The organism is Stenotrophomonas sp. YJH_SMC_4 (assembly GCF_059371575.1).
This window is the reverse complement of the sequence record NZ_JCAFUR010000023.1, coordinates 1-46,666: the sequence shown is the minus strand read 5'-3', so window position 1 is coordinate 46,666 and position 46,666 is coordinate 1. Positions and strand designations below refer to the sequence as shown.

At 67.4% G+C, this 46,666-nt stretch carries 34 protein-coding genes, 1 rRNA gene, 1 pseudogene and 1 riboswitch; of the genes and pseudogenes, 23 read left to right on the top strand and 13 right to left on the bottom strand.

Annotated elements, in window-relative coordinates; genetic code table 11:
- Positions 1–78: ribosomal RNA gene (rrf, locus tag AC5P9F_RS18830) — 5S ribosomal RNA — on the top strand; the annotation flags it as partial.
- Positions 79–375: 297 nt separating this feature from the next.
- Here rrf and AC5P9F_RS18825 read toward each other — a convergent pair.
- From AC5P9F_RS18825 to hemH, 3 genes are all read right to left on the bottom strand, one after another.
- Positions 376–2,481, bottom strand: a complete 2,106-nt coding sequence (locus AC5P9F_RS18825) for a methyl-accepting chemotaxis protein (protein ID WP_495232017.1) — start codon at positions 2,479–2,481, stop codon at positions 376–378.
- A gap of 290 nt (positions 2,482–2,771) precedes the next feature.
- Positions 2,772–3,626 carry an alpha/beta fold hydrolase gene (locus AC5P9F_RS18820; protein WP_005414933.1) on the bottom strand — a complete coding sequence of 285 codons (855 nt, stop codon included), beginning with the start codon at positions 3,624–3,626 and terminating at the stop codon, positions 2,772–2,774.
- The gene (gene hemH, locus AC5P9F_RS18815) at positions 3,623–4,585 is read right to left on the bottom strand and encodes a ferrochelatase (RefSeq protein ID WP_005411679.1); all 963 of its coding nucleotides are present in this window, start codon (positions 4,583–4,585) and stop codon (positions 3,623–3,625) included. The genes AC5P9F_RS18820 and hemH overlap by 4 nt, the downstream gene beginning before the upstream one ends.
- A 165-nt stretch (positions 4,586–4,750) precedes the next feature.
- Here hemH and AC5P9F_RS18810 point away from each other — a divergent pair, with 165 nt between their 5' ends.
- The 4 genes from AC5P9F_RS18810 (at position 4,751) to tatC (ending at position 7,170) form a co-directional block, all read left to right on the top strand.
- Positions 4,751–5,644 (top strand): lipid-binding SYLF domain-containing protein, encoded by an 894-nt coding sequence (locus tag AC5P9F_RS18810; protein ID WP_024957775.1) that lies wholly within the window; start codon positions 4,751–4,753, stop codon positions 5,642–5,644.
- Between the two features lie 75 nt (positions 5,645–5,719).
- Positions 5,720–5,947, top strand: coding sequence for a Sec-independent protein translocase subunit TatA (gene tatA / locus AC5P9F_RS18805; protein WP_005420453.1), 228 nt, complete (start codon positions 5,720–5,722; stop codon positions 5,945–5,947).
- Positions 5,948–5,962: 15 nt separating this feature from the next.
- Positions 5,963–6,424 (top strand): Sec-independent protein translocase protein TatB, encoded by a 462-nt coding sequence (gene tatB / locus AC5P9F_RS18800; protein WP_049460650.1) that lies wholly within the window; start codon positions 5,963–5,965, stop codon positions 6,422–6,424.
- Positions 6,421–7,170, top strand: coding sequence for a twin-arginine translocase subunit TatC (gene tatC, locus AC5P9F_RS18795; protein WP_005420449.1), 750 nt, complete (start codon positions 6,421–6,423; stop codon positions 7,168–7,170). Before tatB ends, tatC begins: the two co-directional genes overlap by 4 nt.
- Before the next feature lie 84 nt (positions 7,171–7,254).
- On the opposite strand, the gene AC5P9F_RS18790 is transcribed toward tatC, so the two are convergent.
- From AC5P9F_RS18790 to AC5P9F_RS18780, 3 genes are read right to left on the bottom strand one after another with little or no spacing between them, the layout of a single operon-like run.
- Positions 7,255–8,166: a BPSS1780 family membrane protein gene (locus AC5P9F_RS18790; protein WP_099562707.1), complete on the bottom strand. Its 912-nt coding sequence runs from the start codon at positions 8,164–8,166 to the stop codon at positions 7,255–7,257.
- Between the two features lie 50 nt (positions 8,167–8,216).
- Positions 8,217–8,963: a glutamine amidotransferase gene (locus AC5P9F_RS18785; RefSeq protein WP_012481650.1), complete on the bottom strand. Its 747-nt coding sequence runs from the start codon at positions 8,961–8,963 to the stop codon at positions 8,217–8,219.
- A complete protein-coding gene (locus tag AC5P9F_RS18780; protein WP_049397059.1) occupies positions 8,935–10,770 on the bottom strand; it encodes a GspE/PulE family protein in 1,836 nt (611 codons plus the stop codon). The genes AC5P9F_RS18785 and AC5P9F_RS18780 overlap by 29 nt, the downstream gene beginning before the upstream one ends.
- Positions 10,771–10,853: 83 nt before the next feature.
- On the opposite strand from AC5P9F_RS18780, the gene glyQ reads away from it, so the two are divergent.
- The 4 genes from glyQ to AC5P9F_RS18760 all read left to right on the top strand — a co-directional run bounded on the left by glyQ (position 10,854) and on the right by AC5P9F_RS18760 (position 19,835).
- Entirely contained in the window at positions 10,854–11,765 is a 912-nt protein-coding gene (glyQ, locus tag AC5P9F_RS18775; protein WP_033835361.1) for a glycine--tRNA ligase subunit alpha, read from the top strand.
- Between the two features lie 87 nt (positions 11,766–11,852).
- Positions 11,853–13,928, top strand: a complete 2,076-nt coding sequence (gene glyS / locus AC5P9F_RS18770) for a glycine--tRNA ligase subunit beta (RefSeq protein WP_065183648.1) — start codon at positions 11,853–11,855, stop codon at positions 13,926–13,928.
- Positions 13,929–14,184: 256 nt separating this feature from the next.
- The gene (locus tag AC5P9F_RS18765; protein WP_080356711.1) at positions 14,185–15,981 is read left to right on the top strand and encodes an autotransporter assembly complex protein TamA; all 1,797 of its coding nucleotides are present in this window, start codon (positions 14,185–14,187) and stop codon (positions 15,979–15,981) included.
- On the top strand, positions 15,978–19,835 hold the full coding sequence (locus AC5P9F_RS18760; protein WP_308679502.1) for a translocation/assembly module TamB domain-containing protein: 3,858 nt from the start codon (positions 15,978–15,980) through the stop codon (positions 19,833–19,835). The genes AC5P9F_RS18765 and AC5P9F_RS18760 overlap by 4 nt, the downstream gene beginning before the upstream one ends.
- 11 nt (positions 19,836–19,846) lie before the next feature.
- Here the strand turns inward: AC5P9F_RS18760 and AC5P9F_RS18755 are convergent, their stop codons facing one another.
- From AC5P9F_RS18755 to AC5P9F_RS18745, 3 genes and pseudogenes are all read right to left on the bottom strand, one after another.
- Positions 19,847–21,094 (bottom strand): J domain-containing protein, encoded by a 1,248-nt coding sequence (locus AC5P9F_RS18755; RefSeq protein ID WP_012481645.1) that lies wholly within the window; start codon positions 21,092–21,094, stop codon positions 19,847–19,849.
- Positions 21,091–22,239 (bottom strand): heat-shock protein, encoded by a 1,149-nt coding sequence (locus tag AC5P9F_RS18750; RefSeq protein ID WP_172986132.1) that lies wholly within the window; start codon positions 22,237–22,239, stop codon positions 21,091–21,093. Before AC5P9F_RS18750 ends, AC5P9F_RS18755 begins: the two co-directional genes overlap by 4 nt.
- Positions 22,240–22,544: 305 nt before the next feature.
- Positions 22,545–24,233 (bottom strand): annotated as a pseudogene (locus AC5P9F_RS18745) (Hsp70 family protein).
- Between the two features lie 127 nt (positions 24,234–24,360).
- Between AC5P9F_RS18745 and AC5P9F_RS18740 the strand changes: the two are divergent.
- A complete protein-coding gene (locus tag AC5P9F_RS18740) occupies positions 24,361–26,508 on the top strand; it encodes a S46 family peptidase (RefSeq protein ID WP_100438177.1) in 2,148 nt (715 codons plus the stop codon).
- 207 nt (positions 26,509–26,715) lie between these two features.
- A complete protein-coding gene (locus AC5P9F_RS18735) occupies positions 26,716–30,162 on the top strand; it encodes a hybrid sensor histidine kinase/response regulator (protein ID WP_043034414.1) in 3,447 nt (1,148 codons plus the stop codon).
- A gap of 39 nt (positions 30,163–30,201) precedes the next feature.
- Here the strand turns inward: AC5P9F_RS18735 and AC5P9F_RS18730 are convergent, their stop codons facing one another.
- The 3 genes from AC5P9F_RS18730 to acs form a co-directional block, all read right to left on the bottom strand.
- Positions 30,202–30,777, bottom strand: coding sequence for a manganese efflux pump MntP (locus AC5P9F_RS18730; protein ID WP_049397048.1), 576 nt, complete (start codon positions 30,775–30,777; stop codon positions 30,202–30,204).
- An 88-nt stretch (positions 30,778–30,865) separates the two neighbouring features.
- Positions 30,866–30,955: riboswitch (yybP-ykoY riboswitch) on the bottom strand.
- A gap of 222 nt (positions 30,956–31,177) precedes the next feature.
- Positions 31,178–31,843: a response regulator transcription factor gene (locus AC5P9F_RS18725; RefSeq protein ID WP_005411662.1), complete on the bottom strand. Its 666-nt coding sequence runs from the start codon at positions 31,841–31,843 to the stop codon at positions 31,178–31,180.
- 79 nt (positions 31,844–31,922) lie between these two features.
- Positions 31,923–33,866, bottom strand: a complete 1,944-nt coding sequence (acs, locus tag AC5P9F_RS18720) for an acetate--CoA ligase (protein ID WP_262099341.1) — start codon at positions 33,864–33,866, stop codon at positions 31,923–31,925.
- A 245-nt stretch (positions 33,867–34,111) separates the two neighbouring features.
- On the opposite strand from acs, the gene AC5P9F_RS18715 reads away from it, so the two are divergent.
- The 4 genes from AC5P9F_RS18715 (at position 34,112) to xth (ending at position 39,850) form a co-directional block, all read left to right on the top strand.
- A complete protein-coding gene (locus tag AC5P9F_RS18715; RefSeq protein ID WP_005411660.1) occupies positions 34,112–35,539 on the top strand; it encodes a DcaP family trimeric outer membrane transporter in 1,428 nt (475 codons plus the stop codon).
- Positions 35,540–35,666: 127 nt separating this feature from the next.
- Positions 35,667–37,328 (top strand): MFS transporter, encoded by a 1,662-nt coding sequence (locus tag AC5P9F_RS18710; protein WP_005411659.1) that lies wholly within the window; start codon positions 35,667–35,669, stop codon positions 37,326–37,328.
- A 213-nt stretch (positions 37,329–37,541) separates the two neighbouring features.
- The gene (locus AC5P9F_RS18705) at positions 37,542–38,951 is read left to right on the top strand and encodes a coniferyl aldehyde dehydrogenase (protein WP_262099340.1); all 1,410 of its coding nucleotides are present in this window, start codon (positions 37,542–37,544) and stop codon (positions 38,949–38,951) included.
- 131 nt (positions 38,952–39,082) lie between these two features.
- A complete protein-coding gene (xth, locus tag AC5P9F_RS18700) occupies positions 39,083–39,850 on the top strand; it encodes an exodeoxyribonuclease III (protein WP_033835352.1) in 768 nt (255 codons plus the stop codon).
- A 72-nt stretch (positions 39,851–39,922) separates the two neighbouring features.
- Here xth and AC5P9F_RS18695 read toward each other — a convergent pair whose 3' ends face one another.
- Positions 39,923–40,174, bottom strand: a complete 252-nt coding sequence (locus tag AC5P9F_RS18695) for a GlsB/YeaQ/YmgE family stress response membrane protein (protein ID WP_005411656.1) — start codon at positions 40,172–40,174, stop codon at positions 39,923–39,925.
- Positions 40,175–40,258: 84 nt separating this feature from the next.
- Here AC5P9F_RS18695 and AC5P9F_RS18690 point away from each other — a divergent pair, with 84 nt between their 5' ends.
- The 8 genes from AC5P9F_RS18690 to AC5P9F_RS18655 all read left to right on the top strand — a co-directional run bounded on the left by AC5P9F_RS18690 (position 40,259) and on the right by AC5P9F_RS18655 (position 46,400).
- Positions 40,259–40,858, top strand: coding sequence for a 4'-phosphopantetheinyl transferase family protein (locus tag AC5P9F_RS18690; RefSeq protein WP_033835351.1), 600 nt, complete (start codon positions 40,259–40,261; stop codon positions 40,856–40,858).
- 39 nt (positions 40,859–40,897) lie between these two features.
- Positions 40,898–41,536: a 16S rRNA (guanine(527)-N(7))-methyltransferase RsmG gene (gene rsmG / locus AC5P9F_RS18685; RefSeq protein ID WP_012481632.1), complete on the top strand. Its 639-nt coding sequence runs from the start codon at positions 40,898–40,900 to the stop codon at positions 41,534–41,536.
- Positions 41,537–41,649: 113 nt separating this feature from the next.
- Positions 41,650–42,447: a ParA family protein gene (locus tag AC5P9F_RS18680; RefSeq protein ID WP_005411653.1), complete on the top strand. Its 798-nt coding sequence runs from the start codon at positions 41,650–41,652 to the stop codon at positions 42,445–42,447.
- Positions 42,447–43,370 (top strand): ParB/RepB/Spo0J family partition protein, encoded by a 924-nt coding sequence (locus tag AC5P9F_RS18675; protein WP_005411652.1) that lies wholly within the window; start codon positions 42,447–42,449, stop codon positions 43,368–43,370. Before AC5P9F_RS18680 ends, AC5P9F_RS18675 begins: the two co-directional genes overlap by 1 nt.
- A 125-nt stretch (positions 43,371–43,495) precedes the next feature.
- Positions 43,496–44,230: a suppressor of fused domain protein gene (locus AC5P9F_RS18670; protein ID WP_180872489.1), complete on the top strand. Its 735-nt coding sequence runs from the start codon at positions 43,496–43,498 to the stop codon at positions 44,228–44,230.
- Positions 44,231–44,275: 45 nt separating this feature from the next.
- The gene (locus tag AC5P9F_RS18665) at positions 44,276–45,241 is read left to right on the top strand and encodes an NAD-dependent epimerase/dehydratase family protein (RefSeq protein ID WP_005411650.1); all 966 of its coding nucleotides are present in this window, start codon (positions 44,276–44,278) and stop codon (positions 45,239–45,241) included.
- Between the two features lie 89 nt (positions 45,242–45,330).
- A complete protein-coding gene (locus AC5P9F_RS18660; protein ID WP_010482377.1) occupies positions 45,331–46,053 on the top strand; it encodes a glycosyltransferase family 2 protein in 723 nt (240 codons plus the stop codon).
- Complete coding sequence (locus AC5P9F_RS18655; RefSeq protein ID WP_025878793.1) at positions 46,053–46,400, top strand: lipid-A-disaccharide synthase N-terminal domain-containing protein; 348 nt, start codon at positions 46,053–46,055, stop codon at positions 46,398–46,400. The genes AC5P9F_RS18660 and AC5P9F_RS18655 overlap by 1 nt, the downstream gene beginning before the upstream one ends.
- The last annotated feature ends 266 nt before the right edge of the window (positions 46,401–46,666 follow it).

The window sequence follows — 46,666 nt, the reverse complement described above, 5'->3', positions numbered from 1 at the left end:
TCCCGAACTCGGAAGTGAAACGCAGCTGCGCCGATGGTAGTGTGGCTCAAGCCATGCGAGAGTAGGTCATCGCCAGGGTTTACACCCAAAACCCCGCTGCTCACGCAGCGGGGTTTTTCTTTGTGCGCAGTAAATGCGGGTAGTGCCGGCCGCTGGCCGGCACCCGATGGCATTACATCACCCGGTAGATCCACGCCATGCGTGGATGCCCTCTGCGAGGAGCCAAGGCGCCAACCAAGGTTGGCCGCTACCAACAGCAGGCCCACACAGCAATCGATTGCCGGCCAGCGGCCGGCACTACCAGGGGCAGGTCACGCATAGAAAGACGGCGCCCTGCGGGCGCCGTCCTGATCAAACTCGAATGGAAGGCCCGGATCAGGCGACCCGCGAGACCTCGAGCGGTTCCTGCTGGCGGAATACCGAGACTGCTTCGGTCAATGTGCCGGCCTGGTTCTGCAGCTCGCGTGCGGCAGCGGTGGCTTCTTCCACCAGCGCCGCATTCTGCTGCGTGGCCTGATCCATCTGCACCACTGTCTGGTTGATCTGCTCGATACCGATCGACTGCTCCTGTGACGCCGCGGATATCTCGCGCATCAGGTGGCTGACATCCTCCACGCCGCCGACAATTCCCTGCATGCGCTGGCCGGCATCGGCCACCAGCTGGGCACCTTCGCCCACCTGCCGGCCCGCTTCGTCGATCAGCTTCCTGATCTCCTGTGCAGCCGCCGCCGAACGCTGTGCCAGCACGCGCACCTCGCTGGCCACCACGGCAAAGCCTCGGCCCTGCTCGCCGGCGCGTGCCGCCTCCACCGCTGCGTTCAACGCCAGGATATTGGTCTGGAAGGCAATGCCGTCGATGACGCCGGTGATGTCGCCGATCCGCTTCGAGGCACCTTCGATGGCCTGCATGGTATCGACCACCCGCTGCATGGCCGTGTTGCCGTCACTGGCAGCGCTCTGCGTGGAGGTCGCCAACGCACTGGCCTCACGCGCATGGGCGGCGTTCTGGCGCACGGTGGCGGTCAGTTCCTCCATCGATGCTGCGGTCTCCTGCAGGTGCGCCGCCTGGCGCTCGCTGCGCTCGGACAACGCGCCGTTGCCGGCGGCAATCTCGCTGGCGGCGGTACTGATCGACGCCGCGCATTCCTGGATGCGGCCGACCATGCGTGCCAACTGCCCGGCCGTGGCATTGGCATCGCGCTGGATGGCAGCGAAGGCGCCGTGATACTCGCCGTGCATGCGTCGATCCAGATCGCCGTTGGCCAGTGCCGAGAGCATCTGCCGTACTTCGTCGACGGTGCTGCCGAGCGTATCGAGCAGCTGGTTGATGCCACCGGTCAGGCCATCGAGGAAGCTGGCGCCTTCAGTGGCCTGCAGGCGCTGGTCGAGGTCACCGGCCGCTGCCGCTGCGACGATGCCGGCCACGGCATTCTCCAGCGCGAGCTCATGGGTGCGGTCATGCCATTCCACGGCGAAGCCCAGGCGCACGCCCTGCGCGTCGAACACCGGTGTGACCACCTGCGCGAAGTGCACCGGGCCGATCTGCACCTTGCCGTTGTGCGCTACCTGCAGGCCGTTGAGGATCGCGCGGATGCGGTCCGGGTTGGCGTGGAAACGATGGATGCTGCTGCCGACCAGGCGCTCGGCGTCGAAATCGGGGAAGGCCTGGCGCAACGTCGCCTGCTGGTTGCGCAGCAGCGCCACCACCGAGCGGTTCACGTAGCGGATCACGTGGTCGTTGTCGGCGATCATCATCGCGGTGCGCGAGGCATCGAGGGCCTGGCGGATCTGCGCGTTCTCGGCATGTGACGCGGCTTCGCGCCCACGCTGGGCCTGCACGTGGCGTGCAGTGTCGGCCAGGGCGTGGGCCAGCGAACCCGGCGCATAGGCGCCGGTATCGGCATGCGCGCCAAGATCGGCACCGGTGGCGATATCGCGTGCGAGCGCGGCAAGCCGACGCGGGCCGTGGCCAAGGGCCTCGGTCTGCTGCCGAAGCCGCAGTGCGACCTGGCCGAGGAACAGGGTCAGGCCCGCGAACATGCCGGCCTGCAGCAGCGTCGGCCACAGCGCGGCACCGCCCTGTAGCGGTGCCAGCAGGGCGAGCGTACCGACGCCACCGGCCAGCCACACCGGAAGGCGATCGCGATGGCCCAGCAGCACGCCCAGCAGCAGGGCAATCGGCAATGCCGGTGACAGGCTGATGATCGCGCACAACACAGCCAGCTGCAGCGACAACAGCAACGCCAGACCGTTGCGGGCGACGGCCCGGCCCGCCTGGGCCCCGCCCAACCGCGCGGCTGGCAGCACGGCGACGGCCGCCAACGCGGCAGCCTGCACCTGCGGGCCGCGCAGGGCCAGCGCCAGGCCAGCCAAGGCCAGTACCGCGCTGCCGATCAGCAGGCGGCGGTCAGCGCGGTGCGCGAGCTGCTGCAGGTGCGGCAGGCGGGCGGTATCGGGGGGACGGGAGGATGCAACGGACATCGGCGACTCCTGGATCAGCAGACGACAACGGCCACGCCGCGGCGCACGCAGGAGTGCGTGACCAGGGCGCGAGCCGGGAATTCGGGGAATGCGACGCGATCAGCGACGCGGAGACGGGACACCGCGGCCACATCCTGTGGGTGACGGTGCAATGGAGCAGGCATGCGGACTTCCTTGCAGAACCAGACACACGCCGCAGGCCCGACCGGACCTGCGTGCTGCGGACGCAGGGGCCCGCAACTGATGTATCGGCCGCAGACGCGCAGAGTGAAGCGCGCGGATACCTTTGCTCAGCCCGCGTTGTCGTTGCTGAAGAAGCGCAGGATCACGCCTGCGATCTGTTCTGGATCTTCCATGTGCAGGTGATGGTTGCCGGGAAACACCGCCAACCGCCCATCGCGCAGGTGCTGCAGGCGATCGCTGCGCATCGGCTCGGGGTAGTAGGACTGCGCTGGCGTGGCATAGATCACCTGCGTCGGGCAGGCGATGGCCTGCAGCAGGTTGTCGATCTGGCCTTCGCTGAGACGGATCGCAGTGGGCAGCATCAGGCGCGGATCGCTGCACCAGCGGTAGCCACCCTCGACCGGTTCCACGCCGCGCTCGACCAGCAACCGTGCACAGTGCTCGCTGAGCTGGTTGGTCATCATCCGTGCGCGGATCGGCGCGGCGAGGTCGGGGAACACGCGCAGCTGCTTGCGTGCCAGTGCGCGCGTGGCATTCACATGTTCGCGAAGGCGGTTGGCGGTTTCTTCCTCGGGGCCGCGCAGGCCGCCGAGCGCTTCGATCGCCACCAGGCGCTCGACGCGATCACTGACCGAGGCGGTGAGGCTGGCGATGCCGGCGCCCATCGAATGGCCGAGCAGGTTGAAGCGGTCCCAGCCCAGTGCATCGGCGACGTCGAGCACGTGGCAGATCGCGGCGGCCGTGGTGTAGCTGGCACCGGCCGGCAGATGCGCGCTGTGGCCATGACCGGGCAGGTCGATGGCAACCAGCTGCAGCGACGACAGGTGCGGCGCCAGCGGCACGAAGCTGGCCGCGTTGTCGAGCCAGCCGTGCAGGGCCAGCACGCGCGGGCCATCGACGTGGTTGCGCAGGCCGGCGACGCGCGCGCCACCGACCTCCAGTTCAAACGGTTGAAGGCTCATGCCAGCGAGGCCACGGCCAGCCGCGCAAGCGCGCGTGCGTGCTCCGGTTCGGCGTTGAGGCAGGGGATGTAGCGCATCGTCGCACCGCGCTCGGCCAGTGTTTCGGTGAACCCCAGCGCGACTTCTTCCAGCGTCTCCAGGCAGTCGGTGGCGAAGCCGGGGCACACCACGTCGATCTGCTTCACGCCGGATTCGGCCAGCGCCCACAGGCTGGGCTCGGCATACGGCTGCAGCCAGCGCTCGCGGCCGAAACGCGACTGGTAACCCATCTGCCACTCGTCCCTGCCCAGTTCCAGCGCCTTGGCGATGGCCTGTGCGCTGGCCTCGCAGCGCTGCGGATACGGATCGCCGGCATCGGCCAGGCGCTGCGGGATGCCATGGAAGGAGAACATCAGCGTTTGGCCGCGACCGTGCTGTTCCCAGTAGCGGCGGATCGAGCCGGCCACGGCCTCGACCCAGCCCGGATCGACCGAATAGTCGCGCACCAGGCTGACGGTCACGCCAGGATTGCGGCGCTGCCAGGCATCGACGCGGTCTTCAACCGAGGCAGTGGTGGTGGTGGAGTACTGCGGATACAGCGGCAGCACCACGATGCGGCGCGCACCGTCGGCTGCCAGACGGTCGAGCTCGCTGGCCAGCGCCGGTTCGCCGTAACGCATCGCATGGCGCACTGTCAGGGTCGGCAACAGGGCCTGCATGGCCTGCGCCAGCTGGCGCGTATGCACCATCAGCGGTGAGCCGTCGGGCAGCCAGACCTGGGCGTACTTGGCCGCCGAACGACTGCTGCGCAGGGGCAGGATCAGTCCGCGCAGCAGCGGCTGCCACAGCAGTGGCGGGATCGCGACCACGCGGCGGTCGGACAGGAATTCAGCCAGGTAACGGCGTACGGCGGGGGCCGTCGGCGTCTCGGGCGTGCCTAGGTTGACCGCCAGCACGGCGGTATCGGGTGCGTCGAGCATGGGCGGTATTGTCGCCGATCCGGTGTCGCGCCGGGATGCAGGGTTCGGATTGCAGGCATAGCGCGCATCAATGTGAGCAGGGAACGCTCATTGGGGATTCATGACAACGCTACTAATTTCAGTCACTTGCTATATCTTCCTATGGACTGACTTCTGGAGCCTGCCATGCGTCGCCCGATCCAAGCCCTGCTGATCGCCGCCAGCCTGCTGTCCAGCCAGGCCATGGCCGGGCCGCAGGAAGACCAGCGTGCGCGCAATGCCGTGCGCGTGCTGGCTGAAATCCAGGAAATCCCTGAACAGGGCATTCCGGATAAATTGCTGGACGAAGGCCGCGCGGTCATCGTCATTCCCGACACGATCAAGGCCGGTCTGGTCATTGGCGGGCGTCGTGGCCACGGCCTGATGTCGGTGCGCATGCCCAACGGCGCCTGGTCCAACCCGGTGTTCGTGAAGCTCACCGGCGGCAGCATCGGCTTCCAGGCCGGCGTGCAGTCCTCCGATGTGGTGCTGGTGTTCCGCAACGACCGCAGCCTGGACAACCTGGTCAACGGCAAGTTCACGCTGGGTGCCGACGCTGGCGTCGCCGCCGGTCCGGTGGGCCGCAACGCCGCCGCGGCCACCGACGGCCAGCTGAAGGCCGAGATCTGGTCCTGGTCGCGCGCCCGCGGCCTGTTTGCCGGCGTCGCGCTGGATGGCGCGGTGCTGCAGATCGACGATGCCGCCAATCTGGACGCCTACGGCAGCAACACCACGCCGCGGATGATCTTCGAAGGCCGCGCCGCCGGTTCGCCGTCGATGGATGTGGTCGCCTTCCGCGATCGCCTGGAAGAGGCCACCTACGCGGCGCGCAACAACCGCAGCGGCAACGGTGGCAGCGCGCCGCGCCCGGCTGCCGCCCCGGCCGCTGCTCCGGCGCCTGTTCAGGCAGCACCGGCTGCGCCGGCTGAGGCCACCACCGCGCCGCTGCAGAACGTGCCGCAGAACCCGCCGCCGCAGCAGCAGGGCTTCCAGCCGGTGAATGACGGCGAGATCCGTACGGAAACGCTGGGCGGAAACTGACTTTCGTCACGCGCGCCGGCTGACAGCCGGTGCGCTATGCTCGACAGCCTGATCACTAACGTAACGAGCGTCTTTATGGGCAGTTTCAGCATCTGGCATTGGTTGGTCGTGCTGGCCATCGTCCTGCTGGTGTTCGGCACCAAGCGCCTGACCAGCGGCGCCAAGGACCTCGGTTCGGCGGTCAAGGAATTCAAGAAGGGCATGCGCGACGAGGACAAGCCGAACGCGCAGCTGGGCGATGAGTCGCGCAGCCAGGACGCGTCGCGCACCGCGCAGGACGAGCACGACCGTAACGCTCGCTGATCCGGAGCGGTTGCGGTGTTCGATATCGGCTTCAGCGAACTGCTGGTGATTGCAGTGGTTGCCCTGGTGGTGCTCGGTCCCGAGCGCCTGCCCAAGGCGGCCCGCTTCGCCGGCCTGTGGGTGCGTCGCGCCCGCAATCAATGGGATTCGGTGAAACAGGAACTGGAGCGCGAACTGCAGGCCGAGGACATCAAGCGGCAGATGCAGGACGTGCGCCAGGGCATGCAGGACACCGAGAACCAGCTGCGCGCCAGCGGTGAAGCGATCCGTCGCGAAGCCCAGCAGGCGCAGCAGCAGGGCGATGACCTGGTGCAGCACGTCCGTGCACCGGCGCCCGCGGATCTGCCGCCGCACATGAGCGCCGCGCCCGATGCCGTTGAACCAGCGCAGGACGGTGGTGCCGCCGAGCCGGTTTCGGCCGCGCCCGCTGAAGCTGGTACGCCGCCGCCGGCGCAGAGCCCGGAGCGCCAGCCATGAGTGAACAGGATTTCGGCGAGAGCTCGCTGGTAGAACACCTGGTGGAACTGCGCGGCCGGCTGGTGCGCGCATTGCTGGGCCTGGGCGTGGTGCTGCTGGCGCTGCTGCCGTTCACCCAGAAGCTCTACAACGCGCTGGCCGAACCGCTGGTCTCGCAGCTGCCGAACGGGCAGACGATGATCGCCACCAACCCGGCCGGTGCCTTCTTCGCACCGCTGAAGCTGACCTTCTTCGTCGCGTTGTTCGTGGCGGTACCGTGGCTGCTGTACCAGCTGTGGGCGTTCGTCGCGCCCGGTCTGTATGCACGCGAGAAGCGCCTGGCGGTGCCGCTGCTGGTGTCATCGGTGCTGCTGTTCTACACCGGTTGCGCCTTTGCGTATTTCCTGGTGCTGCCGGCGGTGTTCCACTTCCTCACCACCTTCAGCCCGGACGTGATCGCAATCACACCGGATGCGAATGCCTATCTGGACTTCGTGCTGGCGATCTTCTTCGCCTTTGGTGGCAGTTTCGAACTGCCGGTGGCGATGGTGATCCTGGTGTTGCTGGGCTGGGTGACGCCGCAGCAGTTCAAGGAAGGCCGCGGCTACGCGATCGTCGGCATCTTCGTGCTGGCGGCGGTGCTGACCCCGCCGGACGTGGTGTCGCAGCTGATGCTGGCGATTCCGATGTGCCTGCTGTACGAGCTGGGCATCCACGCCGCACGCTGGCTGGTGCCGTCGTCGGCAGTCAAGAAGCCCGCCGCCTGAAAGAAAAAAGGGGACGGAGGGGATTAAGTCGTTAGCTGCACACACTGGGCATAAACGACTTAATCCCCTCCGTCCCCTTTTTCATCAGGCGTGGAAGATGTCGCTCGAGGTCGGCGTGGTCGGGACCGGCGGGGCGGCGCGGCTGCCACGGTGCACGAACATCTGCTTCCACGCGGCGTAGACCGCGCCGACATACAGCGGCATCAGCACCGTGGTCAGCACCAGCTGGGCGATGAAGGCGGCGGCCAGCGGGCCGCCGATCAGCATCGCGATCTGGATCACGATCACGAACAGGATGTACATGCAGAACGCGGCGATCAGGCCGAGTGCGGCGAACACGATCATCGCGCCGATGTTCTCGATGCAGCCCTGCAGGCTCAGGCGCAGCGCGTGCATGCCGCTCTGCTTGTCGAACACCACCAGTGCCGGCTGGGTGAACATCGCCAGCGACAGCGCGACTGCACTCAGGAACACCAGCAGCATCCACAGCGCGATGCGCTTGGCCGGCAGGTTGGCGACCAGCGCGGCCGCGTCATCCGGCTTGATCTGCTGGCCACTGCGGCTGATCTCTTCCATCTTGGTCATGACCTCGCTGAAGGCGGTGAAGCCCTCGCGGCCGATCATCAGGAACAGCAGCGCGCCCAGCAGCAGCACCGCCAGCACCTGGATCGCCAGCGGCACCAGCAGGTGGCTGACGCGGTGGTCGCGGATCGGCTGCAGCAGGTGCGAGGCCAGGCCCGGGCGGCCTTCATCGATCTCGCCCACGGCATACAGCATGCCGCCGAACATGATCGGCGAAATGGCCAGCGTCATAAGCTGCACGGCCATGCCGGCAGCGCCGGGAATCAGCGTCGACAACAGCGTGACCACCCAGCTCACCAGCAGCCAGGTCAGGCCGATCCGGGCCAGCTGCAGCGGCGCACGCCGGTACAGCGAGAACGTATCCAGCAACCACTGGGCGCCCGCCGAAGCCGGCAGCTTGCGAATCTCTTTCATGGACATCCGGGAAGGACAGGAGGGGGCCGGGCGGCTGCCCGTGCCGCCGATTATCCCTGTTTTGCCACCGGCTGGGCTGAAGACAGCCGTGCCTGGCGGACGAAGCGGCGCAACAGCTGGCGGGCCAGCGGCGCGGCACTGACCGCGCGCTCGATGCTGCGGGCGCAGCCGCCGTGGCGGCCGATGCAGTCGGCGCGGGCACGCACGTAGCCACGCATGTGGTGGGTGGCGAACTCCGGATGGAACTGCACGCCCCAGGCCTGGCGTCCCCAGCGGAAGGCGTGGCAGCCATCCAGCGGCGACCGGGCCAGCACCTCGGCGCCGTCGGGCGCGCGCAGCACGGTCTGCAGATGGGTGGCATGGGCGGCAAAGTGCTGCGGCAGGCCCTGGAACAGCGGGTCCTGCGCGGCCTGCGGCTGCAGTTCCAGTTCGATCGTGCCGGACTCGCGGCCGGCCGGGTTGTAGGCCACCTCGCCACCCAGCGCATGTGCCAGCAGCTGGTGGCCGTAGCAGATGCCGAACACCGGCAGGTCGTCGTGGGCGGTCTGGCGCAGCCACGCGGCGCTGCGCTCGCTCCAGTCGGCATGGTCGGTGACGAAGGCGGCCGAGCCGGTCACCAGCACGCCGGCGAAGGCATGAGGGTCGGGCAGAGCGCCACCGTGCTCGACATCGACCACCACCGTCTCGTGTTCTTCCAGCCCGGCGGCGACGCGGATCCAGTGCGGAAAGCGCCCGTAGCGGCGCAATGACGGCACCGGTCGGCCGGTTTCAAGGATCAGGAACGGGGCTGGGTTCATCCGGGGGCGGCAGTACTGACAGGACTTCCTCGATTGTAGTCAGCCCCTGCGCCACCTTTTCAAGCCCGGCCTGGCGCAGGGTTCGCAGCCCTTCAGCCCGCGCGGCACGGGTGAAACCGGCCAGGTCCATGTCGGCGCGGATCTGCCCGCGCAGCCGCGAACCCAATGGCAGCAACTCATACAGCCCGATGCGGCCGAGGAATCCGGTGCGCCGGCATTCCAGGCAACCGACCGGCCGACAGGGCGTGGCGGCATCTGGATATGCAGCATGGCTATCAGCCAGCACCGCCCAATCGGCCGCGCCGAGGCTGTGCGGCTGCTTGCAGTGCGGGCACAGCGTGCGCACCAGGCGCTGGGCGAGGATGCCGTTGAGGGTGCTGGCCAGCAGGTAATGCGGCACGCCCAGGTCGAGCAGGCGGGTGACCGCCGAGGGCGCGTCGTTGGTATGCAGGGTGGACAGCACCAGGTGGCCGGTCAGCGAGGCCTGCACCGCCATCTGCGCGGTCTCCAGGTCGCGGATCTCGCCGATCATGATGATGTCCGGGTCCTGCCGCAGCAGGGTGCGCACGCCGCTGGCGAAGTCCAGGTCGATGTTGGCCTGCACCTGCATCTGGTTGAACTCGGGCGCGATCATCTCGATCGGGTCCTCCACCGTGCACACGTTCACGTCCGGCGTGGCCAGCCGCTTCAGCGTGGAATACAGGGTGGTGGTCTTGCCCGAGCCGGTCGGGCCGGTGACCAGCACGATGCCGTGCGGGCGCTCGACCAGCGCATTCCAGCCGGCGGCCTCCTGCGGGCTGAAACCGAGCTGGTCGATGCTCTTGAACGCGGCATCCGGGTCGAAGATGCGCATCACGCACTTCTCGCCGAAGGCGGTGGGCATGGTCGACAGGCGCATCTCGACCTCGCGGCCACCCGGCGAGCGGGTCTTGATGCGGCCATCCTGCGGGCGCCGGCGCTCGGCCAGGTCCATGCGGCCCAGCACCTTGATGCGGCTGACCACGGCGGTCATCACCGCCGGTGGCACCTCGAACACCTTGTGCAGCACGCCGTCGATGCGGAAGCGCATGCGCCCCATCTCGCGGCGCGGTTCCAGGTGGATGTCCGAGGCGCGTTGCTCATAGGCGTACTGCAGCAGCCAGTCGACGATGTGCACGATGTGCTGGTCGTCGGCATTGACGTCGCCGGTGCGGCCCAGCTCCACCAGCTGCTCGAAGCTGGGCAGGGTGGTGCTGGCCTCGCCACGCACGTCGCCACGGGCGCCGCGTACCGAGCGGGTGACCCCGTAGAACTCCATGGTGTAGCGATGCAGGTCCAGCGGGTTGACCACCGCCAGCTCGATGCGGCGGCGGGTCAGGTGCTGCAGGTCACGACGCCATTCCTGCACCAGCGGCTCGCTGGTGGCTACCAGCACGCGCTCGGCATCCACCGCCAGCGGCAGGAAGCGGTGGCGGCGGGCGTAGGCATGCGACACCAGCGCGGTCACCGCAGCGACGTCCACCCGGGTCGGGTCGATGCGCAGGTAACGGCTGCCGGTGCGCTGCGCCAGCCACTCGGTCAGGCGTTCCAGGGTCAGTTCGCCGCCGCCGGTGGCGGTCAGCTTGAGGTTGGACAGCAGCACCAGCGGATGCACTTCACTGGCGTTGCGCGCGCCCTGTGCGGAAAACCGCATGCGCTCGCGGTCCTGCTCGGCCACCAGGCCATCGGCGGTCAGGGCCGCGGCAATCTGCTCGAAATGCAGCCGTCCCCAGGGCAGCGGGACGCCGTCCGCCTCGCCGGGCGTGCCTGCCGGCAGCCGATGTTCCATCTGCCTGCTCCTCCCGGGTACGGAATGCCCCGCAGGTCGGCCGTTATACTAGCGCACCCCCTTGCCGGCCAAGACTCGTACGCATGTCCGCGACCCCGACCGTTCCGATCACCTTCCAGGGCCTGATCCAGACCCTGAACCAGTTCTGGGCCCAGCAGGGCTGCGTGCTCATCCAGCCGCTCGACCTGGAGGTGGGCGCCGGTACCTTCCACCCGGCCACCTTCCTGCGTGCGATCGGTCCGGAAGGCTGGAATGCGGCCTACGTGCAGCCGTCGCGGCGCCCGACCGATGGCCGTTACGGTGAGAACCCGAACCGCCTGCAGCGCTACTACCAGTACCAGGTGGCGATGAAGCCGGCGCCGGACAACATCCAGCAGCTGTACCTGGATTCGCTGAAGGCACTGGGCATCGACCCGCTGGTGCACGACCTGCGCTTCGTCGAGGACAACTGGGAATCGCCGACGCTGGGCGCGTGGGGCCTGGGCTGGGAAGTCTGGCTCAACGGCATGGAAGTGACCCAGTTCACCTACTTCCAGCAGGCCGGTGGCCTGGAATGCCGCCCGGTGCTGGGCGAGATCACCTACGGTCTCGAGCGCCTGTGCATGTACCTGCAGAACTGCGACAACGTCTACGACCTGGTCTGGACCTACGGCCCGGACGGCCAGCCGGTGACCTACGGTGACGTCTACCACCAGAACGAGGTGGAGCAGAGCACCTACAACTTCGAATACGCCGACGTGGAAGAAATGTTCCACCGTTTCGACGCCTGCGAGCGTGAGGCGCAGAAGCTGGTGGAAGTGAACCTGCCGCTGCCGGCCTACGAGCAGGTGATGAAGGCCAGCCACACCTTCAACCTGCTGGATGCGCGCCGTGCGATCAGCGTGACCGAGCGCCAGCGCTACATCCTGCGCGTGCGCGCGCTGGCCCAGGCGGTGGCCAGGGCCTACTACGAGCAGCGCGAGAAGCTGGGCTTCCCGGGCGCGAAGAAGGCCTGACGGCCCTCCCGCACCGACCCGCTTTTCATCAACTACCCGGGGCGCCGGACGCGTTGCGCGCTGCGCCCCCACCACAGGATCGAACCGATGAGCCAACTGTCCCCCCTGCTGATCGAACTGGGCACCGAGGAGCTGCCGGTCAAGGCGCTGCCGGGCCTGGCCCAGGCGTTCTTCGACGGTGTCGTCGAAGGCCTGCGCAAGCGCGGCGTCGCGCTGGAACTGGGCGATGCGCGCCCGCTGTCGACCCCGCGCCGACTGGCCGTGCTGCTGCCGGGCGTCGGCCTGGAACAGCCGGAGCAGCACAGCGAAGTGCTGGGCCCGTACCTGAACATTGCGCTGGACGCCGAAGGCCAGCCGACCAAGGCGTTGCAGGGCTTCGCCGCCAAGGCCGGGATCGACTGGACCGCGCTGGAGAAGACCACCGACAACAAGGGCGAGCGCTTCGTGCACCGCGCGGTGACCCCGGGCGCGAGCACCGCCAGCCTGCTGCCGGAGATCCTGCGCGAGGCGATCGCGGCGATGCCGATTCCCAAGCCGATGCGCTGGGGCGACCACGCCTGGGGCTTCGCGCGCCCGGCGCACTGGCTGGTGCTGCTGCACGGCGCCAACGTGGTCGAGGCCGAACTGTTCGGCCTGCAGGCCGGCCGCGTCAGCCGTGGCCATCGCTTCCACCATGACCAGGCGGTGTCGCTGGCGCAGCCGCAGGACTACGTTGAAGCGCTGCGCGCCGCGTTCGTGCTGGTCGACCCGAGCGAGCGCCGCGCGCGCATCGTCGCCGAGGTCGAGGCCGCTGCGGCCAAGGCCGGTGGCAGCGCCCGCATCACCGACGACAATCTGGAGCAGGTGGTGAACCTGGTCGAATGGCCGTCGGCGGTGCTGTGCAGCTTCGAGCCCGCGTTCCTGGCGGTGCCGCAGGAAGCGCTGATCGAGACGATGGAGATCAACCAGAAGTTCTTCCCGGTGCTGGATGCCGCAGGCACGCTGACCGAGAAGTTCATCGGCATCGCCAACATCGAATCGAAGAACGTGGCCGAAGTGGCCAAGGGCTACGAGCGGGTGATCCGTCCGCGTTTCGCCGATGCCAAGTTCTTCTTCGACGAGGACCTGAAGCAGGGCCTGGTGTCGATGGGTGAGGGGCTGAAGACGGTGACCTACCAGGCCAAGCTGGGCAGCGTGGCCGACAAGGTGGCGCGCGTGGCTGCATTGGCCGAAGTGATCGCACCCCAGGTCGGTGCCGATGCCGCGCAGGCCAGGCGGGCTGCCGAACTGGCCAAGAACGACCTGCAGTCGCGCATGGTCAACGAGTTCCCGGAGCTGCAGGGCATCGCCGGCCGCCACTACGCCGTGGCCGGTGGCGAATCGGCCGAGGTGGCGCTGGCCATCGACGAGGCTTATCAGCCGCGCTTCGGCGGTGATGACATCGCGCTGTCGCCGCTGGGCAAGGTACTGGCCATTGCCGAACGCGTGGACACCCTGGCCGGCGGCTTCGCCGCAGGCCTGAAGCCGACCGGCAACAAGGACCCGTTCGCGCTGCGCCGCAATGCGCTGGGCCTGGCGCGCACGATCATCGAAAGCGGCTTCGAGCTGGACCTGCGCGCACTGCTGGCCAGCGCCAACGCCGGCCTGGCCGCACGCAACGTGCAGGCCGACGTCGGCGAGCTGTACGACTTCATCCTCGACCGCCTGAAGGGTTACTACGGCGACAAGAACGTGCCAGCCACGCACTTCAATGCGGTGGCCGAACTGAAGCCTGTCTCGTTGTATGACTTCGACCGCCGCCTGGACGCGATCGGCACCTTCGCCGCGCTGCCGGAAGCCGAGGCGTTGGCTGCGGCCAACAAGCGCATCCGCAACATCCTCCGCAAGGCTGAAGGCGACATTCCGGCCCAGATCGACCCGGCGCTGCTGCAGGAAGACGCCGAGCGCGCGCTGGCTGAAGCGGTCACCGCGGCCATCGACGACACCGGCGCCAGCCTGCATCAGAAGGATTACGTGGCGGTGCTGGCGCGCCTGGCCCGCCTGCGCCCGCAGGTCGACGCGTTCTTCGATGGCGTGATGGTCAATGCGGAAGATCCGGCGCTGCGTGGCAACCGCCTGGCGCTGCTGACGATGCTGGGCGAGCGCCTGGGCAAGGTGGCAGCGATCGAGCATCTGTCGAGCTGATGCCCGTATCGGTAGTGCCGGCCGCTGGCCGGCATTGCCACCGCGCATCGCATCGACCTGTGGATTGCCGGCCAGCGGCCGGCACTACCGGAACACCGTCGGCGGATGTCCATCGGGGTCATCGCCGGCATCGCGCACGATGCCGGCATCCTCGGCTGCGATTACGAGGATCGCCACAAAGGCGCGTATTTTGACCGCCACTTAACAACCGATCCCGAATGACGTGATGCATTTCGCATCGTCACCTTCGGTCGGTATGCTGTGCCGCATGCAGCCAAAGAAATACGCCCTGCCGCTGATGGTCCTGTCGCTGGCCGCCACCTCCGTGGCCAACGCGCGCGGCACCATCGACAAGGTGGACATCAAGGGATTGGACAAGGGCGACGACGCCGCGATCATCGAGAACATCCAGGAATCGCTGTCGCTGTACGACACGATCGGCAAGGAACAGGGCGAATCGCGCCTGGAGTACCTGCTGTCACAGGCCGAGCGGCAGACCCGCCAGGCACTGGAACCCTTCGGGTACTACAACCCGGTGATCAAGGTCGAGGCGCCGCGCGAGGACGAGCATGTGCGGGTGCTGATCCATGTCGACAAGGGCACCCCGGTGACCGTGCGCCGTGAGCACATCGACATCACCGGGCCGGCGATGTATGACCAGTACCTGCAGGACGACCTGGCCGCATTCAAGCCCCGCAAGGGCCAGCGCTTCGAGCACACGCAGTACGAAGCCAGCAAGATCACCATCACCCGTCGCCTGGCCGAGCGTGGCTACTTCGATGCCGACTACACCCAGCGCCAGGTACAGATCACCCGCGCCGACAACGCAGCCGACATCGACCTGACCTGGGACAGCGGCCGCCGCTACAACATGGGGCCGGTGCGTTTCGAGCAGGATTACTTCGTCGACAAGCTGTTCGACCCGCTGGTGTACTGGGAACAGGGCAGCTACTTCCACGAGGGCAAGCTGGACCGGCTGCGCGAGTCGCTGACCAAGCTGGACTACTTCAGCGTGATCGACATCCAGCCACGGCCCGACCAGGCCGATGCCAACGGCGAAGTGCCGGTGGATGTGAAGCTGACCCGCGCCAAGCGCACCATCTATACCGCGGGTCTGAGCTATGGCAGCGAGAGTGGCCCGGGTGTGCGCGGCGGCATCGAGCGGCGGTTCCTGAACAACCGCGGGCACAAGATGAACACGCAGCTGGACTATGCGCAGAAGCGCAAGAGCCTGGTGACCAGCTACCGCATCCCCGCCTTCAACTGGCTTGACGGCTGGTACACCTTCGCCGCCAGTGCGTATGACGAGCAGACCGATTACATCGACCTGCGCAACTTCAAGCTGATCGCCAGCCGCAGCGGCGAGATCAACGAGCACTGGACCGCGATCGCCTCGATCAACGCACTGCGCGAGCGTTGGCGCTATGCCTCCGGCACTGAATTCACCGATGCCGTCTACAACACCTCGACGCTGGTGTACCCGCAGATGGTTGCCGACTACGTCAACGTCGACGACGAGATGTTTCCGCGCAAGGGCATCAGCGGTACTGCGACGATGCGTGCCGGCGTTGAAGGTGCCGGCTCGGACACCAGCTTCGTGCAGGCCAACGCCGTGCTGCGCTGGTACATCCCGGTGGGTGAAAGCAACCGCCTGATCCTGCGCGGCGAGGGGGGTACCACCTGGACCAGCGATCTGGTGGCGATGCCGCCGAGCCTGCGCTACTTCGCGGGCGGTGACCGCAGCATCCGCGGTTACGCCTACCGCGAAGTCGGCCCGCGCACACCCAAACCCGACAAATACGCGCTGGGCGCCAAGAACCTGGTGATCGGCTCGGCCGAGTACGAGCACTACTTCAATGGCGGCCCGTGGGGCGCGGCGGTGTTCGTCGATACCGGCAGCGCCTTCGACAACACCATTGATCTGCACACCGGCGTCGGCTTCGGCGTGCGTTGGAAATCGCCGGTGGGCCCGGTGCGCGTGGATATCGCGCATGGCCTGAACAACCCGGATTCGCAGTTCCAGCTTTACCTCAACATCGGAGCGGACCTGTGAGCACGCCCGCACCCACCCCGAACACGCCGCCGCCGCGCGTGCGTTTCTACCGCCGCCGCCGCTTCTGGGCGTGGTCCGGCGTGGGCGTGATCGGCCTGGTGCTGCTGGCGTTGCTGGCGGTGTACTGGCTGCTGCAGACCGTGGCCGGCCGCGACGTGCTGCTGGCACAGGTGGTGGCGCGGCTGCCGGTGGGCGCCAGCTTCACCTGGGACAAGGTGGACGGGCCGGTGGCCGGTCCGCTGACCCTGTACAACGTCGACTTCCGCTACGACGACATCCATTTCCACGCCGAGCGCGCGCACCTGGAGCCGGACCTGCGCCCGCTGCTGGGCCGCAAGCTGCTGCTGGACAAGCTGGAGCTGACCAACGCGACGCTGAACCTGGCCAAGAGTGACGAGCCGTTCAAGCTGCCGTCGTGGCCCGATTCGCTGCCGCAGATCGAAATGCCGCTGGCGATCCAGGCCGATGCCATTGCCATCGACGGCTTCCGCATCAGCCAGGCCAACGAGCCGGTGATCGACATCAGCCGTGTGCGGGGTGGCATCGAGATCGCCAACGGCGAGTTCCAGGCGCACAGACTGGTCGTGGACAGCGACATGGGCAATTTCACCGCCCAGGGCCGCTACATCCCGGCCAAGGACTACGACACCGACGTGACCGTCACCGCAGTGTTGCCGGCCCCGCGTGGCCGTACCGCAGCGACGGTGGGGCTGGTGGCACGCGGTGACCTGGCGCACATGGAAGTGGCCGTAGCCGGGCGCGCGCCGAAGCCGCTGCACGCGATGCTGGTGTTCGATGGCCGCACCGATCCGAGCTGGAGCGCCAGCATCCGCAGCGACGAACTGGATCTGGCGCTGCTGTCGCCGGCACTGGCCAGCTCGGCGATCGCACCACTCGCACTGGACTTCACCGCGGCTGGCAAGGGCGGCAACGCCAACCTGCGTGGCAAGGTGAAGCAGGGTGATCAGGAGCTGGAGCTGGCACCGTCGGTGGTGTCGCTGCAGGACCAGGTGCTGAAGGTGTCGCCCCTGCTGGTGAAAGGGCTTGGCGGTGAGGCACGGCTGGAAGGCACCGCCGACTTCAGCCAGGAAGACCAGCAGAAACTCAATTTCTCGGTGGTCGCCCATGACCTGACCTACGTGCCGGCGCCCGATCCGAACACGGCCGGCAGCGCACCGGTGCCGGTCACCCTGAAGGAAGCGCGCTTCGGCCTGGCCGGTACGTTGAAGGCGTGGGCCGCGATCGGCCGTGCCGATGTCGAACGCGAAAAGCAGAAGGCACAGCTGCAGTTCGACGTACGCGGCAATGACCAGGCCGCGTTGATCCACCAGCTGCAGGCGCAGACGCCGGGTGGGCAGCTGCAGGTGGAAGGCCAGGTGGCGTGGGCACCGCAGCTGGACTGGGATGCCAAGGCCACGCTGAAGGACTTCGACCCCGGCTATTTCGTGCCGGGCTGGAACGGCCGCCTGTCCGGCAACCTGGCCTCCAAGGGCCGCCAGCTGCCGCCGCCGGCAAACGCGCCGCCGGGCACCGCCGGCACGCTGGAAGCCACCGTCGACCTGCCGTCGCTGAAGGGCATCCTGCGCCAGCGCAATCTCGACGCACAGGGCAAGTTCGCGCTGCAGGGCGCGCAGGGCCAGGGCGACCTGAAGCTGTCGCTGGGCAGCAGCCGGGTGACCGCGTCGGGCAAGGTCGGCGACCGCCTCGACATCGACGCGCGTTTCGAACCGCTGCAGCTGAGCGATCTGCTGCCCGGCGCCGATGGCGGCCTGCGTGGACAGGTACAGGTGAAGGGCCCGCGCGATGCGCCGGACATCACCGCCGACCTGGTCGGCAACAACCTCAACTGGGACGGCTACGGCGCCGAGAGCGTGAGCATCAAGGGCCACCTGCCATGGCGCGGCGACAGCGGCACGCTGGCGGTGCAGGGCCAGCAGGTCAACGCCGGCATGCTGCTGGAACGCTTGAACGTGGATGCGCAGGGCAGTGTCTCCAACCTGCGCCTGGCCGCGCAGACCCGCAACGAGATGGGCGCGATCGAGCTGCAGGGCAGCGTCCGCCAGCAGGGCGCGCAGTGGCGCGGCGAACTGGCGTCGCTGCGTATCGCACCGGTGAAGGGTGATGCCTGGTCGTTGCGTGCACCGGCGGCGTTCGCGATCAACGGCAGCACCTACACCCTGTCCGAAGCCTGCCTGGCCGCGGCCAGCAGCGGCGCGCTGTGCGCACAGGCCAACTGGCCGCGTGAGGGCCTGGTGGTGCGCAGTGATGCGCTGCCGCTGGCGCTGGTGCAGCCGTGGCTGCCGCCGCAGTCCGGCCGCCGCATCTACCTGCGTGGCGATGTCAGCCTGGACGCGCAGATCCGCCCGCGCGGCAATGCCTGGGAAGGCCATGTAGAGGTGCGCTCGAAGGAAGGCGGCGTGCGCCTGGGCGAGAACCGCAACACCGTGGGGGATACCACCCGCGGCGAGCTGGTGCGTTATGACCAGTTCTCGCTCAAGCTCGACATGACCCCGGCCAGCATCAAGGGCTACCTGGGCATGGGCTTCCAGGGCAACGGCTTCGTCGATGCCAGGATGCAGACCGGCTGGGAAGCCAGTGCGCCGCTGAACGGCGAGCTCTACCTCAACATGTCGCGGCTTTACTGGCTGGAGCTGTTCTCGCCGGACATCGTGCGCCCGACCGGCCTGATAGAGGGCCACGTCAGCCTGCGCGGTACGCGCGGCCAGCCATCGCTGGGCGGTGATGCCCAGCTGAGCAACTTCAAGGGCGAGTTCCCCGCGCTGGGCCTGACCTTCGACCAGGGCAAGGGCAGCTTCGTGGCCCAGCCCGACGGTTCGGCAAAGATCACCGCGCAGGCCAACTCGGGCCAGGGCACGCTGTACGTGGATGGTGGCCTGTCGTGGTTTGGTGATGCACAGCCGCTGCAGCTGAAGATCCATGGCGAGAACGTGCTGCTGTCCAACACCAGCGAGCTGCGCATCGTCGCCAACCCCAACCTCGGCTTCACCCTGGCCAAGGCGGCGATGGAGCTGCGCGGCACCGTGCACGTGCCCGAGGCCGACATCGATCTCGAACGCCTGGATCGTGGCACCTCGGTGTCCGAGGACGTGGTGGTGCTGGACCCGGCCGACCCGGAAGAGTCGCGCACCTCGCCGCTGGACATGGACCTGACCGTCAGCCTTGGCGACAAGGTCAAGATGACCGGCTTCGGCCTGAAGGGCGCGCTGACCGGCAAGATGCAGGTCTGGGCCAAGCCTGGCCGCGAAATGACCGCCAATGGTGGCCTGGAAGTGAGTGGTCGCTACAAGGCATACGGGCAGGACCTGACCATCACCCGTGGCAACCTCACCTGGAACTACAACGCGGTGTCCGACCCGCGCATCAACATCCGTGCCGAGCGCCGGATCGGTGATGTCACCGCCGGCATCGACGTGACCGGGCGTGCACAGCAGCCGCGCGCGGACGTGTGGTCCGAGCCGGCGATGTCGCAGTCCGAGGCACTGGCCTACCTGGTGCTGGGGCGCAGCCTGACCGGTGCCAGCAGCGACCAGGCCCAGCAGGTCAACGCGGCCTCGGCGGCGCTCTCGGCTGGCAGCGGCCTGCTGGCGTCGCAGCTGGGCGCCAAGCTGGGCCTGGACGATGCCGGCGTGAGCCAGTCGCGCGCGCTGGGTGGCTCGGTGATCGGGGTCGGCAAGTACATCTCGCCCAAGCTGTACGTCGGCTACGGCGTGTCGCTGGTCGGTGCCGGTTCGGTGATCACGCTGAAGTACCTGCTGCGTCGTGGCTTCGACGTGGAAGTGGAGTCGAGCACGGTGGAAAACCGTGGGTCGATCAACTGGCGGCGGGAGAAGTAACCCGCCGCCATTCAACCGTTGCCGGTGCCAGGGTCCAGCTGGCTCACGACTGCGAATGAGGGAGCAGGCCTGCGCGGACGAGGCCCGTGCGTGAGCACGCCTTGCCCATCGAGCGGCGACGGTGGTTCGGCCGGTGTTGGCGCGGACGCCGTTCGCGATGGAGTCCACCCCACGAAGTGCGCCAGCATGAGGGCGCCGGACACGATGACCACCGAGGCATGGATTGCCGCGCGTTTCATGCCGGACGTGTTGAGCGCACGTGGTCGCACGGCATCACCCAGTAGTGCCAGCACCGCCAGAACCGCCAGTACGATCAGCGCGCCCAGCAGGCAGCGGACAATCGCGACCTGCAACTTCGGGATGTTGAAGCGCCTGGGCTGCGATATCGCCAGCCAGAAGGCGACCTGATCCGCGTCCAGTGGCGCCAGCGTGTCGCGGACGGTATGCACCCCCAGATGCTGCATCGTGCGCCGCATGGTGCCTGCGCGCCCGGGCACGCAGGACGACAGCAGCGATTGCAGCCAGTGCCACGGCCGGGTCAAGCGTTCCACGCGGGCACGGGCTTCATGGGGGGACACCCGATCCTGCGGTCGGTCCAGTGCTGTGGTGAGGGCCGCATGGTTGCGCGGCTGCAGCTGCCAGTGGCGATGCAGTTGGCTGCGTCGTGCACGGACCCGGTAGGGATCGATATCAGCCCGGATCTCATTCCAGCAGAAGTATCGACCGAGCAGATCGAAATTGGACTCGCACAGCGGGCCGCCCTGGTGCAGCAGCTGCTGCAGGACCACGTCACCGATACGTGGCCTGTCGGCCAATGACCACAGCTCCGGACGCCCGGCCAGCCAGTGCTCGAAGCTGGCCGGGTCGGTGTCGCCGGCGGTGTTGATCAGCAGGCGCGCAAACCGGGGCAGGTTCAATGATGGCTCCACCACATCGTCCGGCATGTCGGTGTCGAGCGTGCATGGATGATGCAGCTCCGGCATGTGGTCCATCGGCGAATGGCTGTCGTACGGCGCCAGTGGCTCGGGCGGGCTGTTGTCCGCAGGCGTGGTCGCGAGCGCTTCTGCACTGCTTTCCTCCTGCCACTGCGCACGGTTGCGTATCCACCGCAGCGCTTCCTGATAAGCCTCGTGCAGCGTCTGGAATGCCACCGGGTCTTCGTCCGGGCGCGCCGCGCGCAGTCTCTGCGCGTAGGCGCGCTTGATCGCCCGTTCGTCGGCGCTGGCGTCGAGCCCGAGAGCGTCCAGCGCCCGGTTCACGCAGTGTTTCCAGAGGCCGGCGGAAGCCGGTCAATCGGCGCGTGACGACGCGCGCGGTGCACGAACTCGGCGCCCCACTGCAGCAGGGTGAGAACGATGCCTGCTTCGGCGATCAGCATGGCAAGTACCATGAACACGCCGTGGCGGACTCCGAATCGCATCCGGGCACCGACGCGTCGCCACAGGCGCGCAGTCGCCAAGGGCAGTGCCATGAAGATCAGCAGCGTACCCTCCATGCGGTGGCCCAGGCCATGGACAAGAACCAGGCTGCCGATCGCCATCAACGGCGCAGGTAGGGCCAGCAGCAGCCCTGCACGCCGATGAGTGAGGTCAAGCGTAAGTTGGCGCAGCGCCCAGCGAACAGGCACCCACAGTACTCCCATCACCGCCAGCAGCAGGCCCAGGAGCGCCCCCATCTGGACGAATATCGAGGCTTCGCCCGCCTTTCCCTGGACCAACGAGACACCTGCGATTCCACCGAAGAACAACAGGCTGCAGACGCCCAGCAGCACGCCACGCAGCGCGTTCACCTGCCAGCGCCACCGCCTGGGCCGGGAGACGTCGGCAAGACTTCGCCAGAACAGGATCTGCTGCGGATGCCATGCCTCGGGCAACTGCTCGCTTCCCCCCGACTCGATGGCATCCAGCAGCGCGTTGACTTCACTGATGTGCTCGGGCAGCTGCGCCTGCCAGAGGGATCGCCGCAGGTTCCATGGCTGCGACAGGTAGCGCAGGCAACGACTGACTGTGATCCTCCCCAACCGCAGGCTGCCCTCTTGTTCAAGCAGTGCCGACAGCTCTGCCGCATTCCCGGTCTCGGCGGCCCAGCGTCGATGACCGCGCGACTGGATCGATGCCAGCCTGTCCGGATCCACGCCATCGTGTACATCATCCCAGCCAAAGCAGCGTGCCAGCAGACCCATGTTGGCTGCGCTGACGCTGTTGTGACTGCGTGCCAGTTCATCCAGCAGCGCGTCGCCCACCAATGGCTTGTAGCGCAGCGACCACAGCACCGGCGTGGCCTCCAGCCAGGGGCCGAAGTCTTCAGGGGAAGACAGATGGGCCATGCGCAGGATCGTGTGCGCATGGCCCGATACGTGGACCGCTCCCTCCAGTTCCGCCACTTGTGCCGTGCGCAGCAGCACAGGCGTGCCGCGAGGTGGCCATGGAGGCGAGTACGAACGCGTTTCGGGCGGCGCCCATGCCACGTCTGCGTCGGGCGGCCAGGGTGCGATGTCGGTTGCATGCTCCGCCGGTTCGTCTTCGTCTGCGGTATTGGCCAGCGCTTCCTGGCGGACCCAGTCCAATGCCGCCTGATAGGCCTCATGCAGGTGCTGGAAGGCGATGGGATCCTCGTCGGGTCGAGTCACCCGCAGGCGATTTGCATAGGCGCGCTTGATCGCGCGCTCGTCAGCGGCTTCGTCCAGCTCCAGGACGTGAAGTGCCCAGCTCATGCATCGCGCTCGAGGGTGTCCAGTGCCTCGTCCAGCTGACGGCGATGACGCTCGACGGCAATGGCGTCCTGGCCTTCCAGCACATGGCGGAAGCTGCTCAGCCACGACTGCAGCTGTTCGCGGTGATGGATGCGTTCCTCGTACAGGCGCTCGGTGCGGGCGATCACCGCGAGGTTGGGCTGGGCGTCACGCGGGTGGATCTTCAGCGCTTCCAGTGCGCGCAGGCGCTGCTGGATCTCTTCGGGTGACAGCAGCCCGGGATTCTGTTCCAGGATGAGCTCGTGGCGCTTGCCGGTGGCATCCTCAGTGACTTCGACCTGCAGCAGCCCGTTCACGTCGTAGGTAAAGCGGGCGGTGACGCTGCGCTCCTGCATCGGGACAGAATGGGTCAGCGGCACGGTCAGCTCACCGAGCTTGATGTTGCGATCCACCGTCGGGCTCTCGCCCTGGAACACGTCGATACGGATGGCGTCCTGCCGCTCGTGCAGCGGGTAGAAGCGATCCTCGCGGCTGACCGGCACCACGCTGTTGCGCTGGATGATCGGGTGGAAGTAGCCGCTGCGTTCGCCACCGGCAGCATCCTGGCGGGACACCTGCGTGCCGAGCGTGTAGGGGCAGACATCGGTCAACACGACTTCGCGCAAGGATTCGTCGCGCGCCTTCAATCCCGCTGCAACGGCGGCGCCCTAGACAATCGCCTGGTCCGGATGGATATGGCGCAGCGGAAGCCGACCGAACATGCGGGTCGCCAGCTTGCTGACCATCGGCATGCGTACCGCACCGCCGACCAGGATGATGTCGTCCAGCGCGTCGGGCTTGAGCCGGGCGTCGCGGATCGCGCGTTCGATGGGCCCACGCATGCGCAGCAGCAGCGGTTCGCAGAGCTGGGTGTAGCGCGCCTCGTCCATCTGCCACTGGCGTTCGCTGCCGGCCAGGGGCAACTGCAGGCTGGCAGCGCCGCTCAGGCTGAGTTCGCGCTTGAACAGTTCCAGTCGACGCAGCAGCTGCGCCTGTTCGGCAGCGGACAGGTCGCTGGTGGACGTGCCCTGGTCGGCATGGAAGGCCCGCACCAGTACCTGCAGGAAATCCTCGCCGCCCAGGAAATTGTCGCCGGCGCTGGCATGCACTTCGACCACGCCGTCGAACAGTTCCAGGATGGAGACGTCGAAGGTGCCACCGCCCAGGTCCAGCACCAGCACGCAGCCTTCGCCGTCACGCTCCTGCAGGCCATAGGCCAGCGCGGCGGCCGTGGGTTCATTGATCAGGCGCTCGACGCGGATGCCGGCCAGCTCGCCGGCTGCCCGGGTAGCCTTGCGCTGGGCGTCGGAGAAATAGGCCGGTACGCTGATCACTGCCTCCTCCACCTTGTGGCCCAGTGCGGCTTCGGCGTCAGCCAGCAGCGAGCGCAGCACCATGGCCGAAAGCTCCTCGGGGCGGAAACTGCGCTCACCCAGCCGGGTCTCGCGATCGCTGCCCATCCAGCGCTTGAAGTGGGCCACGGTCTGCTGTGGATGGCTGACCAGGCGGTCGCGGGCTGGCTGGCCAACCAGCACGGCGCCATCGACCAGGCTCACCACCGACGGGGTCAACAGCTCGCCATGGGCATTGGGGAACAGGCGCGGTCCATCCGACGAATGCACACCGATGAGCGAGTGCGTCGTGCCCAGGTCGATTCCAACAATCATCTGCTGACGTCCGTTGTGCAGGGAACCGCGATTGTAGGAGTGGCCCCGACCCCCTGACCATCGGGCGTTGCCCGACAGCGCCCCACGGGCTATGGTCCCGGGCTGTTCAGTCGTACCGGATTGCCTCATGTCATCACGCAAAGCCCTTCCCACCGCCCTGGCCCTGGGCCTGACCCTCGCCGCCGGTGCCCACGCCGATGAAGGCATGTGGATGCCGACGCAGCTGCCGGAGCTGGCCAAGCCGCTGCAGGCCGCAGGTTTCAAGGGCAATCCGGCCGACCTGGCCAATGTCACCGCGCCGCCGCTGAGCGCCGTGGTGCGCGCCGGTGGTGGTACCGGTTCGTTCGTGTCCGCCGACGGCCTGCTGCTGACCAACCACCACGTGGCGATGGGCGTGATCCAGTACAACAGCTCGCCCGAGCACGACCTGATCACTGGTGGCTTCATCGCCAACGGCCGTGCCGACGAGCGCCCGGCCAACCCGGACTTCCGCGTGCTGGTCACCGTCGGCTTCGACAAGGTGACCGATCAGGTGCTGGCGCAGGCGCGTGGCAAGACCGGCCGTGCCTACTTCGATGCTGTCGATGCGGCCAGCAAGCAGATCGTGGCCGAGTGCGAGAAGGACGGCAGCGTGCGCTGCTCGGTGGCCAACATGTACTACGGCACCGACTTCTACCGGATCGCCCAGCTGGAACTGAGCGACGTGCGCCTGGTGTACGCGCCGCCGCGTGCGATCGGCAACTACGGCGACGAGATCGACAACTTCATGTGGCCGCGCCACACCGGCGACTTCACCCTGCTGCGCGCCTACGTGGGCAAGGACGGCAAGCCGGCCGCCTACAGCAAGGACAACGTGCCCTACCAGGCGCCGGCACACCTGCAGATGTCGGTGGAAGGCCCGAAGGAAGGCGACTACGCGATGCTGGCCGGTTACCCGGGCATCACCTACCGCCATCGTACCGCGGCCGAATTCGCTGGCCAGATCGATACCGTGCTGCCGCGCCGCGTGTCGGTGTTCCAGCAGATGATCGACACCATCGAGGCCGCCAGCGCCAAGGATGCACAGGCGCGCACCCGCTACGCCTCGCAGCTGCAGTCGCTGAAGAACAACCGCAAGCGCGCCGCCGGCGAGCTGGAAGGCCTGCTGCGCAGCGACGCCAAGGCCCAGCGTGCTGCCGACGAGACGGCGATGCTCGCTGCCACCGACCGCAAGTACCAGGGCGACATCAAGGCGTTGCTGGCCAACCTGTCGCAGGGCGCGGCGGTGGGCGAGCGTGACCTGCTGCTGGACCAGATGGCCGCGCAGAGCCAGCTGCTGCGTTCGGCGTTGCTGCTGGAGCGCCTGCGCATCGAATCGGCCAAGCCGGACGCGCAGCGCGAAAGCGGCTACCAGCAGCGCGACCAAGCGATGATCGAAGGCGTGCTCAAGCAGGTCCAGCGCCGTTACGCACCGGAGGTCGAGAAGGCGCTGCTGACCACCCTGCTGACCCGCTACCAGCAGCTGCCGGACGCGCAGCGCGTGGCCGAGTTCGACGCGGCCTTCGGCCGTACCCCGCAGCAGCTGGCCAAGGCGCTGGACACCCTGTATGCGGGCACCCAGCTGGGTGACGAGGCGCAGCGCCTGTCGCGCTTCGCTGCCGCACGCGAAGGCAAGGCGCTGGCCGCCGATCCGCTGATCGCCGTGGCCGGCCCGCTGGTGGCCGCGCAGCTGCGCATCGAGAACGAGAGCAAGACCCGCGAAGGCGAGCAGCTGCGCCTGCGCCCGGCCTACATGCAGGCGCTGTTCGCCTGGCGTGCCAAGCAGGGCCGCGCCGTGTACCCGGATGCCAACCGCACCCTGCGCATCAGCTACGGCAAGGTCGAGGCGCTGCACCCGCGCGATGGCGTGACCTACTCGCCGGTGACCACCGTGGCCGGCATCGTCGAGAAGAACACCAACGCTTATCCGTTCGATGCACCCAAGCCGCTGCTGGCGGCGATTGCCAAGGGTGACTTCGGCAGCACCGCCGACCCGGCGCTGAAGACCCAGACGGTCAACTTCCTGACCAACCTGGATACCACCGGCGGCAACTCCGGCTCGCCGGTGCTCAACGCCAAGGGCGAACTGATCGGCCTGAACTTCGACAGCAACTGGGAATCGGTCAGCGCCAGCTGGTGGTTCGACCCGCGCTACAAGCGCGCCGTGCACGTGGACATGCGCTACCTGCGCTGGCTGCTGGCCAAGGTCTACCCGGCGCCCGAGCTGCTGAAGGAAATGGGCGTGCCGGCCCAATAACGCCGGTACCTGGCAGGTGCCCACCGCTTCCTGGTGGGTGCCCATTGATTCCCGGTAGGTGCCCACTGTCAGTGGGCACGGATGTCCCCGTCACGACCAACGGTCGTGACCCACCAGACGGGCCAACGGTCGTGACCCACCGCCATGACCTACCCTCACGACCAACGGTCGTGATCTACTGAACCCTGTTCCGACGGAAACGCACGCGTGGTCTCCAGCTGGATCCTGCTGCTGGTCTCGGTTGCCTATGCCGCGCTGCTATTCGGCGTGGCGTGGTGGGGTGACCGCCGGCCGATGTACCCCGACCGGCCGTGGCTGCGGCCGGTGGTCTACAGCCTGGCGCTGGCCGTGTACTGCTCGTCGTGGACCTTCTACGGCGCGGTGGGTACCGCCGTGCGCAACGGCATCGGCTACCTGCCGATCTATATCGGTCCGTTGCTGCTGCTGTTGTTCGGCTGGCGCATCATCGAACGCCTGGCGCTGATCGCCCGCAGCCAGAACGTGGTCTCCATCGCCGATTTCATCTCCTCGCGCTTCGGCCGCTCGCGGCGGTTGGCGGCACTGGTGGCGATCATCGCCCTGATCGGCATCATCCCGTACCTGGCCCTGCAGTACAAAGCGGTGGCGATGAGCCTGCAGGTGCTGACCGGCAACAGCGGCCCGACCGGCTTCTTCACCGATCCGGCGCTGTACGTGGCGCTGCTGATGGCGCTGTTCGCCACCCTGTTCGGCACCCGCCAGGTCGACGCCACCGAGCACCACCACGGCATGATGCTGGCGATCGCCTTCGAATCGGTGATCAAGCTGCTGGCCATGCTGGCCGTGGGCGTGTTCGCCTACCTGTGGCTGAGCAACCGCACCGACGCGGTGGTCGAGTCGGTGCATACGCTGTTCACCGGCCTGCCGCCGGTGGGCTTCATCTCGCAGACCCTGCTCAGCTTCCTGGCCATCATCTGCCTGCCACGCCAGTTCCACGTGGCCGTGGTCGAGTGCGGTGACGTGCGCGACGTACGCCGCGCGCGCTGGATGTTCGGTGGCTACCTGGTACTGATCTCGGGCATGGTGCTGCCGATCGCCACCGCCGGCGTGACCCTGTTCGGCACCGGCGGCAGCGTCGCCGACGACTCGATGGTGCTGGCCCTGCCGCTGGCCGAAGGCCGCAACGCGCTGGCGCTGATCGCCTATGTGGGCGGCTTCTCCGCCGCCACCGGCATGGTCATCGTCTCGTCCATCGCGCTGGCCACCATGGTCAGCAACGATCTGGTGATGCCGGTGCTGCTGCGTCGCAGTGGCGACCATCAGGAAGCCGCCGACGTTGCCTCGCGCGTGCTGTGGATCCGCCGCCTGGCGATCCTGCTGCTGGCGCTGATGGCCTACAGCTACTACCGCACCAGCAGCAACGACAGCACGCTGGCCTCGTACGGCCTGATGGCGTTCGCGGCGGTGGCGCAGTTCGCGCCCGGGCTGATCGGCGGTCTGTACTGGCGCGGCGCGAGCCGGCGTGGTGTCGAGGTGGGCATGCTGCTGGGCTTCGCCACCTGGCTGTACACACTGCTGCTGCCGGCGATGACCATGGCCGGCTGGGTCGATGCTGGCTGGGTGCAGCACGGCCCGTTCGGCATCGAGTGGCTGCGCCCGCAGCAGCTGTTCGGCATGACCGGCTGGGACCCGCTGACCCATGGCACGTTCTGGTCGCTGCTGGTCAATGCGGCGACGATGATGCTGGTGTCTGCACGCTGGCGGCCCGGTGTGGACGAGCGGCTGCGCGCCGCGCCGTTCCTCGACCCGTATGCCGAACGACCGTCGGTGGCGGGTGGTTGGCCGGGTCACGTGCATGTGGGCGATCTGCTGGCGCTGGCTTCGCGCGTGGTCGGCGAGCGCCACGCGCGGCGTTCGTTCTTCGAGCAGGCACAGTCGCTGGGCCGCGAGCTGCAATCCTCGGCGCCGGCCGACCGGCCGTGGGTGCAGTTCACCGAACGCCTGCTGGCCGCGTCGATTGGTGCGGCCTCGGCGCGCCTGCTGCTGACCAGCCTGCTGCGTGGCTCGGGCATGGACCTGGGCGAAGTGGTGGCGGTGCTGGACGAAGCCGGGCAGGAACTGCGCTTCAACCGCGAGATCCTGTCGACCACGCTGGAGAACATCAGCGCCGGGGTCAGCGTGGTCGATCCGGACATGCGCCTGACCGCATGGAATCGTCGTTACCAGGACATGTTCGGCTACCCCGACGGCATGCTCTACGTAGGTCGCCCTGTGGCCGACCTGATCCGCTACAACGCCGAGCGCGGCGAGCTGGGCGAGGGTGATATCGAAGTGCAGATCAACCGACGCATCGGCTACATGCGCGCGGGGTCACCGCACGTGTTCGAGCGCACCCGCAGCGATGGCAAGGTGATCGAGATGCGTGGCCAGGCGCTGCCCGGCGGCGGTTACGTGACCAGCTACAACGACATCACCGACTACAAGCACGCGGAAAAGGCCCTGCTGGAAGCCAACGAAACGCTGGAACAGCGCGTGGCCGAGCGTTCGCATGAGGCCGAGGTCGCGCAGCAGTCGAAGACCCGCTTCCTGGCGGCGATCAGCCATGACGTGCTGCAGCCACTGAACGCCGCACGCCTGTTCGCTTCCGCGCTGCGCGACAGCGATCACGTGAGCGATGAGCAGAAGCACCTGGCCGAGCGTGTGGATGCGTCGTTGCGTGCGGCCGAAGAGCTGCTCGATGGCCTGCTGGATGTGTCTCGGCTGGATGCCGGTGGCCTGCACCCGGTGATCGGCGAGTTCGACGTGAGTGCGTTGATGCGTGAGCTGGCCGCGCAGTACACCCCGGTCGCCGCCGGCCGTGGCCTGCGCCTGGACCTGTTCGCACGCCCGGCATGGGTGCGCAGTGACCGCCGCCTGCTGCGCCGCGTGCTGCAGAACTTCCTGGCCAACGCGCTGCGTTACACCCGCCAGGGTCGCATCGTGCTGGCCGTGCGCCAGCGCGGCGATGAAGTGGAGCTGCAGGTCTGGGATACCGGTCCTGGCATTCCCGAGCACCACATGCGGCAGATCTTCGATGAGTTCCACCGCTACCAGCAGCCGTTCGACTGGGGCGAGCAGGGCCTGGGCCTGGGCCTGTCGATCTGCCAGCGCATCTCGCGTCTGCTTGACCATCGCCTCAATGCGCGCAGCCGGGTCGGCAAGGGATCGATGTTCTCGATCATTCTGCCGCGGGTGGCACCATTGCCGGGTTACACCGAGCTGGCCACGCCGGTACAGGCGGTGGCCGCACCGGTACGCAGCGATTCGCTGGCTGGCCTGCGCGTGCTGTGCGTGGACAACGACGAGGAGATCCTCGACGGCATGCGCGCACTGCTCGGCCGTTGGCAGGTGCAGGTGATCACGGCATCGACGGTGGATCAGGCGTTGGAGAAAGTGGCCGAACGGCCACAGGTGATGCTGGTCGACTACCACCTGCACGACCGCATGGATGGCCTGGACGCCCTGGTGGCCCTGCGCGAAGCCGCCGGTTACCCGCTGCCGGGTGCGCTGCTGACCGCCGATGGTCGCGACGAGCTGAAGCGGATGGCACGCGAACGTGGCTATCGCGTGCTGACCAAGCCGATCAAGCCGGCCTCGCTGCGCGCCTTCCTCGGCGCGCTGCGCGACGCGCAGTAGTGCCGGCCGCTGGCCGGCAACCACGTAATCGCGGAAGCGTTACCCCACGCCGTGCAGGTGCTCGTACAGGATCGTCGCACCGATGATCACCAGGATCACGCCACCGATGATCTCGGCACGCTTGCCGACCATGCTGCCCAGCACGCGGCCGAGCATGATGCCGGCGGTGACCATGGTCAGCGTGCACAGGCCGATGACCGCGGCCATCACGCCGATATGCACATCCATGAAGGCCAGGCCGATACCCACCGCCATCGCATCGATGCTGGTGGCGAAACCGGTCAGCGCCAGCTTCCAGAAGCCGTGGTGCTGCGAAGGGTCTTCGTCTTCCTCGGCACTGTCCGGGCGCAGGCCGTTGTAGATCATGTGGATGCCCAGCGCGCCGAGCAGGCCGAAGGCGATCCAGTGGTCGAAGGCTTCGACGTACTGCAGCGCGGCGCGACCGAGCAGCCAGCCGATGATGGGCGTGATCGCCTCGATGACGCCGAAGATGATGCCGGCACGCAAGGCATCGCGGAACACCGGCCTGCGCATGGCCGCACCCTTGCCGATCGCGGCGGCAAAGGCATCGGTGGACATGGCAAAGCCGATCAGGAGGATCGAAATGGGGGACATGGACAGCGGCTGAGGTCGGGCCAGGACGGACGCACGGCCTGCGCTCGCGCCCAACCTGACGTTGCGCGCGCGGGCCGCTGGTCTCGCCAACCATCATGGTTGTCCACGCCACGGCGCACCGGCCGAGTATGTTGACGTGGACGATTCCTGCGAAGGAATCCGGCTACTCCCCAAGGGGACGCGAAGCTTAGCATCGCGATTCGCGCGTGGCGCATTTGCAGCGAAACGCGCAGGCAGGGCTGGTTTGTATAGCGATGGCTATATCGTGAGCGCAACGGTGCCGGGTAGTGCCGGCCGCTGGCCGGCATGCGCCACGGCGAGAGCGTGCCAAGCAAGCTTGGCACCTACCAGAGCGTTTTCAGGCGTTCCAGGTGACTGCCGGCCAGCGGCCGGCACTACCTCAATCTTCTTCCGGCGGCAGCACGATGGCGTCGTCGTCGATCGCCAGCTTGCCGGCCATCAGCACGGCTTGGGTGCGGTTGGTCACGCCCAGCTTGCGCAGGATGGCGGTGACGTGGGCCTTGATCGTCGCTTCGGAGACGTTGAGGTCGTAAGCGATCTGCTTGTTCAAGCGGCCTGCGCCCAGCATCTGCAGCACGCGGAACTGCTGCGGGGTGAGCTCGCGCAGTCGCTGGCCGACTTCGCGTTCCTCGCGCTCGGTGGGCGGCACGTTGTGCGCTTCCGGCGGCGCCCAGGTCTCGCCATCGAGGATGGTGCCCAGTGCGTGGCCGATGGTGTCCGAATCCGCAGACTTCGGAATGAAGCCCAGCGCGCCGTGGTCGAGCGCGCGGCGCATCACCGTGGCTTCTTCGCGCGCGGATACCACCACCACCGGCAGGTGCGGATGCAGCGAGCGCATGTGCACCAGCGCGTTGAAACCCTGCGCACCGGGCATGTTGAGGTCCATCAGGACCAGGTCGGCGTCGTTGTGCTGGTCGGCCAGCGCATACAGCGCTTCCACGCTGTCGGCCTCGAACAGCTGCACGCCGGGGATGACCCGCTGCACGGCGCCGCGCAGGGCTTCGCGGAACAGCGGGTGGTCATCGGCAATCAGGAGGGTGGTCATGGTCGGGGGGAACCGTGGGGGAAAGCAGATGGGGTCAGAGCCCTTTCCTTGCGGAAAGGGATCCGACCCCGGTCGTACATCAGCGCACCTTGCGCTCGTCCACCAGTGACGCCACCACCGACGGATCAGCCAGGGTCGAGGTGTCGCCGAGCTGGTCCGGCGCGTTCTCGGCGATCTTGCGCAGGATGCGGCGCATGATCTTGCCCGAGCGGGTCTTCGGCAGGCCCGGCGCCCACTGCAGGTGGTCCGGCGTGGCGATCGGGCCGATCTCCTTGCGCACCCAGGCAACCAGTTCCTTCTGCAACTCGTCGCTCGGTGCCTCTTCGGCCACAAGGGTGACGTAGGCGTAGATGCCCTGGCCCTTCACGTCGTGCGGGAAGCCGACCACGGCCGCTTCGGCCACCTTCGGGTGCGAGACCAGCGCGCTTTCCACCTCGGCGGTGCCGATGCGGTGGCCGGACACGTTGATCACATCGTCGACGCGGCCGGTGATCCAGTAGTAGCCGTCTTCGTCGCGGCGGCAACCGTCGCCGGTGAAGTAGCTGCCCGGGTAGGTGCGGAAATACGTATCGATGAAACGCTGGTGGTCGCCGTACACCGTGCGCATCTGGCCCGGCCAGGAATCACGGATGATCAGGTTGCCCTCGGTCGGGCCGTCCTGGATCTCGCCATCGGCATTGACCAGCGCCGGCTGCACGCCGAAGAAGGGCAGGGTGGCCGACCCCGGCTTGAGGTCCATCGCGCCGGCCAGCGGCGAGATCAGGATGCCGCCGGTCTCGGTCTGCCACCAGGTATCGACGATCGGGCAGCGGCTGTCGCCGACCACCTCGTAGTACCAGCGCCAGGCTTCCGGGTTGATCGGCTCGCCGACGCTGCCGAGCAGGCGCAGCGACGCGCGTGAGGTCTTCTTCACCGGTTCCTCGCCTTCGCGCATCAGCGCACGGATGGCGGTCGGGGCGGTATAGAAGATGGTCACCTTGTGCTTGTCGATGACGTTCCAGAAGCGCGAGGTGTCCGGGTAGTTCGGCACGCCTTCGAACATCAGCGAGGTCGCGCCGTTGGCCAGCGGCCCGTACACGATGTAGCTGTGGCCGGTGACCCAGCCGACGTCGGCGGTGCACCAGTAGACGTCGTCCTCGCGCAGGTCGAACACCGCTTCATGGGTGTAGGCCGCGTACAGCAGGTAACCGCCGGTGGTGTGCAGCACGCCCTTCGGCTTGCCGGTGGAACCGGAGGTGTAGAGGATGAACAGCGGGTCTTCCGCGTTCATGCGTTCCGGCTCGCAGGTAGCCGGCTGGCTGTCCACCACATCGTGGAACCAGCGGTCGCGCGGGGCCTGCATGTCCACCGCACCGCCGGTGTGGCGCACCACCAGCACGGTTTCCACGGTATTGGTGCCCGGCAGCTTCAGCGCGGCATCGACGTTGGCCTTCAGCGGAATCCTGCGGCCACCGCGCAGGCCCTCGTCGGCGGTGATGATCAGCTTGCTCTGGCAGTCGCTGACACGGTCGGCGATCGAGTTCGGCGCGAAGCCACCGAACACCACCGAGTGGATCGCACCGATGCGCGCGCAGGCCAGCATGGCTACGGCGGCATCGACGATCATCGGCAGGTAGATGGTGACGCGGTCGCCCTTCTTGACGCCGAGATTGCGCAGTGCATTGCCGAGGCGGCAGGTGCGCTCGTACAGCTCGCGGTAGGTCACGTGCTGGGCCGGTGCATCCGGGCCATCGGGCTCGAACAGCAGGGCGGTCTTGTCGCCGCGCGTTTCCAGCTGGCGATCCAGGCAGTTCACGCTGGCATTGAGCTCGCCATCTTCGAACCACTTGATGTGGAAGTCGGACAGGTCGTAGCTGACGTTCTTGATCCTGTTCGGCTTGCGCATCCACTGCAGGCGCTCGGCGGCCTTGCCCCAGAAACCATCCGGGTCGGTCACCGAAGCCTGGTACTGCTGTTCGTACGACGTCTTGTCGATGCGTGCCTTGGCGGCGAACTGCGGATCGACGGGGTAGATATCAGCCATGGCACCCTCACTTGCACGTTGACTTTGTATGTGCGGTCGCAGCATCGCAGCGACCGATCCCCTTCAGTTTGCCCCATCCATCCCCGGCCGCGTCACCACTCTGGTTAGACCATGGTCGAAAGTAAGCGCCCAGCAGGGCCGGGTTCGACCAATGGCGAATAGCCGCTATACATAATCGCCCCGCAGTCTCGGCTCGACCGTGCCCCACGCGCGGCATCACCTTGCCACTTGGGAGAGAGGGCAACATGAGCCACCGTACGTTGAAAGCCGTGCGCACACCTTTGGCGGCCTGCCTGTTGGTCGCCCTGGTCGCACCGGGCATGGCGTTCGCCGAGACCGCCAAAGAGAAGGCGCTGGAAGCACGCGTTGCCGAACTGGAACGCCAGGTCCAGCTGCTGCTGTCTTCGCAGCAACAACAACAGACCCAGATCAGCCAGACCCAGCAGGCGGTGACCGAAGTCCGCACGGTGCAGGCCGGGCAGAAGCCGGTCGCCTCGGTGCCGGCCGGCAAGCAGCCGATCCAGGTCACCACCATCACCCCGGGCGCGGCGCCGGGCACCACGGTCAAGATCGGTGGCTTCATCAAGGCCGACTTCCTGGCCACCCAGACCAGTGATGGTCAGCTGGCCGACGACGCCACCGGCCGCTCGCTGTACCTGCCGGGCCAGACCCCGGTGGAAGGCGCCGGCGGCAGCGGCAAGCGTTCGGGCACCGACTTCAACGCCCATGCCAAGTTCTCGCGCTTCAACCTGGGCATCGACAACGTGAGCGAATCGGGCAACAAGGCCGGTGCGTTCTTCGAGATGGACTTCTTCGGCAACTCGCTGGGCAACCAGACCGCCACCAATACCTACGGTGTGACCCTGCGCCACGCCTACATGTACTGGAACAACTGGATGGCCGGCCAGACCTGGTCCAACTTCATGGACGCGGCCGCACTGCCCGAAGCGGTCGACTTCGTCGGCCCCACCGATGGTGTGATCTTCGTGCGCCAGGCCCAGGTGCGCTACACCCAGGGCGGCTTCAGCGTCGCGCTGGAAAACCCGGAAACCACCACCCTCACCGGTACCCGCAACCCGGTCACCGGCGCCTGGACCAACACCAGCGCCAACTCCGACCGTGGCAGCCTGCCTGACCTGACCCTTCGCTATGGCTGGAAGGGTGACTGGGGCACCTTCGGTGTCGGCGGCATCGTCCGTCAGCTGAAGGTCGACAACCAGGCCACCGGCGCCAAGGCCGACAAGGTGGCTGGCGGCCTGACCCTGGGCGGCAAATGGGTGATGGGCGACAGCGATTCGCTGCACTACCAGCTGACCGGCGGCGAAGGCATCGCCCGCTACATCGGTCTGGGCATCACCGCCGACAGCGCCTACGACGTGGCCCGCGACGAGCTCAACCCGACCGGCGTGCTGGCCGGTTACGTGGGCTGGCGGCATGCGTTCTCGCCGAAGCTGCGCACCAACCTGATCTATGCGCGCAGCGACTACGACAACGACAGCATCCTCGGCCCGCTGGTGACCAAGAGCGTGCAGAGCATCCGCGGCAACATCTTCTACTCGCCGCTGCCCAAGGTCGATATCGGCGCCGAGCTGATGTACGGCCGTCGCGAAGTGGAGAACGGCAACAAGGGTGACATCACCCGATTGCAGTTCACCACGAAATACAGCTTCTAAGAGCGTGCCGGCCAGCGGCCGGCACCTACCGAGATGGGGTGCCGGCCAAGGTCGGCATCTACCGAATTGAGTGCCGACCAACGGTCGGCACCCACCAACAACGATTGCTTCGGAGGGGAAGCGTCCCATGTCCAGTACACCCAGCACCGCACATAAAGCGGGCACCCTGACCAAGGGCCACAAGAAGGTCATCTTCGCCTCGAGCCTCGGCACGGTCTTCGAGTGGTATGACTTCTTCCTGTACGGCTCGCTCGCGGCCATCATCGCCAAGCAGTTCTTCAGCGGCGTCAATGAAACCACGGGCATGATCTTCGCCCTGCTGGCGTTTGCCGCCGGCTTCTTCGTGCGTCCGTTCGGCGCGGCCTTCTTCGGCAGCCTCGGCGACCGCATCGGCCGCAAGTACACCTTCCTGGTCACCATCCTGATCATGGGCATCTCGACCTTCCTGGTCGGCGTGCTGCCCAACTACGCCTCGATCGGTTTCGCCGCACCGGTGATCCTGATCATCCTGCGCCTGGCCCAGGGCCTGGCGATGGGCGGCGAGTACGGCGGTGCCGCCACCTACGTGGCCGAGCACGCGCCGGACGACAAGCGCGGCCTGTACACCAGCTTCATCCAGTGCACCGCCACGCTCGGCCTGTTCATGTCGCTGCTGATCATCCTGGCCTGCCGTTACTTCCTGGGCAATGAAGCCTTCGAAGCCTGGGGCTGGCGCATTCCGTTCCTGGTCTCGATCCTGCTGCTGGGCGTGTCGGTGTGGATCCGCCTGCAGCTGAGCGAGTCGCCGCTGTTCCAGCAGATGAAGTCGGAAGGCAAGGGCTCCAAGACGCCGTTCCGTGACAGCCTGAAGGGCGGCAACCTGAAGCTGATGCTGCTGGTCCTGCTCGGTGCGGCGGCCGGCCAGGCCGTGGTCTGGTACGGCGGCCAGTTCTACGCGCTGTTCTTCCTCAGCAGCATGCTGAAGGTCGATGCCACCACCTCCTACCTGCTGATCGCGGCCGCGCTGGCGCTGGGCGTGCCGTTCTTCATCTTCTTCGGCTGGCTGTCCGACCGCATTGGCCGCAAGAAGATCATCCTGGCCGGCTGCCTGCTGGCGGCCATCACCTACATCCCGATCTTCAAGGGCCTGACCCACTTCGCCAACCCGGCCATCGAAGAAGCGCGTGCATCCTCGCCGGCGCTGGTAGTCGCCGATCCGAACACCTGTTCATTCCAGTTCGATCCGGTGGGCCTGCGCAAGTTCACCAGCTCCTGCGACGTGGCTACCGCCGCGCTGACCAAGGCTGGTGTGCCGTACGACGTACAGCCCGCTGCCGCCGGTTCGCTGGCGATGGTGAACGTGGGCAGCGCCAGCGTCACCTCGTATGAGGCCGCCGGCCTGACCAAGGAAGAAGGCAAGGCCAAGGCTGACGCGTTCGGTGCGGAACTGAAGACCGCCCTGACCACCGCCGGCTACCCGGCCAAGGCCGATGGCGCCCGCATCAACATCGCCGGCACCATCTTCATGCTGTGGCTGCTGGTGCTGTACGTGACCATGGTCTACGGCCCGATCGCCGCTTACCTGGTCGAACTGTTCCCGACCCGCATCCGCTACACCTCGATGTCGCTGCCGTACCACATCGGCAACGGCTGGTTCGGTGGCTTCCTGCCGGCGATCTCGTTCGCGCTGGTGGCCGGTACCGGCAACCTCTACTACGGCCTGTGGTACCCCATCATCATCGCGCTGATGTCGGTGGTGATCGGCGGCCTGTTCCTGCGTGAGACCAAGGACGTGGATATCACCAAGTAACCGGTGTGCCGACCAACGGTCGGCACCCACCGGGTTTCAGGGGCCGCGGTGCAGACCGCGGCCTTTCTGTTTGTGGGGCGTGCCCACTCGGCTCGCAATCCGGTAGTGCCGGCCGCTGGCCGGCAACGGCTTTATGTCCGCGGAGATTCATGAGGTTGCCGGCCAGCGGCCGGCACTACCATTGGGTTGCGCAGCACCCCGTATAGTCGGCCCATGACCACCACTACGCCGGAAGACCTTCCCGCCCTCCTGCACACCCTGCGCAGCGCCTGGCAGTCGCAGCGCCCTTCGCCCGACCAGCGCGAAGCTGACCTGCGCCGCCTGCGCGAGGCGTTGAAGCCACGCCTGGACGAAATGGCGCAGGCCATCGCCGAGGACTTTGGCCATCGCGCCCACGTGGAATCGAAGCTGGCCGATGGCATGAGCGTGCTGTCGGCCATCGATCACCTGCGCCGCCACCTGCGGCGCTGGTCGAAGCCGCAGCGGGTCGGTGCAGGCTGGAAGCTGTGGCCGGCGCGTGCGCAGCTGCGGCCGACGCCGCTGGGCGTGGTCGGGGTGATCTCGCCCTGGAACTACCCGGTTACGCTGGCGCTGGTGCCGCTGGCCACCGCGATTGCCGCCGGCAACCATGTGTTGCTGAAGCCCTCGGAACACACACCACGCACCAGTGCATTCCTGGCCGATCTGCTGGCCAGTGTGTTCCCGCCCGATCGCGTGGCGGTGGTGCAGGGCGGGGCGGATGTGGCGGCGGCGGTGTCCTCGCTGCCGCTGGACCATCTGCTGTTCACCGGCTCGACGGCCGTCGGTCGCAAGGTGATGGCGGCCGCCGCCGAGCATCTGGTGCCGGTCACGCTGGAGCTGGGCGGCAAGTCGCCGGCGATTGTCTGCCGCGATTTCCCGCTGGACAAAGCCGCCGCGCGGCTCGCCACCGGGAAATGGTTCAACGCCGGGCAGACCTGCATCGCGCCGGATTACGTGCTGATCGACACCGTGCGCCAGCGCGAGTTCGTACAGGCGCTGCAGCAGCAGGTGCGCGAGCGCTATGGCGACTTCAGCGATGCCGACGACTACACCCGCATCATCAATGAAGGCCAGTACCGGCGCCTGCAGGGCTATCTGGCACAGGCGCGCGAACGCGGCGTGCCGGTGATTCCGCTGGCGCAGGTGGATGAGGCGCGCGCCGACCGCGAGCGCCTGCTGGTGCCGACCGTGGTGCTGGACCCGCCGGACGACCTGGACCTGATGCGCGAGGAGATCTTCGGGCCGATCCTGCCGGTGCGGGCCTATCCGGATCTGGATGCCGCGCTGGCCGACGTGCTGTCCCGCGACCGGCCGTTGGCGCTGTATCCCTTCAGCCATGACCGGGCCACGGTGGAGCGCATCCTCGGCCAGGTGGTGGCCGGTGGGGTGACGGTGAATGACACGCTGCTGCACTTCGCCGCCGATGGCCTGCCGTTTGGCGGGGTCGGGGCCAGCGGCATGGGCGCGTACCACGGCCGCGCCGGGTTCGATGCGATGAGCAAGCGGCTGCCGGTGCTGTGGCAGTCGCGCTGGGCGGCCAGCGACCGGCTGCGGCCGCCGTATTCGAAGATTGCGGGGTTGTTGAAGCTTCTGCTTCGGTAGTGCCGGCCGCTGGCCGGCAACCGCATGGACCGTCGGCAAGACCCTGCAGTTGCCGGCCAGCGGCCGGCACTACCGGTGGGTGCCCACCTGGGGTGGCACGCGTGCCAAGCGCACCCGGGTAGAATGCCTGCATGAAGATCGCCTCGTGGAACGTCAATTCGCTCAATGTCCGCCTGCCGCACCTGGAGCAGTGGCTCAGGGAGTTCGGCCCGGACATCGTCGGTATCCAGGAAACCAAGCTGGAGGACCACAAGTTCCCCGATTCGGCGCTGATCGCCGCCGGCTACCGCAGCGTGTTCGCCGGCCAGAAGACCTACAACGGCGTTGCGCTGCTGTCGCGTGAGCCGGCGCAGGACGTGCAGATCGGCATTCCCGGCTTCGAGGACGAACAGAAGCGCGTCATAGCCGGTACCTTCGGCGACCTGCGGGTGATCAACCTGTACGTGGTCAATGGCCAGGACATCGGCACCGACAAGTACGACTACAAGCTGCGCTGGCTGGAAGCGGTGCATGCCTGGATCGCCGAAGAACTGCAGCGGCATCCGAAGCTGATCGTGATGGGTGACTTCAACATCGCCCCGGACGCGCGCGATGTGCACGACCCGGAGGTGTGGAACGACAACCACATCCTGACCTCCACCGCCGAGCGCGGCGCGCTCAACAAGCTGCTGCAGCTGGGCCTGCACGATGGCTTCCGCCTGCACAACGACGAGGCGGGCACCTTCAGCTGGTGGGATTACCGTGCCGCCGGCTTCCGCCGCAACCTGGGCCTGCGCATCGACCTGACCCTGGTCTCCGATGCGCTGAAGGGCAGCGCGGTGGCCTCGGGCATCGACCGCGAGCCGCGCACCTGGGAACGCCCGAGCGACCATGCGCCGGCCTGGGTGCAGATCGGTTGAACGAACAGGGCCCGACGATTGCCGGGCCCGTTCTGGATCATCTGCCGGCCAGTGGCCGGCACTACCCTCAGATCACCGTATGCTCTTGCGGGTGAACAGGTTGACGATCGCCAGCAGGATCACCGCGCCGATCAGCGAGAACAGGAAGGTGCGGATGGTGATCGCTTCGTTGATGCCGCCGCCGAACAGCCAGCCGGAAATCAGCGCGCCGACGATGCCGACCACGATGTTGAGGATGATGCCCTGCTGGGCATCGCGCTTCATGATGATGCTGGCCAGCCAGCCTACGATGCCGCCGACGATCAGCCAGATGATGATGCCCATGATCGAACCTCCGGTGGGAAACTGTGACCAGTTGACGCGCACGGCCGTGAACCCGTCGTGCAATTGCGTGATGGGCGCGTGCGGATGAGCCTGCCAGCCACCCTCGACGGCCCGTGGCGCTTCGGTCCGGTAACGGTCTGGCGGCGTCCGCACGTGCCGGGCCAGCGCGGTGAACCGCAGGCGCGGCAGGTACTGGCGCAGGCGCTGGGCACCGATCCGCAGACGCTGCCACTGGTCCGTGACGACAAGGGCCGGCCGGAGCTGAGCGGCCCGTTGGCCCACTACGGGACCGGCTGGAGCCACAGCGGTGAGGTGCTGCTGGTGGCGCTGGGCGAAGGCGTGCGGCTGGGCGTGGACCTGGAACTGCTGCGGCCGCGGCCGCGTCTTCTGGAGATCGTGCGGCGCTTCTTCCACCCGCAGGAGGTGGCCTGGCTGGAACGCCTGGACGAGGCCGACCGCGAGCACTGGTTCTTCCGCGTGTGGTGCGTCAAGGAAGCCATCCTGAAGGCGCACGGCCAGGGCATCTCGTTCGGCCTGCACCGCCTGCAGCTGGCGCCGGGGGCCGATGGCGCCCTGCACCTGCGCTGGTGCGACCCGGAACTGGGCGAGGCCGCGCGCTGGCACCTGCACGAATGGCAGGCCACCGGCCAGTTCCGTGCGGCGTTGGCCTGGTATCCGCACTGAAGCGGGGAATCAGCGCGCAAAACCGGCGATAATGGCGGCATGAGCGAACACCCACTTCCCGCCAGCGTGGCTGCCACGCTGGAACAGGGCCTGGCCAGCATGGGCCTGGACGCCGCGCTGGCGCCGCCGCTGCTGCGCTACCTGGCCCTGCTGCACCGCTGGAACGGCACCTACAACCTCACCGCCATCCGCGACCCGCAGGAGATGGTTACCCGCCACCTGCTCGATTCGCTGGCGATGCAGCCGTTCGTGGCTGATGGCAGCCTGGCCGACCTCGGTACCGGCCCCGGGTTGCCCGGCATCCCGCTTGCGATCGCCTGCCCGGGCCTGCAGGTCACCCTGGTGGAGAGCAACGGCAAGAAGGCGCGCTTCATGCGCGAGGCCGTGCGCCAGCTCGGCCTGGGCAACGCCCGCGTGGCCGAATCGCGGGCCGAAGCGCTGGACGAGGCCGGTCGTTACGACCAGCTGACCGCGCGCGCAATGGATACCCTGGCTGGCATCGTCCGCGTCGGTGGCCATCTGCTGCGCCCCGGTGGCGTGCTGCTGGCCATGAAGGGCGTCTACCCGCATGAGGAGATCGCGGAACTGCCGGCTGGCTGGCAGGTGCGTGAGGTGACCCCGCTGAGCGTGCCCGGCCTGGCCGGCGAACGCCACCTGGTCACCGTTACAGGTCCCTGATTCCCGCCGCCAGCCCTTTGTGGAACAACGGGTTGGCGATCCACGATTTCCGCAAGGGGCCGGTTGTACGCATAATGACCGGTCCCAACCATCCGTCGACGAGGCACACCCGCATGGCCCGCATCATCGCCATCGCCAACCAGAAGGGTGGCGTCGGCAAGACCACGACCGCCGTCAACCTGGCCGCTTCCCTGGCCAACGCACCCAAGCGCGTGCTGTTGGTCGACCTGGACTCGCAGGGCAACGCGACCATGGGCAGCGGCGTGGACAAGCGTGAGCTGGCGGCCTCCACCTGCGATCTGCTGCTGGGCGAGAACAGCGCCGCCGATGTGCGCGTGCAGACCGCCGAAGGCTACGACCTGCTGCCGGGCAACATCGACCTGACCGCCGCCGAGATCCAGCTGATGGGCCAGAGCGAGCGCGAGCAGCGCCTGAAGCGCGCACTGGCGCCGATCCGCGACGAGTACGACTACATCCTGATCGATTGCCCGCCGGCGTTGTCGCTGCTGACGCTCAACGCGCTGGCCGCTGCCGATTCGGTGATCGTGCCGATGCAGTGCGAGTACTACGCACTGGAAGGCCTGAGCGCGCTGGTGGAAACCATCGAAGCGCTGCGTACCAGCCTGAACCCGGCGTTGGAGATCGAAGGCGTGCTGCGCACCATGTTCGACGTGCGCAACAACCTGGCCAACGCAGTGTCGGCCGAGCTCACCGAGCACTTCGGCGACCGCGTGTTCCGCACCATCGTGCCGCGCAACGTGCGCCTGGCCGAGGCGCCCAGCCATGGCCAGAGCATCGTCGGCTACGACCGCGCCTCGCGCGGTGGCGTGGCCTACCTGGGCCTGGCCGGCGAGATCATCCGCCGCAACAACGAACGCAACAAGGCCGCCAAGGCCGTGGAGACCGTCTGATGACCAGCAGCAAGCCGGCAGCCAAGAAGCGAGGCCTCGGCCGTGGCCTGGACGCGCTGCTGGGTCCGAAAGGCGCGGTCAGCCAGGTGCAGGCCACCACTGCGGTGATCGAACCGCTGCCGGGTGAAGTGCTGCGCAAGTTGCCGGTCGGCCAGCTGCAGCCGGGCAAGTACCAGCCGCGCCGCGAGATGGACGAGGGCAAGCTCTCCGAGCTGGCCGACTCGATCAAGTCGCAGGGCGTGATCCAGCCGATCCTGGTGCGCCAGCTGCCGGCAGGCAACTACGAAATCGTCGCCGGTGAGCGCCGCTGGCGCGCATCGCAGCTGGCCGGCCTGGACGAAGTGCCGGTGGTGGTGCGCGAGCTGGAAGACCGCACCGTCATCGCGATGGCGCTGATCGAGAACATCCAGCGCGAAGACCTCAACCCGCTGGAAGAAGCCGAGGCGCTGCAGCGCCTGATCAGCGAGTTCACCCTGACCCATGCCGAGGCCGCCGAGGCCGTCGGCCGCTCGCGCGCGGCGGTGTCCAACCTGCTGCGCCTGCTGGAGCTGCCGGTGGCGATCCGCTTGCTGCTGGAAACCCGCCGCCTGGAAATGGGCCACGCCCGCGCGCTGCTGACCCTGGCTCCCGAGCTGGCTGGCAAGCTGGCGCAGGAAGCGGCCGATGAAGGCTGGTCGGTGCGCGAGGTCGAGCGCCGTGCGCAGGCCTTCGCGGCCGGCAAGGTGCCGAGCAACCGCCCGGTGGCGACGCCGAAGGTGCAGCAGGCCGACATCGCCTCGCTGGAAACCGAACTGTCCGAAGCACTGGGTGCCAAGGTGGCGATCAACCACGGCCGGGGCGGCAAGGGCAAGCTGATCATCCACTACACCGACCTGGATACCCTGGACGGCGTGCTGGAAAAGCTGCGTACGCGCCAGGGCTGAGCCCGGCGCAGCGCCAGGGGGTGCGGCCTGTTCCCGCCGCGTCCTGCAGATGACAGGGAACGCACCGCCGCGCGTGCCGGGGATGCACTGCTCTCCGGTCCGTGGCCTCATCCAGGGAACAGGACATGAGCAACGAATACGAGGACGTCAGCCCGGACGGCACCCAGATACTGGTACATCGCCGCGAAAAGGACTTCGTGCCCGCCATCGGCGAAGAACAGCACATCGAGGCGATCAGCGCCCACCTCGAACGCCATCTGGGCCCGGTGTCCGGTGTCTTCCACGAGATCATCTCCGATCTGGTGCACATCGACGTGCACGTGGTGCCGGCCAATGACCACTGCCCGTACCTGCGCCTGGTCACCTCCGGCATGAGCGACCTGCCGATGACCGTGCCCGCCGAGGTGGACGCGGACGTGCCGCGCTACATGGAACTGATGGTGACCCTGCCGGCCGACTGGCCGATCTCCCAGGACGCCTTCGAGGACGAGCGCAATTACTGGCCGGTGCGCCTGCTGAAGGGCATGGCACGGTTGCCGCACGAGTACGACACCTGGCTGGGCTTCGGCCACACCATTCCCAACGGCCATCCCAGCGAGCCCTACGCGCCGGGCGTGGGTTTCGATGGTGCCATCGTGCTGCCGCCGGTGACCGCCCCGGAGGACTTCGCCACGTTGGTGCTGGAGGACGGCAGGACCATCAGCTTCATGAGCCTGGTTCCGCTGTACCCGGAAGAGATGGACCTGAAGCTGAGGAAGGGCGCCGAGGCGCTGCTCGACCGCTTCGATGCGAAGAACATCCAGGACGTGATCGAACCCGGCCGCACCAACGTGGCGAAGAAGCGTTTCGGTTTGTTCTGAGACCGGTAACATCAGGGGCCTGAACTTCGTTTCCAGGCCCCTGTCATGACCATCCTGCTCACCGGCGCTGCCGGCTTCATCGGTGCCTACACCGCCCGCGCGCTGCTGGAGGCCGGCCAGCCCGTGGTCGGCCTGGACAACTTCAACGACTACTATGACCCGCAGATCAAGCGCGACCGCGTGGCTGCGCTGTGCCCGGCGCTGGACCTGCGCACCCTGGACCTGACCGACCAGCAGGGCCTGGCGGCACTGTTCGACGAGGTGAAGCCGACTGCGGTGATCCACCTGGCCGCGCAGGCCGGCGTGCGCTATTCGCTGGAAAACCCGCACGCCTACGTCGACAGCAACCTGGTCGGCTTCGTCAACATGCTCGAACTGTGCCGCCACCGTGGCGTGCAGCACCTGGTGTATGCCTCCAGCAGCTCGGTCTACGGCGATTCGGCCACGCCGCCGTTCTCCGAGGACCAGCGCGTGGACCAGCCGCGCTCGCTGTACGCGGCGACCAAGGCGGCCAACGAGCTGATGGCCTACACCTACGCGCAGCTGTACGGCCTGCATGCCACCGGCCTGCGCTTCTTCACCGTGTATGGCCCGTGGGGCCGGCCGGACATGGCACCGCTGCTGTTCTCGCGCGCGGTGCTGGCCGGGCGGCCGATCGACGTGTTCAACGAGGGCCGCATGCAGCGCGATTTCACACATGTCTCCGACATCGTGTCGGGTATCCTCGGCGCGCTCGCGCATCCGGCCGATGGTCCGGTACCGCACCGGGTGTTCAACCTCGGCAACCATACGCCGGTCGAGCTGGAGCGCTTCATCAGCGTGATCGAGCAGGCCGCCGGTCGCCCCGCGCAGAAGGTCTACAAGCCGATGCAGCCGGGCGACATGGTGCGCACGATGGCCGATACCCGGCGCGCCCATGACGCATTCGGCTTCGACGCGGTGACCCCGATCGAAGAAGGGTTGCCCCCCGTCGTGCAGTGGTGCCGCGAGTATTTTGGCGACCGCGCCTGAGGACGGATCCTCACACAGCCGGATTCATCTTCGGATAACCTCGGCTTCGGAGAATGCGCGGTCTTTGTCCCCCTTTGGCCGAGTGCCTTATGAGCCAACCCGAGCTTTCCGTTGTCGTCCCGGTGTTCAACGAACGCGACAACGTCGCCCCGCTGGTTGCCGAAATCACCGCCGCGCTGCGTGGCCGGCTGCCGTTCGAGATCGTCTACATCGATGATCACTCGCGCGATGACACCCTGGCGGTGCTGCAGGGGCTGAAGGCGACCACGCCGGAACTGCGGGTGCTGCACCACGTGGACCAGAGCGGGCAGAGCACCGCCGTGCGCACCGGTGTCAAGCATGCGCGGGCGCCGTGGATCGCCACCCTGGATGGCGATGGCCAGAACGATCCGGCCGATATCCCCAAGCTGCTGGCCGCGCGCGATGCCGCCGAGGCGCAGGTGAAGCTGTTCGCCGGCTGGCGGGTCAACCGCCAGGACAGCGGCAGCAAGCGCTGGGCCAGCAAGTGGGCCAACGCCATCCGCGCACGCATGCTGCGCGACGATACGCCCGATACCGGCTGCGGAATCAAGCTGTTCGAGCGCAGCGCGTTCCTCGACCTGCCGTACTTCGACCACATGCACCGCTACCTGCCCGCGCTGATGCAGCGTGCCGGCTGGAAGACCACCAGCGTGCCGGTCAACCACCGCCACCGTACCGCCGGCGTGTCCAAGTACAACAACCTGGGCCGTGCACTGGTCGGCATCCGTGACCTGCGCGGCGTGGCGTGGCTGATCACCCGCAGCAAGCGCACCGCAGTGGAGGAGCGTTGATGGACCTGGAGCTGCACTGGCTCGACCAGCCGCTGACCTGGTTGTACTGGACCGGCCTGCATGTGACCGGCTGGAAGCTGATCGGCTATACCGGCGCGCTGATGTTCGGTGGCCGCTGGCTGGTCCAGTTCGTCGCCTCCAAGCGTGCGGGCAAGCCGGTGATCCCGCGGCTGTTCTGGTACATGAGCGTGGTCGGCAGCCTGATGACGCTGAGCTACTTCCTGTTCTCGGCCAAGCAGGACTCGGTGGGCGTACTGCAGAACCTGTTCCCGGCGTTCACCGCGCTGTACAGCCTGCAGCTGGACATCAAGCACCGGGGCTGGAAGCGGGACAAGGCCAGCCATTGAGACTGCGCCGGGATGCGGTCTGCCGTGGGTAGAGTCGACTGTCAGTCGACTTTCGCGCGGAGCGCGGGGTTTGCTGCATATGGCGGAAGAGCAGCCGACTGACAGTCGGCTCTACCACGCGCCTTCGGCGCTGGGGCCCCGGCCTGCGGCCGGTTCCCGGCCCTGCCTGCCGTGGGTAGAGTCGACTGTCAGTCGACTTTCGCGCGGAGCGCGGGGTTTGCTGCATGTGGCGGAAGAGCAGCCGACTGACAGTCGGCTCTACCACG

Excerpts from the sequence above, each read along its gene's own strand:
- AC5P9F_RS18825 (WP_495232017.1), bottom strand. The coding sequence starts at position 2,481 with ATGTCCGTTGCATCCTCCCGTCCCCCCGATACCGCCCGCCTGCCGCAC.
- AC5P9F_RS18820 (WP_005414933.1), bottom strand. The coding sequence starts at position 3,626 with ATGAGCCTTCAACCGTTTGAACTGGAGGTCGGTGGCGCGCGCGTCGCC.
- hemH (WP_005411679.1), bottom strand. The coding sequence starts at position 4,585 with ATGCTCGACGCACCCGATACCGCCGTGCTGGCGGTCAACCTAGGCACG.
- AC5P9F_RS18810 (WP_024957775.1), top strand. The coding sequence starts at position 4,751 with ATGCGTCGCCCGATCCAAGCCCTGCTGATCGCCGCCAGCCTGCTGTCC.
- tatA (WP_005420453.1), top strand. The coding sequence starts at position 5,720 with ATGGGCAGTTTCAGCATCTGGCATTGGTTGGTCGTGCTGGCCATCGTC.
- tatC (WP_005420449.1), top strand. The coding sequence starts at position 6,421 with ATGAGTGAACAGGATTTCGGCGAGAGCTCGCTGGTAGAACACCTGGTG.
- AC5P9F_RS18790 (WP_099562707.1), bottom strand. The coding sequence starts at position 8,166 with ATGAAAGAGATTCGCAAGCTGCCGGCTTCGGCGGGCGCCCAGTGGTTG.
- AC5P9F_RS18785 (WP_012481650.1), bottom strand. The coding sequence starts at position 8,963 with ATGAACCCAGCCCCGTTCCTGATCCTTGAAACCGGCCGACCGGTGCCG.
- AC5P9F_RS18780 (WP_049397059.1), bottom strand. The coding sequence starts at position 10,770 with ATGGAACATCGGCTGCCGGCAGGCACGCCCGGCGAGGCGGACGGCGTC.
- glyQ (WP_033835361.1), top strand. The coding sequence starts at position 10,854 with ATGTCCGCGACCCCGACCGTTCCGATCACCTTCCAGGGCCTGATCCAG.
- glyS (WP_065183648.1), top strand. The coding sequence starts at position 11,853 with ATGAGCCAACTGTCCCCCCTGCTGATCGAACTGGGCACCGAGGAGCTG.
- AC5P9F_RS18765 (WP_080356711.1), top strand. The coding sequence starts at position 14,185 with ATGCTGTGCCGCATGCAGCCAAAGAAATACGCCCTGCCGCTGATGGTC.
- AC5P9F_RS18740 (WP_100438177.1), top strand. The coding sequence starts at position 24,361 with ATGTCATCACGCAAAGCCCTTCCCACCGCCCTGGCCCTGGGCCTGACC.
- AC5P9F_RS18730 (WP_049397048.1), bottom strand. The coding sequence starts at position 30,777 with ATGTCCCCCATTTCGATCCTCCTGATCGGCTTTGCCATGTCCACCGAT.
- AC5P9F_RS18725 (WP_005411662.1), bottom strand. The coding sequence starts at position 31,843 with ATGACCACCCTCCTGATTGCCGATGACCACCCGCTGTTCCGCGAAGCC.
- acs (WP_262099341.1), bottom strand. The coding sequence starts at position 33,866 with ATGGCTGATATCTACCCCGTCGATCCGCAGTTCGCCGCCAAGGCACGC.
- AC5P9F_RS18715 (WP_005411660.1), top strand. The coding sequence starts at position 34,112 with ATGAGCCACCGTACGTTGAAAGCCGTGCGCACACCTTTGGCGGCCTGC.
- AC5P9F_RS18710 (WP_005411659.1), top strand. The coding sequence starts at position 35,667 with ATGTCCAGTACACCCAGCACCGCACATAAAGCGGGCACCCTGACCAAG.
- AC5P9F_RS18705 (WP_262099340.1), top strand. The coding sequence starts at position 37,542 with ATGACCACCACTACGCCGGAAGACCTTCCCGCCCTCCTGCACACCCTG.
- xth (WP_033835352.1), top strand. The coding sequence starts at position 39,083 with ATGAAGATCGCCTCGTGGAACGTCAATTCGCTCAATGTCCGCCTGCCG.
- AC5P9F_RS18695 (WP_005411656.1), bottom strand. The coding sequence starts at position 40,174 with ATGGGCATCATCATCTGGCTGATCGTCGGCGGCATCGTAGGCTGGCTG.
- AC5P9F_RS18690 (WP_033835351.1), top strand. The coding sequence starts at position 40,259 with ATGAGCCTGCCAGCCACCCTCGACGGCCCGTGGCGCTTCGGTCCGGTA.
- rsmG (WP_012481632.1), top strand. The coding sequence starts at position 40,898 with ATGAGCGAACACCCACTTCCCGCCAGCGTGGCTGCCACGCTGGAACAG.
- AC5P9F_RS18680 (WP_005411653.1), top strand. The coding sequence starts at position 41,650 with ATGGCCCGCATCATCGCCATCGCCAACCAGAAGGGTGGCGTCGGCAAG.
- AC5P9F_RS18675 (WP_005411652.1), top strand. The coding sequence starts at position 42,447 with ATGACCAGCAGCAAGCCGGCAGCCAAGAAGCGAGGCCTCGGCCGTGGC.
- AC5P9F_RS18670 (WP_180872489.1), top strand. The coding sequence starts at position 43,496 with ATGAGCAACGAATACGAGGACGTCAGCCCGGACGGCACCCAGATACTG.
- AC5P9F_RS18665 (WP_005411650.1), top strand. The coding sequence starts at position 44,276 with ATGACCATCCTGCTCACCGGCGCTGCCGGCTTCATCGGTGCCTACACC.
- AC5P9F_RS18660 (WP_010482377.1), top strand. The coding sequence starts at position 45,331 with ATGAGCCAACCCGAGCTTTCCGTTGTCGTCCCGGTGTTCAACGAACGC.
- AC5P9F_RS18655 (WP_025878793.1), top strand. The coding sequence starts at position 46,053 with ATGGACCTGGAGCTGCACTGGCTCGACCAGCCGCTGACCTGGTTGTAC.